Origin of the sequence: Nocardia concava NBRC 100430, assembly GCF_000308815.1 — a bacterium.
GTDB classification, from domain to species: domain Bacteria; phylum Actinomycetota; class Actinomycetes; order Mycobacteriales; family Mycobacteriaceae; genus Nocardia; species Nocardia concava.
Map to the genome: position 1 here is coordinate 1 of NZ_BAFX01000121.1, position 45,961 is coordinate 45,961.

The 45,961-nt window shown below is 67.3% G+C and carries 48 protein-coding genes and 1 riboswitch; of the genes, 22 read left to right on the plus strand and 26 right to left on the minus strand.

Annotation, left to right across the window (positions count from 1 at the left end):
* Nucleotides 1-323 precede the first annotated feature (323 nt).
* The gene (locus tag ON43_RS28060; RefSeq protein WP_040812294.1) at nt 324-1,325 is read right to left on the minus strand and encodes a 4-hydroxy-3-methylbut-2-enyl diphosphate reductase; all 1,002 of its coding nucleotides are present in this window, start codon (nt 1,323-1,325) and stop codon (nt 324-326) included.
* 114 nt (nt 1,326-1,439) lie between these two features.
* Between ON43_RS28060 and ON43_RS28065 the strand changes: the two genes are divergently transcribed.
* Nucleotides 1,440-2,117, plus strand: a complete 678-nt coding sequence (locus ON43_RS28065) for a lipid droplet-associated protein (RefSeq protein ID WP_040812296.1) — start codon at nt 1,440-1,442, stop codon at nt 2,115-2,117.
* 103 nt (nt 2,118-2,220) lie between these two features.
* Here the strand turns inward: ON43_RS28065 and ON43_RS28070 are convergent, their stop codons facing one another.
* Nucleotides 2,221-2,643, minus strand: coding sequence for a limonene-1,2-epoxide hydrolase family protein (locus tag ON43_RS28070; RefSeq protein WP_040812298.1), 423 nt, complete (start codon nt 2,641-2,643; stop codon nt 2,221-2,223).
* 39 nt (nt 2,644-2,682) lie between these two features.
* A complete protein-coding gene (locus ON43_RS28075) occupies nt 2,683-3,420 on the minus strand; it encodes a TetR/AcrR family transcriptional regulator (protein ID WP_040812344.1) in 738 nt (245 codons plus the stop codon).
* A gap of 106 nt (nt 3,421-3,526) precedes the next feature.
* On the opposite strand from ON43_RS28075, the gene ON43_RS28080 reads away from it, so the two are divergent.
* Entirely contained in the window at nt 3,527-4,708 is a 1,182-nt protein-coding gene (locus ON43_RS28080) for an FAD-dependent monooxygenase (RefSeq protein WP_040812301.1), read from the plus strand.
* 288 nt (nt 4,709-4,996) lie between these two features.
* On the opposite strand, the gene ON43_RS28085 is transcribed toward ON43_RS28080, so the two are convergent.
* Together ON43_RS28085 and glpX are read right to left on the minus strand one after the other, a co-directional pair.
* On the minus strand, nt 4,997-6,397 hold the full coding sequence (locus tag ON43_RS28085; RefSeq protein ID WP_040812303.1) for a class II fumarate hydratase: 1,401 nt from the start codon (nt 6,395-6,397) through the stop codon (nt 4,997-4,999).
* 132 nt (nt 6,398-6,529) lie between these two features.
* Nucleotides 6,530-7,561, minus strand: a complete 1,032-nt coding sequence (glpX, locus tag ON43_RS28090; RefSeq protein ID WP_040812305.1) for a class II fructose-bisphosphatase — start codon at nt 7,559-7,561, stop codon at nt 6,530-6,532.
* A 129-nt stretch (nt 7,562-7,690) separates the two neighbouring features.
* Here glpX and ON43_RS28095 point away from each other — a divergent pair, with 129 nt between their 5' ends.
* The gene (locus tag ON43_RS28095; RefSeq protein WP_040812307.1) at nt 7,691-8,272 is read left to right on the plus strand and encodes a DUF4245 domain-containing protein; all 582 of its coding nucleotides are present in this window, start codon (nt 7,691-7,693) and stop codon (nt 8,270-8,272) included.
* A gap of 73 nt (nt 8,273-8,345) precedes the next feature.
* On the opposite strand, the gene ON43_RS28100 is transcribed toward ON43_RS28095, so the two are convergent.
* The 3 genes from ON43_RS28100 to ON43_RS28110 all read right to left on the minus strand — a co-directional run bounded on the left by ON43_RS28100 (nt 8,346) and on the right by ON43_RS28110 (nt 10,735).
* Nucleotides 8,346-8,576: an exodeoxyribonuclease VII small subunit gene (locus ON43_RS28100; protein WP_040812309.1), complete on the minus strand. Its 231-nt coding sequence runs from the start codon at nt 8,574-8,576 to the stop codon at nt 8,346-8,348.
* Between the two features lie 70 nt (nt 8,577-8,646).
* The gene (gene xseA / locus ON43_RS28105; protein WP_051179375.1) at nt 8,647-9,876 is read right to left on the minus strand and encodes an exodeoxyribonuclease VII large subunit; all 1,230 of its coding nucleotides are present in this window, start codon (nt 9,874-9,876) and stop codon (nt 8,647-8,649) included.
* Nucleotides 9,877-9,961: 85 nt separating this feature from the next.
* On the minus strand, nt 9,962-10,735 hold the full coding sequence (locus ON43_RS28110; protein WP_040812311.1) for a metalloregulator ArsR/SmtB family transcription factor: 774 nt from the start codon (nt 10,733-10,735) through the stop codon (nt 9,962-9,964).
* Between the two features lie 64 nt (nt 10,736-10,799).
* Here ON43_RS28110 and ON43_RS28115 point away from each other — a divergent pair, with 64 nt between their 5' ends.
* Nucleotides 10,800-11,288 (plus strand): SRPBCC family protein, encoded by a 489-nt coding sequence (locus tag ON43_RS28115; protein WP_040812313.1) that lies wholly within the window; start codon nt 10,800-10,802, stop codon nt 11,286-11,288.
* Between the two features lie 128 nt (nt 11,289-11,416).
* Here the strand turns inward: ON43_RS28115 and ON43_RS28120 are convergent, their stop codons facing one another.
* The 4 genes from ON43_RS28120 to ON43_RS28135 all read right to left on the minus strand — a co-directional run bounded on the left by ON43_RS28120 (nt 11,417) and on the right by ON43_RS28135 (nt 15,076).
* Entirely contained in the window at nt 11,417-12,274 is an 858-nt protein-coding gene (locus tag ON43_RS28120) for an acyl-ACP desaturase (protein WP_040812315.1), read from the minus strand.
* A 112-nt stretch (nt 12,275-12,386) separates the two neighbouring features.
* Nucleotides 12,387-12,893, minus strand: a complete 507-nt coding sequence (locus ON43_RS28125; protein ID WP_040812348.1) for an LGFP repeat-containing protein — start codon at nt 12,891-12,893, stop codon at nt 12,387-12,389.
* A 143-nt stretch (nt 12,894-13,036) separates the two neighbouring features.
* Complete coding sequence (gene phoH2 / locus ON43_RS28130) at nt 13,037-14,437, minus strand: RNA 5'-3' helicase PhoH2 (RefSeq protein WP_083913790.1); 1,401 nt, start codon at nt 14,435-14,437, stop codon at nt 13,037-13,039.
* A gap of 228 nt (nt 14,438-14,665) precedes the next feature.
* Nucleotides 14,666-15,076 (minus strand): DUF488 domain-containing protein, encoded by a 411-nt coding sequence (locus ON43_RS28135; RefSeq protein ID WP_245568783.1) that lies wholly within the window; start codon nt 15,074-15,076, stop codon nt 14,666-14,668.
* Here ON43_RS28135 and ON43_RS28140 point away from each other — a divergent pair.
* Entirely contained in the window at nt 15,075-15,347 is a 273-nt protein-coding gene (locus ON43_RS28140) for a hypothetical protein (RefSeq protein ID WP_040812319.1), read from the plus strand. The two genes, ON43_RS28135 and ON43_RS28140, sit on opposite strands and share 2 nt — an antisense overlap.
* A gap of 74 nt (nt 15,348-15,421) precedes the next feature.
* Nucleotides 15,422-16,294: a pirin family protein gene (locus ON43_RS28145; protein WP_040812321.1), complete on the plus strand. Its 873-nt coding sequence runs from the start codon at nt 15,422-15,424 to the stop codon at nt 16,292-16,294.
* Between the two features lie 18 nt (nt 16,295-16,312).
* On the opposite strand, the gene ON43_RS28150 is transcribed toward ON43_RS28145, so the two are convergent.
* The 3 genes from ON43_RS28150 to ON43_RS28160 form a co-directional block, all read right to left on the minus strand.
* Complete coding sequence (locus ON43_RS28150) at nt 16,313-17,233, minus strand: NADP-dependent oxidoreductase (protein ID WP_040812322.1); 921 nt, start codon at nt 17,231-17,233, stop codon at nt 16,313-16,315.
* A gap of 209 nt (nt 17,234-17,442) precedes the next feature.
* Nucleotides 17,443-18,738, minus strand: coding sequence for a serine hydroxymethyltransferase (glyA, locus tag ON43_RS28155; RefSeq protein ID WP_040812351.1), 1,296 nt, complete (start codon nt 18,736-18,738; stop codon nt 17,443-17,445).
* 105 nt (nt 18,739-18,843) lie between these two features.
* Nucleotides 18,844-18,928: riboswitch (ZMP/ZTP riboswitch) on the minus strand.
* Nucleotides 18,929-18,930: 2 nt separating this feature from the next.
* The gene (locus ON43_RS28160) at nt 18,931-20,130 is read right to left on the minus strand and encodes a hypothetical protein (protein WP_040812323.1); all 1,200 of its coding nucleotides are present in this window, start codon (nt 20,128-20,130) and stop codon (nt 18,931-18,933) included.
* Between the two features lie 321 nt (nt 20,131-20,451).
* Here ON43_RS28160 and coaA point away from each other — a divergent pair, with 321 nt between their 5' ends.
* Nucleotides 20,452-21,384, plus strand: coding sequence for a type I pantothenate kinase (gene coaA / locus ON43_RS28165; RefSeq protein ID WP_040812324.1), 933 nt, complete (start codon nt 20,452-20,454; stop codon nt 21,382-21,384).
* Between the two features lie 18 nt (nt 21,385-21,402).
* Here coaA and ON43_RS28170 read toward each other — a convergent pair whose 3' ends face one another.
* Both ON43_RS28170 and ON43_RS28175 read right to left on the minus strand, forming a co-directional pair.
* Entirely contained in the window at nt 21,403-22,008 is a 606-nt protein-coding gene (locus tag ON43_RS28170) for a hypothetical protein (protein WP_051179368.1), read from the minus strand.
* 149 nt (nt 22,009-22,157) lie between these two features.
* A complete protein-coding gene (locus ON43_RS28175; protein ID WP_040812325.1) occupies nt 22,158-22,937 on the minus strand; it encodes an isoprenyl transferase in 780 nt (259 codons plus the stop codon).
* Nucleotides 22,938-23,080: 143 nt separating this feature from the next.
* On the opposite strand from ON43_RS28175, the gene trhA reads away from it, so the two are divergent.
* The 3 genes from trhA (at nt 23,081) to ON43_RS42850 (ending at nt 26,135) form a co-directional block, all read left to right on the plus strand.
* Nucleotides 23,081-23,788, plus strand: coding sequence for a PAQR family membrane homeostasis protein TrhA (gene trhA, locus ON43_RS28180; protein ID WP_051179369.1), 708 nt, complete (start codon nt 23,081-23,083; stop codon nt 23,786-23,788).
* A 72-nt stretch (nt 23,789-23,860) separates the two neighbouring features.
* Nucleotides 23,861-25,432 carry an adenylate/guanylate cyclase domain-containing protein gene (locus ON43_RS28185; RefSeq protein ID WP_245568784.1) on the plus strand — a complete coding sequence of 524 codons (1,572 nt, stop codon included), beginning with the start codon at nt 23,861-23,863 and terminating at the stop codon, nt 25,430-25,432.
* Between the two features lie 220 nt (nt 25,433-25,652).
* The gene (locus ON43_RS42850) at nt 25,653-26,135 is read left to right on the plus strand and encodes a hypothetical protein (RefSeq protein ID WP_051179370.1); all 483 of its coding nucleotides are present in this window, start codon (nt 25,653-25,655) and stop codon (nt 26,133-26,135) included.
* A gap of 34 nt (nt 26,136-26,169) precedes the next feature.
* Here the strand turns inward: ON43_RS42850 and ON43_RS28195 are convergent, their stop codons facing one another.
* Nucleotides 26,170-28,266 (minus strand): thioredoxin domain-containing protein, encoded by a 2,097-nt coding sequence (locus ON43_RS28195; RefSeq protein WP_040812326.1) that lies wholly within the window; start codon nt 28,264-28,266, stop codon nt 26,170-26,172.
* A 36-nt stretch (nt 28,267-28,302) separates the two neighbouring features.
* Here ON43_RS28195 and ON43_RS28200 point away from each other — a divergent pair, with 36 nt between their 5' ends.
* Entirely contained in the window at nt 28,303-28,803 is a 501-nt protein-coding gene (locus ON43_RS28200) for an LmeA family phospholipid-binding protein (protein ID WP_051179371.1), read from the plus strand.
* A 24-nt stretch (nt 28,804-28,827) separates the two neighbouring features.
* Here ON43_RS28200 and ON43_RS28205 read toward each other — a convergent pair whose 3' ends face one another.
* A complete protein-coding gene (locus ON43_RS28205) occupies nt 28,828-29,328 on the minus strand; it encodes a MarR family winged helix-turn-helix transcriptional regulator (RefSeq protein WP_245568785.1) in 501 nt (166 codons plus the stop codon).
* 150 nt (nt 29,329-29,478) lie between these two features.
* On the opposite strand from ON43_RS28205, the gene ON43_RS28210 reads away from it, so the two are divergent.
* Complete coding sequence (locus ON43_RS28210; RefSeq protein ID WP_051179372.1) at nt 29,479-30,291, plus strand: SGNH/GDSL hydrolase family protein; 813 nt, start codon at nt 29,479-29,481, stop codon at nt 30,289-30,291.
* Nucleotides 30,292-30,300: 9 nt separating this feature from the next.
* Complete coding sequence (locus ON43_RS28215; RefSeq protein ID WP_040812327.1) at nt 30,301-30,978, plus strand: DUF8020 domain-containing protein; 678 nt, start codon at nt 30,301-30,303, stop codon at nt 30,976-30,978.
* Here the strand turns inward: ON43_RS28215 and ON43_RS28220 are convergent.
* Nucleotides 30,975-31,544: a CGNR zinc finger domain-containing protein gene (locus tag ON43_RS28220; protein ID WP_245568786.1), complete on the minus strand. Its 570-nt coding sequence runs from the start codon at nt 31,542-31,544 to the stop codon at nt 30,975-30,977. The genes ON43_RS28215 and ON43_RS28220 overlap by 4 nt on opposite strands.
* Before the next feature lie 102 nt (nt 31,545-31,646).
* Here ON43_RS28220 and ON43_RS28225 point away from each other — a divergent pair, with 102 nt between their 5' ends.
* The gene (locus ON43_RS28225) at nt 31,647-32,492 is read left to right on the plus strand and encodes an SDR family NAD(P)-dependent oxidoreductase (protein ID WP_040812329.1); all 846 of its coding nucleotides are present in this window, start codon (nt 31,647-31,649) and stop codon (nt 32,490-32,492) included.
* A gap of 53 nt (nt 32,493-32,545) precedes the next feature.
* Here ON43_RS28225 and ON43_RS28230 read toward each other — a convergent pair whose 3' ends face one another.
* Nucleotides 32,546-34,009 carry an MFS transporter gene (locus ON43_RS28230; protein ID WP_040812330.1) on the minus strand — a complete coding sequence of 488 codons (1,464 nt, stop codon included), beginning with the start codon at nt 34,007-34,009 and terminating at the stop codon, nt 32,546-32,548.
* Nucleotides 34,010-34,258: 249 nt separating this feature from the next.
* On the opposite strand from ON43_RS28230, the gene ON43_RS28235 reads away from it, so the two are divergent.
* The 5 genes from ON43_RS28235 (at nt 34,259) to ON43_RS28255 (ending at nt 39,118) form a co-directional block, all read left to right on the plus strand.
* Nucleotides 34,259-35,434: an NAD(P)/FAD-dependent oxidoreductase gene (locus ON43_RS28235; RefSeq protein WP_040812331.1), complete on the plus strand. Its 1,176-nt coding sequence runs from the start codon at nt 34,259-34,261 to the stop codon at nt 35,432-35,434.
* A 30-nt stretch (nt 35,435-35,464) separates the two neighbouring features.
* Nucleotides 35,465-36,403, plus strand: coding sequence for a sigma-70 family RNA polymerase sigma factor (locus tag ON43_RS28240; RefSeq protein WP_040812365.1), 939 nt, complete (start codon nt 35,465-35,467; stop codon nt 36,401-36,403).
* A gap of 90 nt (nt 36,404-36,493) precedes the next feature.
* Entirely contained in the window at nt 36,494-37,651 is a 1,158-nt protein-coding gene (locus ON43_RS28245) for a serine hydrolase domain-containing protein (protein ID WP_051179373.1), read from the plus strand.
* Between the two features lie 377 nt (nt 37,652-38,028).
* On the plus strand, nt 38,029-38,922 hold the full coding sequence (locus tag ON43_RS28250; protein ID WP_040812332.1) for a helix-turn-helix domain-containing protein: 894 nt from the start codon (nt 38,029-38,031) through the stop codon (nt 38,920-38,922).
* On the plus strand, nt 38,912-39,118 hold the full coding sequence (locus ON43_RS28255; protein WP_040812369.1) for a DUF397 domain-containing protein: 207 nt from the start codon (nt 38,912-38,914) through the stop codon (nt 39,116-39,118). The genes ON43_RS28250 and ON43_RS28255 overlap by 11 nt, the downstream gene beginning before the upstream one ends.
* Nucleotides 39,119-39,121: 3 nt before the next feature.
* On the opposite strand, the gene ON43_RS28260 is transcribed toward ON43_RS28255, so the two are convergent.
* The 4 genes from ON43_RS28260 to ON43_RS28275 all read right to left on the minus strand — a co-directional run bounded on the left by ON43_RS28260 (nt 39,122) and on the right by ON43_RS28275 (nt 41,935).
* The gene (locus tag ON43_RS28260) at nt 39,122-39,790 is read right to left on the minus strand and encodes an HAD family hydrolase (RefSeq protein WP_157514218.1); all 669 of its coding nucleotides are present in this window, start codon (nt 39,788-39,790) and stop codon (nt 39,122-39,124) included.
* The gene (locus ON43_RS28265) at nt 39,790-40,740 is read right to left on the minus strand and encodes an FkbM family methyltransferase (protein ID WP_083913788.1); all 951 of its coding nucleotides are present in this window, start codon (nt 40,738-40,740) and stop codon (nt 39,790-39,792) included. The genes ON43_RS28260 and ON43_RS28265 overlap by 1 nt, the downstream gene beginning before the upstream one ends.
* 119 nt (nt 40,741-40,859) lie before the next feature.
* The gene (locus tag ON43_RS28270) at nt 40,860-41,591 is read right to left on the minus strand and encodes a hypothetical protein (protein ID WP_040812336.1); all 732 of its coding nucleotides are present in this window, start codon (nt 41,589-41,591) and stop codon (nt 40,860-40,862) included.
* Nucleotides 41,588-41,935 (minus strand): hypothetical protein, encoded by a 348-nt coding sequence (locus tag ON43_RS28275; RefSeq protein WP_040812338.1) that lies wholly within the window; start codon nt 41,933-41,935, stop codon nt 41,588-41,590. The genes ON43_RS28270 and ON43_RS28275 overlap by 4 nt, the downstream gene beginning before the upstream one ends.
* A 206-nt stretch (nt 41,936-42,141) precedes the next feature.
* Between ON43_RS28275 and ON43_RS28280 the strand changes: the two genes are divergently transcribed.
* The 3 genes from ON43_RS28280 to ON43_RS28290 all read left to right on the plus strand — a co-directional run bounded on the left by ON43_RS28280 (nt 42,142) and on the right by ON43_RS28290 (nt 44,771).
* Complete coding sequence (locus ON43_RS28280; protein WP_040812340.1) at nt 42,142-42,585, plus strand: hypothetical protein; 444 nt, start codon at nt 42,142-42,144, stop codon at nt 42,583-42,585.
* A 195-nt stretch (nt 42,586-42,780) separates the two neighbouring features.
* Nucleotides 42,781-43,476, plus strand: a complete 696-nt coding sequence (locus tag ON43_RS28285; RefSeq protein WP_040812342.1) for a response regulator transcription factor — start codon at nt 42,781-42,783, stop codon at nt 43,474-43,476.
* Nucleotides 43,473-44,771 (plus strand): HAMP domain-containing sensor histidine kinase, encoded by a 1,299-nt coding sequence (locus tag ON43_RS28290; RefSeq protein ID WP_051179374.1) that lies wholly within the window; start codon nt 43,473-43,475, stop codon nt 44,769-44,771. Before ON43_RS28285 ends, ON43_RS28290 begins: the two co-directional genes overlap by 4 nt.
* A gap of 84 nt (nt 44,772-44,855) precedes the next feature.
* On the opposite strand, the gene ON43_RS28295 is transcribed toward ON43_RS28290, so the two are convergent.
* The coding region (locus tag ON43_RS28295) for a hypothetical protein (protein ID WP_040812343.1) at nt 44,856-45,961 on the minus strand (1,106 nt) is incomplete at its 5' end.

Consider the following 45,961-nt stretch of genomic DNA (forward strand, 5'->3'; position numbering starts at 1 on the left):
AATCACGCCGCCCCCGAACCCAATCCGGCCCAGCCCGAGGGCGGCCGCCGCCGTCGCCCGCAGCCGGGCGATATCCCGCCGCACCCGCGCCCGAATGTGCGCTATCGCGAACGCGATTCCGGCCGCATCGAGCGTTGATCAGGAAATCCGGTTCGGCGACACGCGAGCGACACGCACGTAGATTTCCGGCAATCACGAAATCCGGTACGAAATAACATCATCCGGATAGCAATTCGCGCCCTCCACGACGAATGTGGAGGGCGCGAATGAGTTTCGGAGCTTACGCCCGTACGTTTCGGAGGCTACGCCCGTACCTTCGGACGCTATGCGCGTGCGGCGCGCAGTTCGCGCGGCAGCGAGAACACCAGCGTCTCATTGGCGGTGGTGACCGGCACCACCTCACCGAAACCGTGCTCGGCCAGCAGTTCCAGCACACCCTCGACCAGAATCTCCGGCACCGAGGCGCCCGAGGTGACGCCGACCGTGCGCACACCCTCCAGCCACGCGGTATCGACCTCGCGCGCGAAGTCGACCAGATGCGCGGCCCGCGCCCCGGCGGTCAGCGCGACCTCGACCAGCCGCACCGAATTCGAGGAATTGCGCGAGCCGACCACGATCACCAGATCGCATTCCGGCGCCATGGCTTTCACCGCGGTCTGCCGGTTGGAGGTGGCGTAGCAGATGTCGTCGCTCGGCGGATCCTGCAGCTTGGGGAAGCGCAGGCGCAGCCGGTTCACCGTCTCCATGGTCTCGTCCACCGAGAGCGTGGTCTGGGAGAGCCAGATCACCTTGTTCTCGTCGCGCACGGTGACCTGGTCGACGGCGTCCGGGCCGTCCACCAACTGGACGTGCTCGGGGGCCTCACCCGCGGTGCCCTCGACCTCCTCGTGGCCCTCGTGGCCGATGAGCAGGATGTCGAAGTCGTCACGGGCGAAGCGCTTGGCCTCCTGGTGCACCTTGGTGACCAGCGGGCAGGTGGCGTCGATGGTGTGCAGGCTGCGCGCGGCGGCCGATTCGTGCACGGCCGGGGAGACGCCGTGCGCCGAGAACACCACGAGCGCGCCCTCGGGCACCTCGTCGGTCTCGTCGACGAAGATCACGCCGCGCTCGCGCAGGGTTTCCACCACGTGCCGGTTGTGCACGATTTCCTTGCGGACATAGATGGGGGCGCCGTGCTTTTCGAGCGCCTTCTCCACCGTTTCGACCGCCCGGTCCACACCGGCGCAGTAGCCGCGCGGTTCGGCGAGCAGAACTCGTTTGGGCGCGTCGGCATCACCCGCCGCGGACCGGACGATTCCGACGTTCAAAGGGATAGCCGAGGACATGGCCCCAAGAATACGTGTGCCCCTCGGCGCGCATTCGCGCGGAGGTTAGGGTCACAATCACTTTTCGTGCGCTCTCACCTTTGCATCACACGGCGTTTCGGGCAGGCTAGGGGCATGTTCCGACCTCCGTTCCTGGCCCGGGTCGCCGCCGGGGCTGCCGTCTATGCCCTCGAGGAAACTCGTCGGCTACCGACCACCGCACTCAATTTCCCGATCACCGCGATCAGCCAGATGTTGCAGACCACCATGCACCTCCAGCAGTTCGTGACCAGCCTCGCTCTCAAGGGCGACGAAGTTTTCGACCGTTTGGTCAACCAGCCGGAAGAACAGCCCGCCTGGGCCACCTTCGATGAGGACGAAGCCGACGAGCAAACGCCGAGCTTCGCTTCCGATTCGGTACGGCAGAGCCGTTTCGACCTCTTTACCGAGCCCGAACCGGCCGTCGAGGAGCCCGCCGAGGCCCCCGCCGCACCCGTTTCGGCCGAGCCCGAACCGGTTGCCACCGAATCGGCCGCGCAGGAGGCAGCCGAACCGGAGGCCGCCGAAACCCCGGCTCCGGCAACGGCTTCCAAGTCGTCGACCAACGGCCACAATGGCAGCGGTGTGGTGGAGCCCGAGGTGGCGTCGCGCTTCGACTACGCCAATATGACCATCGCCCAGCTGCGTGCGCGTCTGCGTCAGCTGTCGGTGGAGGAGCTGGCCACCCTCCTGGCCTACGAGCAGGAGACGTTCGATCGTGCGCCTTTCGTCACCATGCTGACGAACCGCATCGCGACCGTTCAGGCCAAGTAGGAAACCGACTCTCGACCAGCGCCGGTCGACCGGGCATTACCCGGCGGCCGGTGCGCTTCGTTTCAAGGGCTTTCGCGCGAGTGGGCACGCGCGAAACCCCTTGTCAGCGCGGGAGTACCGCGCGAATCAGCCCGGTCACCGTGCCGCGCAGGAAGTTCTCCCAGCTGAAATGGTCGTGCCACAGGCTGATTCGGCCGTCGTGGAACTCGAAGGTGCCGCAGACCCAGAAGGAGATCTCGACCGGACCCATGCGCAGGTAGTCGGTGCGCTCGGTGAGGACCGTGCCGTCCTCGGTGGCCGCGATGTGGTGCATGTCGGCGCGGAAGCCGAAGCGGGGGCTGTTGAGCTGGGTGAGGACCCAGCGGACGCGGTCGGCGCCGCGAATGTCGGGGAGCGAGGTGTTCTTCCAGACGATGGCCGGATCCACCAGATCCAGGGCCTCGTCGACGATCTTCATCTCCATGGCGGCGAAGAACTCGCGCACCGTGGTGACCGGATCCTGCTTCAACTCGGGTAGCTCGGACATGAGCCGAGCGTAGGCCGAATCCGGGCCGCGGCGAAGGAATTACGCGGACTCGCGACGGGTGGCGATGAACGCGGCGAGACCGTCCAGGATGCGGTCGATTCCGAAGGTGAGCGCATTGCCCTCACCGGGGTCGGACTGGTTGTTCATGGTCGCCGCGAAGGCCGCAACCGCGTGCGGGAACCGCTCGGCCTGGGCCGCGAGCACCGCGCCGAGCTCCCGGCCCATCTGTTCCTCGGCGGGATCCTCCCCCGGTGAGACCGCGGTCTGCATGGCGATGGCGCGGGCATGGCTGAGCAGCAGGACGACCGTGTCGAACTGTTCGGCAACGCTCAGACCGGTGTCGACGAGCACGCTCAAAGCCCCATCCACCCAGGCCAATTCATTGGGGCCCATCGGGCGGATACCGGTGGCCAGTTCGTTCGCCCACGGGTGCGTTCGAACCTGCTCGTAGATGGTCTCGGTCCAGAGCCGCAGGTAGGCGCGCCATGGCTCCGGCGAATCCGCCTGCGCGGCCTCGATTTTCGGCGGGGCGCCGAGTGCGCTGTCGAGCATGAGCGCGGTGAGTTCGGTCCGCCCCGGGATGTAGCGGTACAGCGCCATCTTGGCGCACCCGACCCGTTCCGCCAGCCGCGCCATGGACAGGTTGGCCAATCCTTCGGCGTCGGCGAGTTCGATGGCCTCGGCGACGATCCGCTCCAGTGTGAGCGAGGGTTTCGGCCCACGCCGCGGGCGGTCGGGGGTGCCCCACAGCAGTTCGAGGGTGGTCGGTGCCGGCATGGTCGCCATCCTTCCGGATTTCGGGGTTGACATGAAACTGCGTCCACCATACTCTAATAAACATCAACAGCGTCCGAGGGACGCAGTTACCGAAGGAGTCACCGAAATGCGCAAGACCACCGTCCTCATCTCCGGAGCCAGCGTCGCCGGTCCCGCCCTCGCCTACTGGCTCGAGCGCTACGGCTTCCAGGTGACCGTGGTCGAGAAGGCCCCGAGCCTGCGCTCGGGCGGCCAGGCCGTCGACTTCACCGGCGAGACCCACATGACCGTGCTCGAGCGGATGGGTGTGCTCGACGACATCAAGCGCCGCCAGACCGGCAAGACCGACTGGGTGCTGGTCGACGAGAGCGGCACCGAGCAGGCCGTCATGGCCGGCGAATTCCTTGGCGGCGATATCGAGATCCTGCGCGGCGACCTGGCCCAGGTCCTCTACAACCGGACCGCCGGGAAATGCGAATACCTCTTCGGCGACACCGTCACCGCGCTACAGGAATCGGCCGACGGCGTGTACGTCGAATTCCAGAACTCGCCCGCGCGCGTCTTCGACCTGGTCTTCGGCTGCGACGGCATCCACTCGCGGATCCGGAAGCTGGCCTTCGGACCGGAGGCGGATTACGTGCACCACGACGGCTACTACTACGCCATCGCGGGTGCGTCGATCTGGGCGGACATGCCCGAGGGTGATCGTCAGCGCGCCCGGTCCCTGGGCTGCAATATCCCGGGCCGGTTCGCGATGACGGGCGGGAACAAGGCCGCGCAGTTCTACCTGTTCGCCTCGCCCGAACTCGATTACTCGCGCGACGATCTGGATCAGCAGCGCGCGATCGTGGCCGAGCAATTCGCCGGAATGGGCTGGGAAGCGCCGCGCATGCTGGCGGAGCTGCCGTACCTGGAGGGTTTCTACCTCGACGCCATCGCCAAGGTGAAGATGAAGAACTTCGTGAAGGGCCGCGTGGCGCTCGTCGGGGATGCGGGCCACGGCCACACGCTCAATGGTTTCGGCACCGGATCGGCGATTGTCGGCGCCTATGTGCTCGCCGGTGAATTGGCCATGGCCGACGGGGATCACACCGTGGCGTTCGCACGCTACGAGGAAATCATGAAGCGGCTGCTGCGCAAGGCCGATGAGGCGAGCCCCGGGCGGTTCATCGCGCCTCGGACGGCTCGTGGCCTGCGGATGCGCAACTGGTTCGTGCGCTCGCGGGGATTCAAGCTGATGGTGAAGTTCGGCGAGAACGCCAAGAACGACATCGATCTGAAGAACTACCCCGAAATGGTGGCGAACTGACTCGCCGTAAACATGAAGAAAGCACTGACGTGGATGTGGCGGCTACTGCCGCCACATCCACCGACCAGTGCATTCAAAGAAGAATGCCGAGGCTCGTGAGCAGAGCGGCAGCGCCGACGCCGCCGATGGCAAGAAGGCCGAAGAGGATTGCTGCGAGCATTGTTCTTTCCTTTCCTGAAACATCCGCGGATGCGGACACTCAGCTAATCGCAGGCTATGCGTGATCCGTTTCACAGTCTGTTTCAGAAAAGAAAAATAGGTCGCTGACCGGCACTCGACCGGATCTCACTACTTCGAGTCGTCGACTTTCGCCATAGAGAGGACATCGAGGCGGTGATCCAGCTCCTCGACCGACAGCTTGTCGCTGATCAGACCCCGATCGATGACCGTCTGGCGGATAGTCTTCTTCTCCTTCAGCGCCTGCTTGGCCACCGCCGCAGCCTCCTCGTAACCGATCGCCGAATTCAACGGCGTCACGATCGAGGGCGAGGATTCCGCCAGCTGACGCAGGTGCTCGACATTCGCGACAAGTCCCACGACGCACTTATCGGCGAACAATCGGGAAACATTGGCCAGCAGGCGAATCGACTCCAGCACATTCCGGGCCATAACCGGGATATAGACATTCAATTCGAAAGCGCCGTTACCGCCGCCCCAGGCAATGGCCGCGTCATTTCCGATGACCTGCGCGGCCACCTGGGTAACCGCCTCCGGGAGAACGGGATTCACCTTCCCGGGCATGATGGAGGAACCGGGCTGCAGATCCGGCAACTGCAATTCGCCCAAACCGGTGAGCGGACCCGAACCCATCCAGCGAATGTCGTTGGCAATCTTGGTGAGACTGATCGCCACGGTGCGCAGCGCGCCGGAGAGCTCCACCAGCCCGTCACGGGCGGCCTGCGCCTCGAAATGATCGACAGCTTCGGACAAATGGTCCAGATTCGTCGCCTTCGCCAGTTCCGCAACGACTTTCGCGCCGAACCCGTCGGGCGCGTTGAGGCCGGTGCCGACAGCGGTCCCGCCGATCGCCAGCTCACCGACCCGCGGCAGGGTGGCCAGCAGGCGCTCGATACCGGCGCTGACCTGCCGGGTGTAGCCGCCGAACTCCTGGCCCAGGGTCACCGGCACCGCGTCCATGAGATGGGTGCGGCCGGACTTGACCACCGACTTCCACTCCGTCGACTTGTCCAGCAGCGCCAGCCGCAGATGATCCAGCGCCGGGATCAGATCCTTGACGACCGCCTCGGTCGCGGCGAGATGCGTTGCGGTGGGGAAGGTGTCGTTGGACGACTGCGACATGTTCACGTCGTCATTGGGATGCACGGTGACGCCGTCGCGCGCGGCGATGCTCGCGATCACCTCGTTGGCGTTCATGTTCGAGCTGGTGCCCGAGCCGGTCTGGAACACGTCGATCGGGAACTGGTCGTCATGCTTGCCATCGGCGATCTCGCCCGCGGCGGCGATGATGGCATCCGCCTTCGCCTTGTCCAGCAGGCCCAGATCGCGATTCACGGCCGCGGTGGCCGCCTTCAGCAGGCCGAGCGCGCGAATCTGCGCGCGCTCCAGGCCCCGTCCGCTGATCGGGAAGTTCTCCACGGCGCGCTGCGTCTGCGCCCGCCACAGGGCATTGACGGGGACCCGCACTTCACCCATCGTGTCGTGCTCGATCCGGTATTCGGTCTCGGTCATGAAATCGACCCTATGCCCGTCCCGAACGCCGTGGGGGTGCCACGCCTGAGGGAATCAGCACACTCCCGGCCGGGAATACGAAGGTGGCCGGACAGTCGGTCGACTGTCCGGCCACACAAGGCTTTTCGCCGATCAGGGCAGCGGCGGGGTGGCGTGCTCGTCGCCGATGAAGTCCACCGAGGCGTACTCCTTCAGCTTGGTGAGCCGGTGGTACGCGTCGATCATGCGGACGGTGCCGGACTTGGCGCGCATGACGATGGACTGCGTGTACGCGCCGCCGCCGTAGTAGCGCACACCCTTGAGCAGATCACCGTCGGTGACGCCGGTGGCGCTGAAGAACACGTCGTCGCCGGAGACCAGGTCGTTGGTGCTCAGGATGCGGTCGAGGTCGTGGCCGGCGTCGATGGCCTTCTGCTTCTCGGCGTCGTCCTTCGGCGCCAGCTTGCCCTGCAGCGCGCCGCCCAGGCAGCGCATGGCGGCCGCGGCGATGATGCCCTCGGGGGTGCCGCCGATGCCGATGAGCATGTCGACGCCGGATTCCGGACGGGCGCAGGCGATGGCGCCGGCGACGTCACCGTCGGAGATGAGGCGGATGCGGGCGCCCGCGTCGCGGACGGCCTTCATGTGCTCGGCGTGGCGGGGACGGTCCAGGATGCAGACCGTCAGGTCGGAGACCGACGAGTTCTTGGCCTTGGCGACGCGGCGTAGGTTCTCCGCGATCGGGGCGGATAGGTCGATGACATCGGCGGCGTCGGGGCCGACGGCGATCTTCTCCATGTAGAACACGGCCGAGGGATCGAACATGGCGCCGCGCTCGGCGACCGCCAGCACGGAGATCGCGCCCGGCGAGCCCTTCGACATCAGGGTGGTGCCGTCGATCGGGTCGACCGCGAAATCGAGTTCGGCGCCGGTGCCGTCGCCGACCAGTTCACCGTTGTAGAGCATGGGCGCTTCGTCCTTCTCGCCCTCACCGATCACCACGATGCCGCGCATGGAGACGGTCGCCACCAGCTGCCGCATGGCGTCCACGGCCGCGCCGTCGCCGCCTTCCTTGTCGCCCCGGCCGACCCACCGGCCCGCGGCCATGGCCCCGGCCTCGGTGACCCGGACCAACTCGAGCGCTAGGTTGCGGTCCGGCGCCTCGCGGCGGCTGGATGCGGTCATGACGGGAGCCTCCTTGGTCGTTTACTGCTGCGTGAATTGTCGCATTGCGGTTCGGGGGCTCCGGCACGTACTTACGTTTCCACCCACCGTGAGCTCGGTCGCACCTGTGCCCCATGGATACTGAGTGACGTGTCGTACCAAAAGCCGCGCAGTCAGAACGACTACAAGGACCTGCTGTGGTCGCTCGCTTCGCTGGTGCTGATCTGCTTGGTCATCGCGGGGATCGCGAGCCAGTGCTCGTTCTCCACGGGCGGGCCCAAGCAGGGGCAGATTCCGAACTTCGATGTGAAGGCGGCGCTCACCGATGACGCGCGGCTCATGTCGTTCCCGATCCGACTGCCGGTGCTGCCGGACGCGGATCCGGACAAGTGGACGCCGAACTCGGGCAGCCACGACACCATCACCGGGACGGGCGGCGGGCAGACCAGCACCGTCGGGTACATCACGCCCGAGGGCACGTACATGCAGCTGACCCAGTCGAACGCGAGCGTCGACGCTCTCGACAAGAAGTACGCGAGCGGACGCCCGGCGTCGGGCAGCGAGCAGCGCGGCGGGCAGAAGTGGATCGTCTACGCCGAGCAGGGTTCGGAGCCCGCATGGATCGCCGACTTCGGTGATTCCCGCGTGGTGATCAAGGGCGCGGGCAATGGCGCGGCCTTCAATACCCTCGCGACCGCCGTCAGCCAGGCCCAGCCGCTGCCGCACAAGTAATCACGCTGCCGCGCGGCTGATTCGAAAGCGGCTGGAGCCCAGCCGCTTCGATCACTCCTCCGAAGAGCTCGGCTCACTCCTCCGAAGTCCGGTGGGCCAGCGCGTCCTCGACCCGCTTGCGGGCCCCCGCCAGGTGCTGTTCGCAGCGGTTCGCCAGCGCCTCGCCACGCTCCCACAGGGCGAGCGAGTCATCGAGATCCATCCCGCCCTGCTCGAGCATCTTCACCACATTGACCAGTTCGTCGCGGGCACGCTCATAGCCGAAGGTGGCGATCTCGGCGCGATCGTCGGTGGTCTCGCTCATACAGTTTCCTCTCTGGCGTGGGCGGGGCCCTCCATGGTTACGCTTCGCTGCCGCTTCCGGGCCTGACCGCTCACGCCGTGTCCTTTCGGGTGGGGCGGGGAGCCAGGGATTGGGTGCCGAGGGCGGCGGCGGAGATCGCGCCGTCGGCCACCCGGATGCGGAGCTGGGTGCCGGGCGGGGAGTCCTCGATGGCGCGGACCACCTCGCGGTCCTTGCCGTTGACCCGTTGCACCACCGCGTAACCGCGGGCCAGGGTGGCGGCCGGGCCCACGGCGGAGAGCTTTTCGCGCAGGTGGCGGGTGGTGGTGGATTCGCCGGTGAGCAGATGGGTGACCGCGCGCTCGGCGGACATCCGCAGCCGCTCGATCTCGTCGTGGCGCTGGTCGAGCAGGCGTAGCGGGTCGGCCAGCACCGGGCGCGAACGCATCTGGGCCAGCGCGCGGGACTCGCGATCGACCCAGCCACGCAGCGCCGCGGCCGCGCGGGAGCGAAGTTCTTGCAGCAGCGCGGCTTCGGCGGCGGCATCGGGGACGATGCGCTTGGCGGCATCGGTCGGGGTGGCGGCGCGCAGGTCGGCGACGTAGTCCGAGATCGGATTGTCGGGTTCGTGGCCGATGGCGCTGACGATCGGGGTCTTCGCCGAAACGATGGCGCGGCACAGGGTCTCGTCGGAGAACGGCAGCAGATCCTCGACACTGCCGCCGCCGCGGGCCAGCACGATCACATCCACTTCCGGATTCGCGTCCAGGGCGGCGATGGCCTCCAGGATCTGCGGCACTGCGGTCGGCCCCTGCACGGCGGTATTGCGGATCTCGAACCGCACCGCGGGCCAGCGCTGGGTGGCCACGGTCACCACATCGTGTTCGGCGGCGCTGGCGCGGCCGGTGATGAGGCCGATTCGATTGGGCAGGAACGGAATCGGCCGCTTTAGCCGCGGATCGAACAGCCCCTCGGCGGACAGCAACGCCTTCAGCCGCTCGATGCGGGCCAGCAGCTCCCCGATCCCCACCGGCCGAATCTCGGTGACCCGCAATGACACCGTGCCCCGCCCGGTGAAGAACGACAGCTTCCCGTACACGACGACCCGGCTGCCTTCCTGCAGCGGCACCGCCGAATTCCGCAGCAGCTCCGGATCGCAGGTCACCGACAGCGACATATCCGCCGCCGTATCCCTGAGCACCAGAAACGCCGTCCGGGTCCCCGGCCGCACGTTCATCTGGGTGATCTGCCCCTCCACCCACACCGCGCCCAGCCGATCGATCCACTGCGCCACCTTCACCGAGATGGTCCGCACCGGCATCGGATTCTCGGCAGACGAACTCGGCGGCCGCGCAGGCGTCTCGGTGGTCACCACACCGATTCTTGCAGTCCCCACCGACGCCGAATCACCCCGGCCGTCCGGCGGTCCCGGCGATGGCTCGAGTGAGGTTGTCCAGGAGTTGGTTCCAGCCGAGGTGGATACCGGCCATGGCCGGTTCGGAGCCGGGCGTGGGGTCGGAGAGGCTGATTCGAAGATTCAGTCGGGTGCCCGCGGGGGTGGAGGTCAGCTCCAGGAGGTGGTCGGCCTCGAAGAGCGGGGTCCCGTCGGCGTTCAGCGGTGACAGCTGGAACCGGAGGCGTTGGGGCGGTTGAACATCGAGGTAGCGGCCCGCGCTGTGGTACCGGGTGCCGTCGCCCTCGCGGAGCTCGATCGACAGGACACCTCCGGCGACCGGTTCCAGGACGCAGTCCGCCATCTCGAAATGCTCTGGGTGCCACCAGTCGCGCACCAGGTCGGGCGAGGTCCACCACTCCCATACCGTCGCCGCCGGTACCGGCAGGGTGCGCTCGAATTCGTGGTTCAGCACCGGTTCGGCGGCGATGGCCGTTCGATACTCGGTGAGTACCGATTCGGACGGGTGGTCGGCCTCGAACCCGGCGAGCCATTCGCGTAGTTCCCGCAGCGGACCGCGGCGCAGGGCGTAGATGCGGCGCTGCCCGAGCGGTTCCATCACCACCAGCCCGGCGCGTTCGAGCGCCTGGAGATGCTTCGTCGTCTGCGGTTGGCGCAGGTCGAGCGCGGTGGCGATCTCGCCGACCGGACGCGGCGCGGCATTGAGCAGCTCCACGATCCGCAGCCGGTTGGGTTCGGCCAGGGCGGCGAACAGTACGGGGTCCATTGACTAAGTATGCCTCCAGGGATATATTCCTTACAGAGAATATTTCCGAATCGAGGAGCACACCATGTCCGACCGGATCCGCATCGAACACGACTACCCCACGACCGCCCAGACCATCTGGGACCTGTGGACCACCGCCGCCGGAATCGAGAAGTGGTGGGCGCCGGACGGTTTCACCGTTCACGTCGACCGGCTGGACCTGCGCCCGGGCGGCGAACTGGTCTACACGATGACCGCGACGGCCCCCGAGCAGATCGAGTTCATGCGGTCCGTCGGCATGCCCCTGTCGACCGAGTCCCGCAAGACGTTCACCGAGGTCGACGGCCCCAACCGGCTCGCCTACACCTCGCTGGCCGACTTCATCCCCGGCGTGGAGCCCTACGAGTTCCTCACCACCGTGGACCTCGAGCCGACCGACGCGGGCGTCCGCGTGGTGATGACCGTCGACGCCATGCACGACGACGTCTGGACCGAGCGCCTCCAGCAAGGGCGGGCGAACGAACTCGCCAACCTCGCCGCCGTCGTCTCCGGCGACCCGAGCGAGAATCACTGAGAGCGGCAGGCTTTGCGCCGGGTCATCGCGGGGATACGAAAAGCGCGACGCCCGCCACGATTTCGCGGCGGGCGTCGGCATCGAACCACGCGAAGGGGCCCCGAGAGGCTCGATAGCGCGGGATTGGATCAGGGGCGCAGGTGGGCCAGTTCGGCTCGGGCCTTCTCGCCCGCTTCGGTGAAGTCGGTGCGGGTGAAGATATTCCACTGCTCGAGCAGCGGGGTGAAGACGAGTTCGGGCTCGCGGGCGGGGTCGTAGATGCCCGCCTCGGCGAGGACCTCGGTGCTGGTGCGCCCGTCGGCGAGTTCGACCACGGGAACGTGGAAGTCGGCGACGCGGTCGGCGATGGCGCGGACGGTCTGATCGGGGGCCAGGTCGAGGGCCGCGCTGACCAGGTTGGCGAAGAACACCGCCTGGAGTTCGTCGTCGGCGGCGAGGCGGTCGGCGATGGTGGCGACGATGACATTGTCGGCGAGGCGCGCGGTGGTGCGGTGGCGCACGGCGGCGGCGGTTTCCTCGAAGGCGAGGGTGGCGATCACGTCGGGCAGGTGCATCGCGGGGCGGCGGAAGCCGGCGGTCATGTGCGCCATGCGCATCCGCTCCAGCGCGATCGGGTCGACGGCGCGGGTGACCATGAGGTAGTTGCGGATGAGGATCTCGTGGCGGTTCTCCTCGGCGGTCCAGCGGCCGACCCAGCGCCACCACGGGCCCCGGTTCAGGTACTTGCCGAGTTCGCGGTGGTAGGCGGGCAAGTTGTCGGCGATCAGCACGCCGACGGTGAGCGCGGTCTTGGCGACCTCGCTGAGCTCGGATTGCGCGGGCTCCCAATCGGTTCCGCCCATGAAGGCGAAATTGCGGCCGTCGTCCCACGGCACATAGTCGTGGGGCTGCCACTCCGCGGCGGCGGCGATATGCCGCACGAGGTTTTCCTCCACCACGTCCGCGAGTGATACCAGCAGGTCCCGATCGGCCAAAGCGTTCTGCACCGGACCAACCTAGCCGTATTCGGGCAAACGCGGGGATCTTCGCGCGGTATTCGAATCGGCTATGGAATAGGCCGGATCCGGGGCGCACGTCACCGCGCCCCGGACCGCCGGGCTATTTCTCGGTGACGGTGGTCTTGTTGTCGACCCAGGTGATGGTGCCGCCGCTGAAATCACTCTGCTTGCCGCCGGCGATATCGAACTCGTCGCTGGTCGGGTAGCCGAGTTTGCCGCTTGCGCCGCCCTGTTCCTCCCACGCCTTGCGGATCTCGCCCCACACCACATGGGTGCCGTGGGTCGGGCTGGAGTAGATGGCGCCGCCGTCGAATTCCTGCACCATGCCGCCGTCGGGGGCGTCCTTGGCCGGGCCCGTGGGCATGCCGAGCGGGCTGCTGGGTCCGCCCATGGCGTTGTACTTCTCCAGAACCCCTCCGGCGACGGCGATTTCACCGTTCGGGGTGGAGATCTTGGTTTCGGCGGTGTGCGTCTCGGAGGTCGCGGTCGCCGTGGTGGTGGACGACGCGGAATCCTTGTCCTTGTCCTTGTCGCAACCCGCGCCGAGTGCGGTGACGACCGCAAGCGCCGCGATGATGCCAGCCGTGCGTCGAGCGATGTGGTGCATTTCCAAATCCTCCCGAAAGTGCGGCCGAGCTGGAATTTCACCGAAAACTACCCTGCCGCACCGGGTACGAAACACACGCAAAAGGAATCGCCCGGCCGGTGCGCGAGTCGCACTCCGGCCGGGCGGGTCTCAATTATCGAGCGTCAGGAGTTGGGCCCGAACTCCTCCAGCATCTCGGTCACCAGCGCCGCGATCGGCGACCGCTCACTGCGGGTGAGGGTCACGTGCGCGAACAGCGGGTGCCCCTTGAGCTTTTCGATCACGGCGGCCACGCCGTCGTGCCGTCCGACCCGCAGGTTGTCGCGCTGGGCGACATCGTGGGTGAGCACCACCCGCGACCCGCTGCCCAATCGGCTCAGCACCGTGAGCAGCACATTGCGTTCCAGCGACTGCGCCTCGTCCACGATCACGAAGGAGTCGTGCAGCGAGCGTCCGCGAATGTGGGTGAGCGGCAGCACTTCCAGCATGCCGCGCGCCTGCACCTCCTCCATCACCTCGGGGCTGGCCAGCCCCTCGAGGGTGTCGAAGACGGCCTGCGCCCACGGACCCATCTTGTCGCTCTCGGAGCCCGGCAGATAGCCGAGCTCCTGTCCGCCCACCGCGTAGAGCGGCCGGAACACCACCACCTTTCGATGCGTGCGCCGTTCCAGGACGGCCTCGAGCCCGGCGGTCAGCGCGAGCGCCGACTTGCCGGTGCCGGCGCGCCCGCCCAGCGACACGATGCCGATGCTCTCGTCCAGCAGCAGATCCAGCGCGATGCGCTGTTCGGCCGAGCGACCGTGCAGCCCGAAGGCCTCGCGGTCGCCGCGGACCAGTTGCAGCCGCTTGTCCGGGGTGACCCGGGCCAGGGCGCTGCCGCGCGGGCTGAGCAAGCGAATTCCGGTGTGGCAGGGCATGTCCCGCGCCTCGTCGAGATCGATGAGGGTTTCGGCGTAGAGCTTGTCGACGGTGGCGACGGCCACCTCGAGCTCCACCATGCCGGTCCACCCGGAGGTGACCACGTCCTGCGCGTGATACTCGTCGGCCCGCAGGCCCACCGCGCTCGCCTTGACGCGCAGCGGAATGTCCTTGGACACCAGCACGACTCGCTGCCCCTCGGCGGCCAGGTTGAGCGCGCAGGCCAGGATGCGGGAATCGTTGGTGTCCGTGCGGAATCCGACGGGAAGGACGTTCGGATCGGTGTGGTTCAACTCCACCTGGAGTGTCCCGCCCTGGGTGCCGACCGGCACCCGCTGATCGAGCCGACCGTGTGCCAGACGCAGATCGTCCAGCATGCGCAATGCCTCGCGAGCGAACCAGCCGAGTTCGTGGTGATGGCGTTTGGCCTCGAGTTCGCTGATCACCACGAGCGGCAGCACCACGTGGTGCTCGCCGAAACGGGTCAGCGCCCAAGGATCGGACAGCAGCACCGACGTATCGACTACGAAGGATTTCGGTCCGGAATCGGACGACTGCGAGGCGGTTGCCCCCTTCTTTTTGGTCTGCGGGCCCTGGTCAGAGCCGGCGTCCCGGGTGGGAGCGGTAACGGAGCGTGCATCAGTCACGGTGGGCTCCTTTGCCACTCGCGCGACACCGCGCGAGCGTTCTCGCTGGGCCGGTCAGCCTTGGGGTCGTACGACCCGAGGGCCGGGTGCCGGCCCCCTCGCACTGAGTTGCTCAGTCACGATCAGGACCTCCCGTACGAGCCACACCTACGCGGCCCGCACCCCCGACGCTACCGCCGAAATCGCGATCCGGCTCCCCGACGGTCGGGCGCGTTGGTGAAGATCGCGTTAACGCCTGTCCGCTCTGCGTGATTCGCGCAATTCATCGAGCAGCACCGGGACATGGCTGTGCTCGGGTTCCTTGGTGGCCGTGACCAGCGTCAACGGACCCTCGGCGGCCTCTTTCCGCAGGCGCGCCAACCCCTCCCGCGCACCCTCGTCCCCGAGCTCGATTCGATACCTCCGTTCGAACTCCGCACGGCGTGTCTGCGGATCCGCGTGATACCACTTGCGGAGCTCGTTCGAGGGGGTCACCTCCTTGGCCCATTCGTCGATGCCCGCCGCCTGTTTGCTGATGCCACGCGGCCAGAGCCGGTCCACCAGCACCCGGCGGCCGTCCTCGGCGTCGGGTGCGTCGTAGACGCGCTTGACCCGGTACCTCGGTTGCTGTGCCATGGCCTCCATTACAGTCGAGGTCATGGCCGAAATCGCGGATCTGGAAAGCTTGTCCACCAAGGACCTACACGACCGTGCCGTGAAGCTCGCGGCCCGGCGGGGCGACATCAAGTTCCTGTGGGAACTGCTGAAGTCGATTCCGGGAGCCGAGGTCGCGGCGGGCAATCAGGGCGAGGGTGAGGTCGATATCTGGAATACCGCGGCCCTGCTCGACGACTACGTCCACGCCGGTGAGGGCAAGATCGGCGAGGTGCTGCGCCCGATGTACGTGGACTACCTCAGCAAGCACGCCTGAGCCGCGCCGGAATACCTCACCCTCGCCGGCCGTTGGTTGACTTGTCACCAATTTCTCGGCCAGGAGGAGAGCGCATGACCACAACAGTCACGGTTCCGCGCAAGGTGGACCGCGTCCGGACCAAGGCGATGGGTGGGCCGACCGATCAGGTCGACAAGAACGCGCTGATCATCGCGCCCGACGATGTGACCCGCACCGATCCGTTCCTGCTCATGGCCGAGGATTGGTTCTCCTCCCCCGGCTTCGAATGGCATCCGCACCGCGGCCTGGAGACCGTCACCGTGGTGCTCGACGGCGTCCTCGAACACGGCGACAGCCTCGGCCACGCGGGGGCGCTGGAACCCGGCGACGTGCAGTGGATGACCGCCGGACGCGGAATCATCCACCGCGAGTTGGCCTTCCGCAACGAGCACGCGCACACGCTGCAGCTGTGGCTGAATCTGCCGACCGACAAGCGCATGGTCGAGACGCGCTATCAGGATGTGCGACAGGCGGATCAGGCGCGGATCGAAGCGCCCGGGGTGCTGGTGCGCGTCGTCTCCGGCAATCCCGGTGAGGTCACCGGACCGGCCGAGAACCATTGGCCGATAACGGGTCTGCTGGTGACCTTGGAACCGGGCAGCAGCTACAGCCCGGTGTTGTCGCCCGAGGACCGCGCGTTCGCCTACGTCATCGCAGGTGCGGCGTCCGTCGGCGGAACCACGGTCTCCGAGGGCCAGATCGCCTGGTCGGATCCTATGGTCGCCGCCGAACCGACCACCCTGGAGCTGCGCGGTATCGATCCGGATCGGCCGACCACGGTAATGGTGTTCTCCGGCAAGCCGATTCGCGAGCGGATCGTCTTCGGCGGCCCGTTCGTCATGGGCAGTCGCGACGAGATCGAAGAGGCGTTCCTCGATTTCCGCCGCGGCAAGTTCGGCCCGATCCCGCGCCTGGCTCGCTTGTAACCCGCGCCCCGAGAGGGATCAGGGATGCAGCACGATCTTCCCGTGAGTGTGGCGGCGTTCCAACTCCTTATACGCCGCACTCACCTCGGATAGTGGATACGTTGCGGCAATGGGGATTTCGAGCGTGCCCGCCGCGACCAGATCGGCAAGCTCGGCCACCACGTCGATGGTGTCGGCGGCGGCATTGCCCTCGAACTTGACCCCGAACCGCCGGACCGCCTCGATATCGATAATGGTGTCGATCCGCTCCGGCTTCACCCCGAACGCAATGGCCTGTTCGACGTAACCCGAGCCGTACGTATCGATGAAGGCATCCATCCCACCCGGCGCGGCATCCCGCAGGTGCTCCACGAGCCCATCACCGTAAACGACCGGTATCACACCTTTTTCACGCAACCAGTCCTGATTCGACGGGCCCGCGATACCGATCACCACGGCGCCACGCTCGCGAAGCAGTTGCACCACAATGGATCCCACCCCTCCTGCGGCACCGGAAACGCCGACCACATCCCCCTTCTCCGCCTCGACCGCGCGCACAGTCGCGAAAGCCGTTGTCCCCGCGACGAACAGCGCCCCTGCCACATCCCACGGCACCGCCGCGGGCTTGGGCGTCACCTGATCCGCGGGAACCCGCACATGAGTCGCGTGCGCCGCCCGCTCATTGGTGAACCCGATGACCTCATCCCCCTCCGCGATCCCGCTCACCCCCGCCCCGACCTCGGCGATCCGTCCCGCGAAATCGCTGCCCTGCCCGGACGGAAACGTGGTCGGCCACTGCTCGTGCAACAACCCGCTCCGAATGGCCGCCTCCCCCGGATTGATCCCCGTGGCGACGACCCGCACCACGACTTCTCCCGGCCCCGCCTGCGGCTCCGGGATCTCGACCACCCGCAACACATCACTACCGCCGTACTCGTCGAACCTGACCGCCCGCGCCATGCCACACCTCTTCCATCGACCTTCCCTTTCCGATGGAGTTCCACCTGAGGCCCGCCTGACACGGGAAATCTCACCCCGATCTCGCCCCTCGCACGCCTCAGCCCGCGCGCCCCTGCGTCGCGGCGGAGCGAACCCCACCCCTCCCCACAACAAAGCCCGCCGCGATCGTCAGATCGCGGCGGGCTCTTGGTCTTTCGAGTATGGGCTGCTCAGCCGAGCAGCTTCCAGTCCTCCAGGCCGTCGTACAGCGGGAACTCCTGAGCCAGCTTGGAAACCCGCTGACGCAGGGAATCCAGATCAGCCGAGCCGGTCAGCGCGGCGGCGATGATCTCCGCAACCTCGGTGAACTCGGTGTCGCCGAAGCCGCGGGTGGCCAGCGCCGGGGTGCCGATGCGCAGGCCGGAGGTGACCATCGGCGGGCGCGGGTCGAACGGAACGGCGTTGCGGTTCACGGTGATTCCGATCTCGTGCAGCAGATCCTCGCCCTGCTGGCCGTCGAGCTCGGAGTTGCGCAGGTCGACCAGGACCAGGTGCACGTCGGTGCCGCCGGTGAGGACGTTGACGCCCTTGGCCTTGGCGTCGGCCTGGGTCAGTCGCTCGGCGATGATCTTCGCGCCGGACAGGGTGCGCGCCTGGCGTTCGGCGAATTCCGCGCCCGCGGCGATCTTGAAGGCCACGGCCTTGGCGGCGATGGCGTGCATGAGCGGACCGCCCTGCTGACCCGGGAACACCGCCGAGTTCAGCTTCTTGGCGAACTCCTCCTTGGCCAGGATCAGGCCGGAGCGCGGGCCGCCGAGGGTCTTGTGCACGGTGGAGGACACGACGTGGGCGTGCGGGACGGGCGACGGGTGCAGGCCCGCGGCGACCAGACCGGCGAAGTGCGCCATGTCGACCCACAGGTACGCGCCGACCTCGTCGGCGATCTCGCGGAAGGCCGCGAAGTCCAGGTGCCGCGGGTAGGCGGACCAACCGGCGACGATCACCTTCGGCCGGGTCTCCTTGGCGAGCTTGCGCACCTCGTCCATGTCGACGCGGTGGTCTTCCTTGGAGACGCCGTAGGCGTGCACCTCGTAGAGCTTGCCCGAGAAGTTCAGGCGCATGCCGTGGGTGAGGTGGCCGCCGTGCGCGAGGTCGAGGCCGAGCAGCTTCTCGCCCGGGGTCATCAGCGCGTGCAGCACGGCCGCGTTGGCCTGCGCACCCGAATGCGGCTGCACGTTGGCGTATTCTGCGCCGAACAGCTCGGTGACGCGGGCGCGGGCCAGATCCTCGACGATGTCGACGTTCTCGCAGCCGCCGTAGTAGCGGCGACCCGGGTAGCCCTCGGCGTACTTGTTGGTGAGGACGCTGCCCTGCGCCTGCAGCACCGCGCGCGGCACGAAGTTCTCCGAGGCGATCATCTCGAGGGTGTCGCGCTGGCGGGCGAGCTCGCCGCCCATCGCGGACGCGACCTCGGGATCGAGTTCGGCGAGGGACTGGGAGTTGACAGAGGCGCTCGTCTGGGTCACGCCGCCGAGTCTATTGGCCGAATCCGCCGCACCATCCAGGGGGTTGATTGTGTCGCTCATCGCGCACCTCTCCGTATTACGGGTACCCCGAACGAATCGGGGATCGTCGGGCACCCAGGCGCGCGGTGCCGGACTTCGGTGCTTCCCGGTGGTTGTTTCCACCTCGAGTGCGCCAGTCGCGGTGGCCCTATCTTAGCCTTGTCGCCGGATCGCGCCCGGCGTGAGGGGCTCGTCCAGGAGGCGGCGGAATCGCTCGGACCGATCGTCGGAATCGGCCGCCCGGTCCAGCCAACCACCCAGCAGGCGATAGCCCTCCACGTAGGTGGAGATGTAGGCCCGCCACAGCGGCGAGGACAGGAAGCGCAGCGACTGCCGGGCCCGCTCGGGCGTGCTCAGGCTCCAGCGCTGCAGGAATTCCGCCACCTCATCGGCATCGCGGCCGCGGTCGTGCAGCAGCAGCGCGGCGTCCTGGCGCACGGCGAGCAGATTGGCCGAGGCGGTCGAAACCTGTTCGGCGCGTTCACCGTCGAAGCGCAGGCCCAGGTCGGCGTAGATCTCCTGCGCCCAGCGGCCCCAGCCCTTGCCGACGATGGACTTCAGCGCGAGATCCGCCAAACCCTCGGCCATCAGGCACTGCGGGGTGTTGACCACGAACAGTGTCTGCTCGTCCTGCCCGGCCCCCACCAGCCCGGCCTCCTTGCGGCAGTGCTCGGTGTGATGGCCCGGGTAGGACTCGTGTGCGATCAGATGCGGCAGCTGCGACATGTGCTGCTTGAGATCGGAGTTGATGGCCACCCGGGACTGGTAGTTGCCCAGGTAATAGTTGAAGCCCGACCACGGCTTGTCGCCCACCACTTCGTATTCCACATGCTCGTTGTCGGGCAGCGGATAGCGTTCGCGGACCAGTTCGCGCAGCGCGCCGGAGAACGCGGCCACGCATTCCTTCAGCCGCTCGGGCGGGATCTCGTCCTGACGGCGGTGCGCGGTAATGCGATCCAGCAGCGGGCCCTCGCCGGGCAGCACCTCGTCGAGTTGCCGGTGCGCCTCGCGGTAGTCCTCCGTGTCGCCGGGCGCGATGTCCACATCGAAGTAGGCGCGCACCTCGTCGATGAAGTTGATGTCCTCGCCCGCGAATTTGCGACCCGAGCATTCGAGGGCACGCAGGTGCGCGTCGAGGAATTCGACTCGCTCGGCCGAGAGTCCGGCGTCCGGAAGTTCCTTGCGCAGCGCGGCGGCCCGGTGTGCGAGGTCGCGCGGTTCGGGCGCGGGCGCGTTCTCCACCTCGCGCCGCAACGCCGGATCACCGGTGTAGGCGTCGACGAAGCCCTCTTCGAGCCGGTCGAATGCCAGTCCCAGCCGCAGATATTCGGTGACCAGAGGATGCGCTGCCATCCCACGACCCTAGGCGATCCACCCGGCACTCCGCCCGGTCATCCCGTGCCATTCCCGGGGTCATCCCATGGTCATCCCGGCGGGCACATCGGCCCGAATCCGCCTGTCGTGCAGACTCACCGGCCCAACCCAATGGTTGCGATGTGGCAGATCCCACTCTGGTTACCGGCGAGTAGCAATACCTGGTGTTCACCCCGATGTTGGAGCCGAGCACAATTCGGCTATGCGTGGAGTGTTGGCCGGATCGCCGGGCACGGCGACGATGCGGCTTCCCGAAAGCTGTTGTAGTTGTCGGCCGACCCGAGTGCGGGGACACGAGTAATGGCACGGATGAGCGAGCCCAGCCCCTACGTGGAATTCGACCGCAAGCAGTGGCGAACCCTGCGCAAGTCGACTCCCCTGGTGCTGACCGAGGAAGAACTGGTCGGCCTGCGCGGCCTGGGTGAGCAGATCGACCTCGAGGAAGTCGCCGAGGTCTACCTGCCCCTCGCGCGTCTGATCCACCTGCAGGTCGCCGCCCGGCAGCGGCTGTTCGCCGCCACCGCCACCTTCCTCGGCGAGACCCACCCCGACCGCCAGGTTCCGTTCGTCATCGGCGTGGCCGGCTCGGTCGCGGTCGGCAAGTCCACCACCGCGCGCGTGCTGCAGGCGCTGCTGGCGCGCTGGGACCACCACCCGCGGGTGGATCTGGTCACCACCGACGGATTCCTCTACCCGACAGCCGAACTCACCCGGCGCGGGATCATGCACCGCAAGGGCTTCCCGGAGTCCTACGACCGCCGCAAGCTGCTGCGTTTCGTCACCGAGGTGAAATCCGGTGCGTCCGAGGTGTGCGCGCCGGTCTACTCGCACATCGCCTACGACATCGTGCCGGGCGAATACCACTGCGTGCGCCAGCCCGACATCCTCATCGTCGAGGGCCTGAACGTGCTGCAGACCGGTCCGCGGCTCATGGTCTCGGACCTGTTCGACTTCTCGGTCTATGTGGACGCGCGCATCGAGGACATCGAGAACTGGTACGTGCAGCGGTTCCTGTCACTGCAGAAGACCGCGTTCCAGGACCCGAATTCGCACTTCCATCACTACGCGAACTTCAACGAGCAGGAAGCCGTCAACCAGGCGAAAGAGATCTGGCACAACATCAACCGGCCGAATCTGGTGGAGAACATCCTGCCCACCCGCCCGCGCGCGACCCTGGTGCTGCGCAAGGATTCCGACCACTCCATCAACCGGCTCCGGCTGCGCAAGCTCTAGCTTCCAGGCGGCCGAGCTCTAAAGCTTCCAAGCCGCATCGAGTCTGGCGGCGACATCGATATCGGTGGCCGCCTGGATGTGCGGTTTACAGATCTCCGCGGCGATGTAGCGCGCCACGAAGCGGCGAATCTCGTGATCGACGCTGGCCAGAATGCGTAGCACCTCACCACGCCGGGTCGCGCTCGCGACATTGATGCGCACATTGCTCGGCTGCGGCTCGTCGATTTCGATGAGCACCCGCAAAGGCTCGGCGGTGCGCACGGTCAGATGCAGGTGAATGGTGCCGTCCACCCGGAACGGATAGCGATCCACCGCCAGATCGACGAGCAGATCGACCTTGAGCGGGATCACCAGATCGAACGAAATGATGTCGTCCACTTCGCGATTCAGCCGCGGCTGCCCCAGCCGCACGGTGGCCGAGAGTTTCGCGAGCTTGCCCGGCCCCGCCCCGATCGGCCCGAATTCGAAGGCCTCCCCGGTGAGTTTCTCGAACGCCCCCGCTATCCGTTCGGTGGATGCCGCGTATTCGAGAAAGGCCCGGCCGAACGTCTCGTAACTGATGTACGGCACCGCCACGACCTGGGTCTCCGCGGGGCCACCCTGCCCCTCGTACAGCTCGCTCATGCCTCCGCTTCGCTCCGGCACGAGCGAGGGCTCGACTGTGCCATTTGTTCGCTCGCTGCGCTCGCTCATGCAAATCGACGGTACGCGAGCAAGGTTGCGGCGAACCCGGAACACATTGCACTGCAACGGAACCGTTGGTTCGCCGTGTTCTAGACCCCGAAGCGCCGGTGCCGGGCCGCGTAATCACGCAGCGCCCGCAGGAAATCCACGCGCCGGAATTCCGGCCAGTACGCCTCGGTGAACCAGATCTCCGAATAGGCGCTCTGCCACAACAGGAATCCCGAGAGCCGCTGCTCGCCGGAGGTGCGGATGACGAGGTCGGGATCGGGCTGGCCGGAGGTGTAGAGGTGCTGGCCGATGGCGTCCACGGTGATGGACTGCACCAGATCCTCGCCGGTCTCCCCCGCGTCCATCTCCTGGCGGACCAGTGAGCGCACGGCGTCGGCGATCTCCTGGCGGCCGCCGTAACCGATCGCGACGTTCACATGCACGCCGGTGCGGCCCTCGGTGGACTTGGCGGCCTCGCTGAGCCTGCGCGCCATCTCCCCGGGCAGCTGATCGAGCGCGCCGACGATCCGGACGCTCCAATCCTGTTCCGGCGCAGACAGTTCGTCCACGACGTCGGTGATCACCTCGAAGAGAGTCTCCAACTCGTCGGAGTCGCGTCTGAGGTTCTCGGTGGAGAGCAGGTAGAGGGTCACCATCTCGATGCCCGCCTCGCCGCACCACCCGACCAGCTCGGCGATCTTCAACGCCCCGACCCGATGGCCGTGGCTGATATCGCTGAAACCGTTTTCCCGTGCCCAGCGCCGGTTGCCATCACACATCACGGCGACATGCCTGGGATGTTGTTTGCCCGCCAGCTGCTGGGCCAGCCGCTTCTCATATATGCGATATGGGAGCCCACGCACCTGACTCGCAACCTTCACGCGGGCAACCCTACGCCCCCGTGGCGAATAGCGGAGCGACCGGGACACAGCTCCGAAACACGGGGGACACTTCGTGACGACACCCACTCGACCGGCCCGCACGCCCTAACCTACGGTACCGTAGGTTACCGAGGAGGAAACTTATGTCCGACACTGTGCAGCCCGCCACCCCCGTGGCGGAGGTCTTCGAGACTGTCCGGGAAGAGCTGGCACTGATCAAGCCCCGCATGCGCGGGTGGATCCACGCGTGGGCGGTGGGTGTGGCCGCGATCGCGGGCATCGTGCTGGTCGCGGTGGCGAGCACGGTGTCCGCGAAGGCCGGATGGTCGACGCTGGTGTACGCCATCACCGTGTGCGGCGTCTTCGGGATCAGCGCCACCTATCACCGGGTGAACTGGAAGACCGCTCGCGCGCGCATGTGGATGAAGCGGGCCGATCACAGCATGATCTTCCTGTTCATCGCGGGCAGCTACACGCCGTTCGCGTTGCTGGGTGTGCGCGGCGCGGCCGGGACGGTGCTGCTGTCCGTCGTCTGGGCCGGGGCGCTGGCCGGGGTGGCGCTGAAGATGCTGTGGCCCACCGCGCCTCGCTGGGTCGGGGTGCCGCTGTATCTGCTGCTGGGCTGGGCCATCGTCCCGGTGGCCGGGACGCTCATCACCAATGTCGGCTGGACGCCGGTGCTTCTGCTGCTGGCCGGCGGTATCGCCTACAGCGTGGGCGGGATCCTGTACGCCTCGCGCTGGCCGGACCCGTGGCCGGAGGTGTTCGGGCATCACGAGTTCTTCCATGCCGCAACGGTGGTCGCGGCTTTGTGCCACTACATCGCGGTGTGGCTGGTGCTGCTCAGCTGATCCGCTTGTCGATCTCGGAGTAATTACACACAAACGTGCAATCAGGGCCGAAAGGTCTCTAGAGTCTGCGACGTGACCAGCAGACTCATCCTGTGGGCGCTGCGTGCGCGTGGGGGTCTGTCGGCTGTCGTGATGGCGTGCAACCTCAGCGGCCTCGCGGTGATCACCACCGAACTGTTCCTGAGTGGCTTCCTGGGCCGGCTCGGGTCGGATTGGATGCGCACCTTCGTCTATGTGTCGATCTATCCGACGATCGGCGCGCTGGTCGGCATCATCCTGGCGGTGCGGGATCGCCGCCACTACTTCGGCTGGCTGGACCAGCGCCGCCCGCCTACCGAGGGCGAGGCGAAACGGCTACTGCAGCTGCCGCTCTCGATCACCGGGCGGGCGCTGGCCATCTGGCTGCCCGGCGTGATCGTCGCGGCGGCCATCTTCTCGCATGCCACCGAGGAACGCAGCTTTCCCGTCGTGCTGTCCATGTTCGTCCTCGGCGGGCTGGAGTCGGCGGCGCTGACCTTCCTGATCGTGGACCGGCTCATCCGGCCGACCATTCCGGTGGTGGCCGAGGTGCTCGACGAGACCGCGCACTGGAGCAATACCGTGCTGGCCCGGGTGCTGGTCACCTTCGCGGTGGCGGGCGCGGTGCCGCTGTTCATGTTGATCACCGTGCTGGCCGATCCGTCGACCGATGCCCACGACCGGATTCGCACCGGCATCTACATGGCCATCGTCGGCCTGTCCGCGGGTGCGGTGGCGACGGCCGCGCTGGCCCGCGCGGTGGCCACGCCCATGCACACGCTGCGCGACGCGCTGGACCGGATCGCGCGCGGCGATCTCGAGGCCCGGGTGCCGATCAACAGCACCAGCGAGATCGGGCGGCTCGAGCATTCCGTGAACGAGCTGGCCGCCAATCTCAGTGAGCGCGAACGCATGCGGACGGTTTTCGGACGGCATGTGGGGACCGAGGTGGCCGAGCGGGCGCTGTCGGGCACTCCCAGCCTGACCGGCGATATGCGGGTGGTGACAGCGCTTTTCGTGGATGTGACCGGATCGGTCGCCATGGCCACCGAGCTCGCGCCGCGGGATTTCGTGGCCAAGCTGAACCGGCTGCTGTCCACCGTGGTGGCCGCCACCGAGGACAATCACGGGCTGGTCAACAAGTTCGAAGGCGATGCGGCACTGTGCATTTTCGGTGCGCCGATCGCTTTGGACGACAATGCGACCCCGGCGCTGCAGGCCGCGCGGCGGATTCGTGACGAGGTGGCGGCGCTGGGCGAACTCGATGTCGGGATCGGGATCGCGCGGGGGCTGGTGTTCGCTGGGGATGTCGGCACCGACACCCGGCTGGAGTTCACCGTGATCGGCGATGCCGTCAACGAGGCGGCGCGCCTCACCACCGAGGCCAAGCGGGTGCCGCGCCGGATTCTGGCCAGTCAGGCCGTCATAGACGCCGCCTGCGACGCCGAGCGCACGAACTGGATCCACCTCGACACTCTCCAGCTCCGCGGCCGCAGAGAGCCCACTGCCTGCTGGACCGACGTCCCGTCGCCAATCCACCGCAACGGCAATGCCCCGCGGGCCGCCCAGGAACCGGCCGCACCCCCACCTCCGGCATCCGCCGCCGGCCAGGGCGTCGATCGCTAACCATTCAGCGCTCGGGCATTCAGCCGCTCGTGGTGCGTCCGCGAACCGGCTTGGACCTGGCAATACTGGGACGAGAAACATGAACTGAACACCGCTGGACTGTATGACCGGACCCGCCCGGCGGCAACGGATTATGTGCCCGTACCGATACCCGGGAACCAGGGCCGAGCAGTACCGGAGGGTGATCCGCGGCACGGGAACGCGGGCGGACAGTACCCGTATGACTGAGATCGGTGCATTCGAACGGACATCGGCGGCGGTTTGGGCGCGACCGGAGCGGGCGGTGCTGGCCTATCGGGCGATCCTCATCGCGCTCATCGCCGGAATTGCGGAAACGTTGGGGCGCATGGCCATTGTCCTCGACCGGCCCGACGCCCAGATCATCGGCGTGGCAGTCGGGCTGCTGGTTCGGGTGGCGATCTACCTCGCCGTCTTCGCGCTCGCCGCCCGCATGCTCAGCGGAAGCGTATGGGCCCGTTGGGTTCTCGTGATCGGGCTGGGCACGATCGGGTTGGCCTCGCTGGTGGTGGAGCCGCTGCGGGCGATTGCGACGGCCGATCAGCTCGGCGACGTGTTCCTCGGCTGGACCCCGAATTCGGTGGTGCTCGGCCTGTTTCGCGCCATCCACATCGCCGCGGTGCTGGTCGGTGTCCCCGCCGCCATCCTGGCGGGCCCCCGCCTCACCTCCGCCCACCACCGCTGAGTGGCACACCGGTGCGCAACCCAGCGGTTCCGGGTCAGACGGAGGCCGGTGGCAACAATCCCGCCCGGATGTCGTCGGCGGAAGTGACGGGGAGGTCGCAGACCGAGCCGCGGCAGATGTAGGCGGCCGCGGTGCCGCGCACCGGTGGCCGATCGGCCAGCAGGGGTTGCGAATTCACCGCACCCGAGACGATGACCGAGCCGCCGGGTGCGGCCAGCCGGGCCGCGGCCAGCAGGCTCGCGGCGCCGCCCGATTGGACGGCGCCGGTCGCCGTCACCGGACTGCCGAGCACATCGGATCCGCTGTCCGGGGCCTCGGCGATCGCCACCTGGATCGGCCCCCGGAGCGCGGCCTCGGCGACCGCGAGCCAGTGCCCCGCGGAACGGGGCGCCCGGGCCAGCAGTACCGCACCGCGCGCGAGTGTCAGATCGGCGAGCTGCCGGTAGCGCGACGCCGCATCGGTGTCGGCGAGCGCGGCGGCGGTGAGCAGAGCCTCGGCGAGAACCGAAGTGCCGGAAGGGGTTGCGCCGTCCAGTGGGTCACGCGGGCGGGTGAGCAGGGTTTCGGCGTCGTCGGCGGTGTCGAACCAGCTGCCCGGCGTCTCCGGATCGGCGAAGTGGGTGATGGCGGCTTCGAGGAGACGCTGCGCCTCGGAAAGCCAGTCCCCTTCGGCGGTTTGATGCAGGGCGAGCAGACCCAGCGCGAGCCAGGCGTAGTCCTCCAGCACACCGGCGGCCGAACCGGGCACCCCGCCCAGCGAGGCGCGGCAGACCCGGCCGTCGGTCACATGGGTGTCCAGCAGGTACCGGGCACACCGTGCGGCGGCCTCGATCCACTCCGGATACCCTTGCGCCGCACCGGCTTCCGCGAGCGCCACGATCGCCATGCCGTTCCAGGCGGTCACCACCTTGTCGTCCCGCTCCGGCTGGGGCCGCCGGGACCGGGCCTCGGACAGCCGTGCCCGGATCGCCTCGAACCGCTCGACATCCCCCGGCCGCGGATCGGAGTACCGCGTCAGCACCGAGGTACCGTGCTCGAAGGTGCCCGCCGTCGTGACGCCGAAAAGCTCTGCGGCCCAAGCACCGTCGAGCGCACCCAGCTCGCCGTTGAGTTCGCCGGGCGTCCACACATAGGTGGCGCCCTCCACCCCCGCCTTCCCCTTTTCCAGGTGCGTATCGGCATCGAGCGCCGATGCGAACGCGCCTTGCTCGGTCCCCAGATCCGCGAGCAGGAATTCCACGGTCTCCCGAGTCACCCTCAGCGCCAATGATTCCGGAGCCCGCCGTGCCAGATGCGCATACACCCGCAGCAATTGCGCATTGTCGTACAGCATCTTCTCGAAGTGCGGCACCACCCAGGCGGCATCCACCGAATACCGCGCGAACCCACCCCGCAACTGGTCATAGATCCCGCCCCGCGCCATCGCCTCGCAGGTGAACGAAACAGCCTGCAGCACACCGAGATCCCCGGTCAGCTCGTAATGCCGCAGCAGCCCCTCCAGCAACGCCGAAGGCGGAAACTTCGGCGCACCCCCGAACCCACCATGCTGCGAGTCCAAATCCTTCAACACCGCCCCCACCGCATGATCGAGCAATTCCGCCCCGATCCCGATCTCCCCATCCGGCAACCCCGCCGTCTGCTGCCGCAACGCCTCCCCCACCTGCGCCGCAGCGGTATTCACCTCATCCCGCCGATTCCGCCACGTCTCATCCACCGCCGTCAACAACTGCGTGAACGACGGCATCCCATGCCGAGGCGTCTTCGGGTAATAAGTCCCGCAATAGAACGGCTCCCCCGTAGGCATCAAGAAGCAGGTCATAGGCCACCCACCCTGCCCCGTCATAGCCACGGTCGCGTTCATATAAACCGCATCCAGATCAGGCCGCTCCTCCCGATCCACCTTGATGCACACGAACTTCTCGTTCATCAGCGCCGCAGTCGTCTCATCCTCGAACGACTCATGCGCCATCACATGACACCAGTGACAACTCGCATACCCGACCGACAACAGAATCGGCACATCCCGCTCCGCCGCCTCCGCCAGCGCCGCCGCATCCCACTCCCGCCAGGCGACCGGATTCTCCGCATGCTGGCGCAGGTAAGGCGAGGTAGCGCTGCCCAATCGGTTCATGTTTCCAGCCTTCCACACAACTGGGATCCTGTTGCCATGCGGACGTTGCTCATTGTGCTCATCCTGATCTGTGGACTCGCTGTCGCGGCGGACTTCGGGGCGGCGGCCTACGCCGACAATGCCGCGGGGCAGGCGATGCGCAACACCGCGAATCTCGGCTCCGACCCGACCGTCCACATCAAGGGCTTCCCGTTCCTGCTTCAGGTGGCGGAGGAGAAATACGACGATGTCGAGGTGCGAGCGAACCACGTCGGCACCGACAAGTTCGGCTTCGTCGACGTCGAAGCGAATCTCCACGGCGCCGAAGTCCCCTTCGGCGACTTGACCTCCCGCCAACTCCACAAGATCCACGTCGACCGCCTCGAAGCCACCGTCCGATTCGACGCGACGCGCCCCCTCGTACTGCTCGACGTCAGCGGCTTGCTGCCGTTCGGCGTCGTACCCACGGGCTTGCACGTGAACAACGGCAAGGTCGTGGTGACCGGCAGCGGCACGAACGTGACGGTCGATATCGACAAACTGAAATCGGGCCGCTGAACCGGCTCTGACCGGCCCGGGAGCTCAGCTCATCGTTCGATAGCCCGGGTGGACGCCCGGGGACAGGGTGTGGGCGGTGGCCAGTTTGGTGAGGAGGGTGGCGAGTTGGTCGTATTCCTCGTCACTCAGGTTTTCGAATAGTTCTGTTTCGTGGGCGACCGCCAGGGTCGCCATTCGCGCGAGCAGCTTTCCACCCTCCGGGGTGAGGTGCAGTTCGTGATTGCGGCGGTCGCTCTCGCTGCGGCGCCGCTCGATCCAGCCTTTGCGGTCCAGTGGATCTATCAGGGCCACCACCCGGCTCGGCACCACGCCCAATTCGGCGGCCAGTGACCGCTGACTGCGGCCGGGCTCGGCCGCGATCGACCGCAGGATGCCGACTTCCGGTGGCGTGAGCCCGATTTCGGCGATGCGTTCGGCGAAGCGCTGCGCCGCGTGGCCGCCCAGCTGGGCGAGCTGGAAGGCCGCCGCCCGCATGGGGCGGTTCGGGTGCGCCCGCTTCGAATCCTCTTGCTTCGCATCGACCACGGGGTCATCGTACACAGCAGCCAATCGTTCACTGCAGAGAACGATTCATTCAGATGAACGAACTCTCGTGGCCATCGCAGCCGCATTCCCCGTCGAGAATCCTGCCCCGCTCGTAATCCCTTCCCCGCCAACGATTCACAGGAGCCGAAAATGACGAACGATCTCACTGCCAAGCTCGTCCGCTTTCAGAAGCCCGAGCTGTCACTGCCCTATCTGCAGGGCATCGACGCGGCGCACATCGCGGCGCTCTTCAGTCTCGAAACCGAGGAATACCTTGCCCTATTGGAGGATCTGGAGCGTCAGGCGCGGGCCTCGGCGGCCGATCTGCTCACCGATCCGGAGATCGCCGCCCAGGTGGATCGGCTGCCGTTCGCGCCGGGCGAGCGGGTGGTCGCACTCGGAGAGAGCGGCACGGCCGACCGGCTGTCCTGGTTCGAGATCCTGGGGCATCTGGTGCGGCTGCGGCGGCCGGGGGACGGCATCGTCTTCGTCAATCTGGCCGTGGCCGGAGCTACCACCACACAGGTGCTGAAAGGTTCGGGGGCACTGGGGTTTCAGCCACCGGACTGGGTGCTGTGCCAGCTGGGCGCGAACGATGCGCAGCGGCTGGGCGCGGACGGGCCCCGGGTGGTGAGCGCCGACGAGACGGTGCGCAATGTCGACCTACTGCGCGGGCGGGCGGCCGCCGCACGCTGGGTGTGGCTCACGCCGACCGATGTGGACGAATCCCTCTTGGCCGAGTTTCCGCCCTTCCGGGCCGCCGGAATCAGCTGGCGGGCAAAGGATCTAGCGGAGACTGCGGCGGATCTGGACGCCCGGCCCGAGGTGGTGATCGACGTCCTCACGGCCACCCACCCCGTACCCGGGCGGCGACTGTTCGAACCCGACGGCGTCCACCTCACCCCGGCCGGGCAGGTGGACGTGGCGCGGGTCATCGTGGCCGAGCTGGCCCGGCTGAGCTGAGGAAACGCCATGCGAACCACCGCTTTTCTGCTCGCCGCATCGACCACGTCGGTGCTGTGCGCGATTCCGGCCGCGGCGGCGCCCGCGGCTCCCGACGCCGCCGTCGGTGTCACAGCCAGCGTGGTCGACGATTCCGCCGTCATCACCATCGCCGACGGTGCGATCGTCCTGCGCGACGGCGTGCTCACGCTCGAAGGGCCGGGACATTCCGCGCTCGAGATGGCCGAAATGTCCTTCCGAATCGATGATTTCACCTTTCCCATCGATGCGGCCGTGGCCGACCGCACGGTCACCCTCACCCCGCGGCTGGACCGCGAGCACGCGGTCTACACCCCGGTCGCCCTGCCCTACGAGGATTCCGCGAACTTCACCAGCCCGTATCAGCGGGAGGTCGCAGCCTGGAACCGGCTGACGAGCACGGTCGGTCTCGGCGTCTCACTCGGCACGCTCGTCGGCGGCATCGGCGGCGCGGCAGTCGGCTGCGTACTGGGCGCGGTGGCGGGCGCGACCGTGGCCGCGGCCACGATTGTCGGACTGTTCGGCTCTTTCCTCCCGGCCGGTGCGATCGGCTGTCTCGGTGGGGTTCTCGCGATCGGGGCACTCGGCACCGTCGCGGGTCAACTCCTGGTGTCCGCGCCGGTCGCGGTGCTCGCGGCGGTCCAGTACGTCACCACCGTCACCGCCTAGAGATCGGCCTGTTTGCGGCGTTGGCGGAGGGCGCGCATCGATACCTGGGATCCGCAGCCGGGGCTGCAGAAGCGGGCTGCTCGGTTGCGGGTGCGGTCGATGAAGCCGAAGTGGCAGGGCGGGTTGCAGCAGGCCTTGATTCGGGGCCAGTCGCCGCGTTGGGCGGTCTCGGTCACTGCCGCGAGGACGGTGCCCAGAACGCCTGGGACACCGGTTGATCCGGCGAAAAGTTGTGCTGTTCGGGCCGTGATGGCGGTCGTCAGCGGATAGCGGACCCCGGCCTGGCGCAGGTACCGTTCCGCCTCTGCGATCTGGGGCTCGCTGATTTCCGGATCGCTCGCGTGGGTCAGCAAGGTCGTGACCAGCGCCTCGCGGAGCTCGCGGGCGGCGACCGCGTCGGAATCGGTGACTACGGTGGTCGCGTCGAGCAGACCTTCACCGATCGCCCAATCCGCGAATCCCGCAGCCGTGCCGAAGATTTCGACGCGTCCCGTGCCGTCGGCTCTGGTGTTGACGAACGACAACACCAGAGCAGTCGCGTCATCGTTCCGCTGAGGTACCTCCACGCCTTCACGATACCAACGCTGTTTTCAGGCTAGTCCATTCGGTCGCAACTCAGCGGCACGATCCCCTTGAAATGTTGCGAGCTAAACCGTTACGGTCGCAACATGACGTTTGAAGAACACGCCCCGCGGATCTGGTTCATCACCGGCGCCTCTTCGGGCATCGGACATGAGCTGGCGGTTCAGGCGCTGACATCCGGCGAAGCAGTCATCGCGGTAGCTCGAAACACGGAAACCCTTTCTGCCTCAACGCAATCCGACCGGCTGCTCACGATCGAGGCGGACGTGCGCGACGAGGCCGCCGTCGCGAAGGCGGTCGAGCAGGGCGTGGCCCACTTCGGCCGCATCGATGTCGTCGCGAACATGGCCGGTTACGGGCTCTTCGGCGCGGTCGAGGAAGCCTCCGACCCGCAAGCGCGAGCGATCTTCGACACCAACGTCTTCGGCGTCCTCAATGTCCTGCGCGCGACACTGCCGGTCCTGCGAGGCCAGCGATCCGGGCACATCCTGCAGGGCTCGTCCTACTACGGCCAGACCGCCGACCCCGGCGTCGGCCTGCTCGCCGCGACCAAGTACGCCCTCGAGGGACTCTCCGACGCCCTCGCCGCCGAACTGGCACCCCTCGGAATCCACGTCACCCTCGTGCAGCCCGGCCTGACAGCGACCCCGTTCCTCTCGAACCTCGACGCGGCCAACACAACTCACGCTGATTACGACCAGACGGTGCGCACCGTGCAACAGGCGATCGGAGCCCTACCCGCCACCGCCTTCTCCCCCGTCGATCGCGTAGCCGCGGGCATCCGAACCGCCGTCACCAGCGCCAACCCGCCCCGCCGTCTCGCCCTCGGCACCGCGGGATCCGACAGCATGCGCACCGCCCTCACCGCCCGCCTCGCCGACCTCGACCACTGGGCCCCCGTCACCAACCTCGTGGATGCCCTCACGGGATAAACGACGCCGCCCCGGCCGTAAATGGCCGGGGCGGCTACTGGTGCGGTCCGGAATCAATGCACTTGCGCCGCAACCTGTTTCGGCAGTCCATAGACTGCGGCGAAGGAGGCGGCGGTGAGCAGGATCGCCACCCCGGTGACGGTTCGGATGGCGGTCGAGGCGACCGCGGGGCCATCGCCGAGGGCGAAACCGCTGAAGAACACCGTGCCCAGGACTGCCACGCCGAGCGCTGCGGCGCCCTGCTGGAAGGACTCCAACAGCCCTGAGGCCGAACCGATCTCGTGGTCGTCGAGCTCACCGACGATGATTCCGAACAGCGGCACGAAGATCATGCCCATCCCGAGGCCGTAGGCCAGTAGGGCCGGTGCGAGGGTGAGCGCACCGGGGGCGGCCGATCCGCCGAGCTGGCAGAACAGTGCGATCAAGCCGAACAGCATTCCGCCGAGTCCCAGATGCAGCACCTTGCGGCCGAGCTTGGGGGCCAGGCCGGCACTGACGCCGGAGCCGAGGAACGCACCGATTGCCCAGGGCGCCATGGTCAGACTGGCCCGCAGCGCGCTGTAACCCAGACCCATCTGCAGGAACAGTCCGACGGCCAGCGAGAACCCGCCCACACCGCCGAAGAACACGGTGATGAAGCCGATGCCGGAGGTATAGGAGCGCTTGGCGAACACGCTGGTCTCGATGAGCGCGACCCGCCCGGCGCGAGAGCGGCGCACCTGGTCGAGGGCGAACAGCCCGAGGATCGGAACCGACGCGATCAGCATGGCGATCATCCACGCTGGCCATCCGGCTTCGCGCCCCTCGACCAGCGGATACAGCAGCATGCCCAGGCCGAGTCCGGCCACGACCGCGCCGCGCAGGTCGAGCGTCAGCCCGGGCAGCGGCGCGGCCGCGGGCAGAATCCACGCGCCCAGCGCGAGCGCGACGACACCCAGGGGCAGGTTCATCAGGAAGATGGCCCGCCATCCGCTGCCGAGCAGATCGGCGTCGATGAGCAGTCCGGCCACGATCGGCCCGGCGATGGTGGCGACGCCGATGAGCGGCCCGAAAGCCACGTAGGCCTTACCGAATTCGCGTCCGAACAGATCGCGGATGAGCCCGAAGCACTGCGGCACCATGACCGCCGCGAACAGCCCCTGCACCACGCGCCCGGCCAACAGCAGTTCGATGGTCCCGGCGGCCCCGCACAGCATCGACGCGATCAGGAATCCGCTGAGCCCGATCATGAGCACCCGCTTGCGGCCGTACATATCGCCGAGCCGCCCGCCGGTGAGCAGCCCGATGGCCATGGCCAGGGTGTATCCGGCGCTGAGCCACTGCACGGTCGCGACCGAGCCGCCCAGCTCGCCGCGAATGGCGGGCGCGGCCACATTCACGATGCTGGCGTCCAGCAGATTCAGCAGGGTCGCGGCCAGGATGGCGAGCAGCCCCCACCAGCGCCGCGGCAGCGGACCGGTGGAATCGGCTGTGGTCGTGGTGGTTTCGAGGGGCGGATGTTCGACTGCGATGGTCACTGCTGTCTCCTGAAGCCGACTGATGAGATAGAACGGAATGATCCGTTCCGTTTAATTGGAACAGAATGAACCGTTCCGGTCAAGAGGGGCGGTTTCATGACCCTCGACTCTGTGGGCGTTGATTCTCGGCTTCGCGCGGCGCACCCGACGCCGTGGCAACGCACCGGTGATCCACATCACCGGGTGACCCTGTCAGGGATTGCGGGGCTGTCTCGTTCAGGAGGCACGTGAACCAGACAGGAGCGAACCATGCACCGCATCGTCGTCCTCGGGGCCGGATACGCCGGAGCCTTCTCCGCCGGATATCTGGCCCGCCAACTGCATTCCGACGACTTCGAGATCACCGTCGTCAATGCCGAACCGGATTTCGTCGAGCGGCTGCGGCTGCATCAGCTGGCCGCCGGGCAGGAACTGCGGCATCGGCCGCTCGCGGAAGTGTTTGCGGGCACCGGGATTCGGTTGCGGGTGGCGCGGGTGACCGGCGTCGATCCGGACCGCCGGACCGTCACTATCGCCGACGGGAAGGGCGTCGACCGGCTCGCGTACGACACGCTGCTCTACACGCTCGGGAGCACGGTCGCCGAGCATGGCGTGCCCGGGGTCGGCGAGCACGCCTTCCATGTGGCGGCGCGGCCCGCCGCGCTGCGCCTGCGCACCCGCCTGGATGAGCTGGGTACGGAGGGTCGGGTGCTGGTGGTCGGCGGGAATCTGACCGCGATCGAGGCGGCCACCGAGATCGCGGAATCCCGTCCGGGACTTCGCATCAGCCTGGTCACCAGGGGCGAGCTGGGCGGCTGGCTGAGCCCGAAGGCGCGCCGTCATCTGCTGCGCGCCTTCGACCGGCTCGAGATCACGGTCCACGAGCACACCGCCATCGAGCGCGTCGAGCAGGCGGCCGCGATCGCCGCCGACGGCACCGCATTCGCCTCCGACGCGACGGTGTGGGCCGCCGGTTTCGCCGTGCACCCGATCGCCGCGGCTGGCGGTCTCGAGGTGGTGCCCACCGGCCAGATCCGGGTCGACCGCCAGATGCGTTCGGTCTCGCACCCGAATGTCTACGTCGCCGGTGACAGCGCTTTCATCCTGGCGGAGAGCGGTCTTCCGCTGCCGATGTCCTGCGCGTCCACGGCACCGACCGCCAAGCAGGCGACGGCCGCCGTCATCGGAGACCTGACCGGGCGCAAGATCCCCTCGATCCCGATGACCTACGTCGGCAACCACATCAGCCTCGGCCGCAAGGACGGGATCTTCCAGTTCGTCGACAAGGCCGCGCAAACCAAGCCGCGGCCCCTGCGCGGCCGGACCGCCGCGCGCGTCAAGAAGTCGATCCTCGACGGCGCGGTCTGGGCCCTGAGCCACCCGAATCTCGGAAAGCCCGGCCACAAGTACCGTTTGGCCCGGGAGCACTCGGCGGTCGCCGCCTAGCGTCGCGCTGATGGACCTAGAGTCGTGCTGATGGACTCTGCCACCGTGGCGCGTTTCGAGGCCAGCCGTGATCGGCTGGCCTCGCTGGCCTACCGTCTGCTCGGCTCGGCCGCCGATGCCGAGGACACGGTGCAGGACGCGTTCCTGGGGTGGCAGGCCGCCGACCGGCGGTACGTCGAGGTGCCCGAGGCCTGGCTGACCAAGATCGTCACCAATCTGGCGCTCGATCGGCTACGTTCGGCGCGGGTGCGGCACGAACGCGCGATCGGCGCGTGGATGCCGGAACCGCTGCTCGACGGCGACCCGATGCTGGGCCCGGCCGACACCGTCGAGCAGCGCGAATCGGTGACCCTGGCGGTGCTGACGCTCATGGAGCGGCTGTCGCCGGTCGAACGGGCCGTTTATGTTCTGCGCGAGGCGTTTTCGTACAGTCACGCCGAGATCGCCGAGATCCTCGGCATCACCGAGTCCGGCAGTCAGCAGCACGCGCATCGAGCCCGACGGCGAATCTCCGCCGCCCGCAACGGTATCGACCTCGATCCCGCCGCCGCGCGCCGCGTGGTCGAGGCGTTCGTCGAGGCCGCGTCCTCGGGCCGGACCGAACGCCTGATCGCGCTGCTGACCGACGACGCGACCGGCGTCTCCGACGGTCGACTGGGACTGGCCGAGCAGCTGATTCGCTACGCGAACCCGCGGCGGCTCGCCGATGCGCTGCGCATCGGCCTCAAACCCTCCGCGGCCAAACGCGAACTCGCGGGCGGCTCCCCGTCGATCCACGCCGTCGTGGTCAACCGCTGCCCGGCCATGCTCGTCACCCTCGACGACCGCGTCCTGGGCGTCACCATCCTGGAGCTCCGCGACGACAAGATCGCGAGCGTGCGCGGCATCGCCGCCCCGCACCGGCTCACCCGCCTCACCGCGGAATGGCAGCGGCAGCGGCACGATGAGCCGTTGATCGACTCGTGGTAGCACGTACGACCGCAGAGGTAGGAATAATTCCGGGGGTTATCCGGGGGCTACCGGATAGGCAGGGTCGGGTCTCGTCCCTAGCGTCGGGGTATGAGCATCTTTCGGGGTTGCGGGCGGTATGCCGTCGTCGCTGTCGCGCTGCTGGCCGTGGCGGGCTGCGGTGAGAGCACGGCGAAATCGGGGACGGACCCGGCGGTGCCCAGGCAGGTGTCCGACGCGCTGAATGAACTGGTTCGTTCCGGGATGCCCGGGGTGCAGGCCGTCATCAGCGGACCCGACGGGGCGCATACCCTCACCGCCGGGGCGGGCGACCTCGCCACCGGAGCGGCCTATGCCGAGCACGCGCATTTCCGAATCGGCAGTGTCACCAAGACTTTCGTCGCCACGGTCGTCATGCAACTCGTCGGGGAGGGCGCGGTCGACCTCGAGGCTCCGATCGAGCGGTACCTGCCGGGTGTGGTGCAGGGCAATGGCAATGACGGCAGCCGGATCACCGTGCACCAGTTGCTCCAGCACACCAGCGGGCTCGCGGATTTCGCGCCGGAAAGCGGTACGGAGAGGCTGCCCCAGCAACTCGATCAGATGTCGGACGGCAAGGCCTACCGTGATCTCACCCCCGCCGATCTGGTGCGCATCGCGATGAGCATCGCGCCACAGTTCGAGCCGGGAGCCGAATTCCGTTACACCAACACCAATTACGTGCTGCTGGACCTGCTGATCGAACGGGTGACCGGCGGGTCTCTCGCGGCCGCCATCAACAGCCGCATCCTCGAGCCCCTGACAATGCGCGACACCTACATCCCGCTGGCCGGTGACACGAGCCTGCGCGATCCACATCCGCTGGGCTACCGCAATGTCGACGGCAAGTGGATCGATGCCACCGATACCGAGACGGCCTGGGCCGGCGCCGCCGGCGCGATCGTCTCCACCGGCGCCGACCTCAACCGCTTCTTCACCGCCCTGGTGACCGGAAAACTGCTTCCCGCACCGCAACTCGCGCAGATGCAACAGACGATCTCCATGCAGTCCTTCGCCGAGATGACCTACGGCCTCGGCCTGATCCGATTCCAATTGCCGTGCGGATCGGAGACGAAGGAACTGTGGGGCCACTCCGGCGGCATCCCCGGATTCAGCACCATGGCGATCGCCACCACCAAGGGAACCGCGGCAACCGTCAGCCTCAACACCGAACAAACCAACGAACAGTTCTCAACCACCTTCACCACCATCGCCTGCGCAATCGGCTGACCCGATTGCGCTGGGCCCCAGGCTATTCAGATACTCGATCGCAGCGAGCAGGCGCGGGCACGGCGGCTCGCAGGTGGCGTGGATGCGGGCGATGCCCTGTGCACGCTGTTCACTCAGCGGCCAGATGAAGCCGCTCCCACAGTTGTCGTTGACCCACTCCCGGGAACGCGCTGTGGATTGTTCGCCGATGTCCATCTCGGTTCCTTTCGGAGACGATTGCGGATACGGCGTTGATGTTCACAGCGCACACGGCGGAACGATTCGTGATGCGGAAAGTCTGTTCCGGGATTTCCGAAAGCCCAGCACACCTGCCGATTCAGGTGCCACGATTGATCCAGAACGGAAGGTAGGGCCCTCCCGAAACGGAAGGACACATCATGCCGAGCGTGGTTCAGACGCTGCCGCTGCATCAGCTCGGCCGACGTCTGCGACAGTGGCGTCAGGACGCCGGCTACAGCCTGGAGATGGCCGCCTCGAAGATCCCGGTGATGAGCCAGACCGCGCTGCATCGACTGGAAAAGGGCATGAAGGCCAAGCCCAATCCTCGCGATGTCCGTGCGATCTGCGAGCTCTACGGTGTCTCCGAAGACCTCATCGAGGGCGCGGTCGGTTTGGCACTGCAAGCGGCTCAAAAGGATTGGTGGTGGCACTCCTACGGCGATCTGATCCCCGAGGGCTTCGGCGTCTACGTCGCACAGGAGGCCGCCGCCGAATCGGTGATCTCCTACCAGCCGAATCTGATCCCCGGACTGCTTCAGACCCCGGACTATGTCTTGACTCTCATGAAAAAGGCGCTGCCGGACGCGGAACCGGAGGAATGGGAGCGACGGGTCGAGATCAAGACGCACCGCAAGTCCATCCTGACGCGGCCGCAGCCGGTGTCGATGGACGTGATCATCGGACAGGCCGCGCTGCACCACCGCGTCGGGAGCGCATCGATCATGGCCGCCCAACTGCGGCACCTGACCGAGATCAGTGCGCTGCACAACAACATCAAGCTCCACGTGCTGCCGTTCGAAGCCGGATTCCCCTGCGGCGTGAGCATGCCGCCGTTCGTCATCCTCGATTTCGGTTGTGCACCAGATGGAATGCCCGTCGAACCGCGCACTGTGTTCCTGGAGCACGTGATCGGCGGGCTCTACGTACGGAAACCAGAGGACGTGGAGTCGTACGATCGGTCTTACCGCACCCTCGAGCGAGCGAGCCTGGATACCAAGGCAACTCAGATCTTGGTAACCCGGATGGCAAAGGAGTATGAGCGTGAACAGTGAACTATCCGAGGCGAACTGGTTCAAGAGCACTTACAGTCAGCCGCAGGGCGAGTGCGTGGAAGTAGCCTTCCTGCCCGATGGTCTTGTCGGCGTGCGCGATTCGAAGAGCCCGACCGGCCCGGCCCACGTCTTCGCACCGCCCGCCTGGGATGTCTTCACCGAGGCCGTCCGCTCCGGCGCTTTCGACCGCCCGTAACCGCTACCGCGCCATCGGCTCGATCGTCGAGCCGAGATGGGCGATCCACCGGCGGATCGCCGGATCGTCGAGGCGGCGATGGTGGGCGTCCGCGCCGAGGGATTCGGCGCTCTCGCCGACTCCGATGACGGTGAGCGCCGCGGCGCGGGCGGCGGCCACCCCGACCGCGCTGTCCTCGAAAGCCACCGTCACCGCCGGGGTCGCGCCGAGGCGCACGCAAGCGGTGCGATAGAGGTCCGGGGCGGGTTTCGGAGCCGAAACCTCGTCGCCCGCAACGGTTACCTCGACCAGGTCGGCCAGCCGGGTATGGGTGAGGGTCGCATCGAGCAGGGCCCGGGGCGAGTTGCTGGCTATCGCGATCGGCAGGATGGCGGCAGCGGCGGTCACGATCTCGACCGCGCCGGGCAGCAGGGTCGCGGTGCGCGGCACGGCCTCGATCATCGCCTCCAGCAGCTCGTCGGCGATATCGGACGCGGTGTGGTCGAGCGTGTCCGCGACAAGTGTCGCCAGGGCTGGCAATCCCAGTCCGGTGACGGCGGCCGCGCGGACGTCGTCCGGGCAGGTGCGCTCATGCCGCGCGAAGACCTGATCCACGGCGGCGCGCACGCAGTCATGGGTGTCGGCAAGCGTTCCGTCGCAGTCGAACACGATGGCGGCCGGGGACGCGGGCATCATTCCTTCAGTCCGTCACGCCAGTACAGTTCAACCGGATTGAAGCCCGGCGGATCGGGCAGGCGCGGCGGGATCCTATGGAATCCGGCCTGCTTCATGGTGTTTCGCACGATATCGCCATCGATGTACTTGTCGTGCACCTCCAGCACGACCCGGTCCACCCGGCTCATCCACGGCCGCGGCTCGGCGAATATTTCGACCTCGCTGCCTTCCACGTCGACCTTCAACAGGTCGACATGATCGATGCCATGCCGGTCCAGTAACTCGTCCACGGTGCGGGCCGGCACTTTTCGCGGCGGTCGCGCCAGCACGTTCTCCAGCCGCCAGGGGCGCTGCTGCCGCAGCTCGTACACCTCGGGGACCGCGGTGCAGGTATCCCAGAACTCACTGACCGCGAATTCCAGCTCACCACCGCTGCCCGCGACCGCGCAGTCCTCGACGATCCAGTCCAGGCCGGACAGCTCCCGATTGCGTTGCAGCACAGCCCGACTCTCCGCGATCGGCTCCACGGTCAGCAGCCGCCGCGGCCGGCAGCGAGCGGTCAGATAGGCGGCGGCCTGACCCGTATTCCCGCCCAGATCGACGATTGTGTCCAGCGAATCGATCCGCGAATCGAGCGCGTAGACCCGATCGAGTTCGTAGAAGCCCTGGAGAAAGATCTGCCACAGGATCAACAGATCACTCTGATTGCGACGCACCACGATCGGTGCATGCCCGCCGGGCACCGAGAAATCGAACCGAATCAGCGTCTCGTCCGCCAGCGGCTTCCCCGCCGCACCCAGAAACCGCCGCGCCATCCAATAGGGCCCCCGCACCCGACTCCACCCCCGCCCCGCCGACGCGGCCCGCACCATATCCCGCCCGGCCGCGACACCCTCCCGCACCACCACCCGCCCGGTCCCGACCCCGAACGCCCGATCGGCATCCGACCGCAAATAGGCAAGACCCACAACGCCTCCCTTTGTCCCACCGCCCCGACCGCAGAACCTAGCAATCCATTGGCAAATTGCCCTCGATACGCGCCGAACAAGATCAACAATTCCGTTCGGCGGGGCCGATCGCTTCGCCGCTATCTGGTCGATCCGGCGGTGGACGTAGGGATTCCCTTCTGCGCGTGTTCTTTTCGGCGAGACCAGTAGCCGACGGCCGCGAAGGCGGTGTAGGCGAAGACCGAGAGGATGGTGGGGAGGCTGGCGGGGATCAGGCCGTGGAGGTAGCCCTGGTGGACGCTGCAGGCGCATTCCGGGTCGAATTGGGCCCAGAGGCGGTGGGCCGCGGCGAGGAGGCCGATGAGGCCGCTCGCGAAGAGCAGAGACAGGGCCGCGCGGTCGAAGGCGGAGAGGGTGCGCAAACGGAGTGCGGGGATGGTGACAGCGAAGACCGCGGTGTTGGTGGCCATCGCGATCGCGGCCACGGTGATCGCGAGCAGTGAACCCCAGCCCTGCCAGGCGTGGATGCCGCGCACCGTCCCGTAGGCGATGCCGACCACCGCGCCGATGCCGAGGCAGATATGCGCGGCGCGGGTCAGCTTGTGCTGCCCCATCGCTCGGGTGAGGTGGGTGGTGATGCCGATGGAGGCGGTGACGATGAGCGCGTACCGGATCAGATCGGCTTCGGCGGGCGGAACCCGCAGCGGCGCGGGATATTCGTCGCCGATCCAGCTGACGCAGTACATCGCCAGCGCGGCGATGGCGACCGTGAGCGCGCGGGTGCGCCCGTCGCGCCACTGGGTGAGGCGCAGCACCGCCACCACCGCGGCAGCCGTTGCGGCACAGGCGAACAGGACGTCTTGCGTGTTCATCCGATCAGGTTCCTTACGACTTGTTCCGTGCGGGTCGGTCGTGGTTCCGGTTCGGTGCCGGTCAGCAGTCTCCTGGTGACTTCGTCGGCCAGCTGACTGTTGCTCGCGGTGCTGAGAATCTCGGGAATCGAGGAGCGGGCGGTGACGATCGGCAGGTGCACCTGCTCGGGCCGGATGAGCCCGGCCTGCAGCAGCCCTTCGACCGGACTCACCCCGTAGGCGTCACAGAATTCCAGGATAGTTCCCGCCACGGGACTGTCGGTCTTGGTGAGGTGGCGGCGGACCCGATTGTGATCGGTGCCCATCCGCTGCGCGATGGCACGGTCGCCGGCACCGCCCGTCACGGTATCTATCCATTTGCCAAAATCGCTCTCCACGTCTCCAGTATGGGACAGATCTGAGACAGTCACAACCGGCATTCTAGCTGGCAAGATCGTATTTCCTGTGATCAGGCTCTCATCAATTTTGAACCATCGGGTTTGACAGTGGTTCAAATCTGATTCACGCTGGATCCAGTCAGCAATCAATCAGCTATCCGAGGAATCGATTCATGAACAAGCGCGTGAAGATCATTGCCGCCTCGATCGCGGCCGTCGGCGCGGTCGGCGCGGGTGTGGCCGCGGGCAGTCATTTCGCCCACCGGGACGTTGCCGACTCCACCCCGACCACGACCGTGCTCACCGAAACTCCCGCGACTCCGGCCATCAAGGGGAACACCCCGGCTCCGACCTCCCGGTCCCAGCCCGGCAAGCCCGCCCCCGTCACCCAACAGCCCCAGATCCAGCCGACCCGTCCGCCCGAGACCTCACAGCCGGGCCGCCCGAGCGTCGATCCGGGGAATCCGACCGTGGAGATCCCGGGCGGCGGCATGACCGGCGGACAACCGGACAGCACCGGCGGCGGCATGGGCGGGGGCCAGCCGGACAGCAACGGCGGCGGCATGGGCGGCGGCCAGCCCGACTCCACCGGCGGCGGCATGGAGGGCGGGCAGTAGTCCGCGAAAGCCCTGCCGGCCTGCGAAAGCTCTGCGGCCATCGGCTTTTCGCCGCCGCCGTGATCGGCTTCCCCGAAAGTCACGGCGGCCGACCGATTCCGTTTCCTAACCATTCGTTGGCCATTCCCGAACTTTCATTTCCCTACCGTTGGCTGCCGAGTGCTCCCGCCGCCGCAAACCGAGAGGCGTTGTCGAATGTCGAATGACGTGGTGCTCGTCGTGGACGACGACGCCCGGGTATTGACCTCGGTGGCACGCGGATTGCGATTGTCGGGATTCACGGTCACCACCGCCGGGGACGGGGCGGCGGCCTTGCAGGCGATCGCCTCCTGTCCGCCCGCGGCGATGGTGCTCGACCTGAATATGCCCGGCCTGGACGGGGTTCAGGTGGTGACCGCGCTGCGGTCGCTGGGCAATGACGTGCCCATCTGTGTCCTCAGCGCCCGGTCGGAGGTCGGCGACCGGATCGACGCGCTCACCGCGGGCGCGGACGACTATCTGACGAAGCCGTTCCATCTCGGTGAGCTGGTGGCCCGGCTGCAAGCCCTGTTGCGGCGCAGCGGTGTGACCGCGGTGGCCGACCCCTGCGCCGAGGTCGTCGTCGGCGGGCTCACCGTGCAGGCCGGGGCGCGGCGCGCGTTCGCCAATGGCACGCTGCTGGAGTTGACCAAGCGTGAGTTCGATCTGCTGGCGGCATTGGCGGCGGCGCCCGGTCAGGTGTTCCGACGCACCGAATTACTGTGCGACGTCTGGGGATACACCTTCGAGACGCAGACCAAGGTGGTCGACGTATTCGTGTCCTATTTGCGCGCCAAGATCGAGGCGACCGGCTGTCCGCGCGTGCTGCACACCGTGCGCGGAGTCGGATACGTGTTGAGGACCGAGCCGTGAGACGGCCGATCTCGTTGCAGACCCGGGTCGCGATCGCATGCGCGTCGGTCGCGGCGCTGGTGATCGGCGCTATGGCCGCGGTATTCCTGGTGGTGGCCAAGGCCGACACCAGCCGTCAGCTCGACCGGATCGTGGGATCCCTGCAGGTCACCTCGGATGACGCGGAGACGGCGATGCCCGCCGGGCCCGCGCGCGTGGTCGTGGTCGAGGACGGTTCCGGCTACGTGTGGGAGCTTCCGGCCTCGGGCAAGGAGGTGGCGGTCACCACCTCGGTGCCGAAATCGCTGGTGGAGCAGGTTATTTCACAGAAGACCCATCGCATTCTCGGGGTGGCCGTCGTCGCCATCGTGCTGGCCAGCTGGCTGGGCTGGTTCGTCGCCCGCCGCGCCGTGCTGCCGCTGCGGCAATTGACGGCAGCCACCCGCGATGTGGGATCCGCTCTGCGCCTGGATATTTCAGCTCAGGGCGGCACGATCGAGACCGCCGAGCTGACCGCCGCCATGAACGAGATGCTGGACCACATCGCGGAGGAACGTCGCAATACCGCCGACACGCTCGCCGCCGCACGCGATTTCGCCGCCACCTCCGCGCACGAACTGCGCACGCCGCTGACCTCCATGCGGACCGATCTCGAGGTGTTGTGCACGGTGCCGCTGTCGGATCGGGATCGGACCGAGATCCTCACCGAGGTGCTCAATGCCCAGCGCACGGTGGAATCGACCCTGTTCGCGCTGGAGCGGCTGGCTCAGGGCGAGATGATCACCGAATCCGATTGGGAGGAAGTGGATCTCGACGAGCTCATCGATCAGGTCGCCGAGTCCGCATACCGGTCGCACCCGGGTACGACCGTCGTCTCACTGCTCACCGAGCCGCTGCACACGCGCGGTCTGGCGGCCGGACTCCGCCTGATCCTCGACAACGCCATCACCAACTCGGTTCGCCACGGTGGAGCGACACGGATCGAAATCGGGGCTCGCGCCGAAGGAGACGATCTGATCGTGCTGTCGGTGGACGACAACGGCAGCGGCGTCGCACCCGGCGATCGGGAGCGCGTCTTCCACCGTTTCGTCCGCGGCACCACCGAAACACCCGGCAGCGGTTTGGGTTTGGCTCTGGTCGCGCAACAAGCCCGACTGCACAACGGCAATGTTCGACTCGCCGACAGCCCACTGGGCGGCGCTCGCCTCGAGGTCACCATCGCCGCGCGGGCCGCAGCTCAGCGGCCGACGGCAGCCGCCCACAGGGCATTCAATCCGCCGTCCCAAATGGCGTCCAGCCCGTGGACGACGGCGTAGAAGGCCGGGGTGTAGGCGAAGGCGTTCAGTACGGAATTCATTCCCTCACAGAAGGCTTGGGTCATCGCGTCGATGCTCCTTCGCTCAGTTCCAGTACGTGGGTGGTTGATTGGGGAAGCCGTACAGCGGAAGGCCGGTGTTGAAGCCGGTGCCGACGTCGCGGGCGTGCTGGATGGTCGCGCGGGAGCCGGGAACGCTGCTGTGGCCCTGCGACATCGTGGTGGTGGAGAGCTGGATATTGAGCGGGAACAGGTGCGGCTGGTCCACGTAGAAGGCGATCGAGAGGTCGTCACAGGACGCCGAGACCGTGCGCGGGAAGTCGAACGGGCCGATCTGCTCGGCGGGGGACGATATCGAATCCCAGTCCGCCTGTTCATAACTCTTCGGTTCGCACATGGTCAGCTTCCCGTCGGCCGCGGTGTGCGCGAGCACTCCGCGCGTCTTCCCGTCCGCCTCGGGGAACACGAACAGCTGATCGGCAGAACCGTCCGGATTCCCGGACTGGGCATAGTCGTAGCCCACGTGCCCCGGGCCGAGCAGGAAGCCGCCCGCCATCCGCTCCTGTTCTCCCACCCAGTGATTCACCTCGGTGAATTCCGAATGCCCCGGGAATTTGACCCGGCCGTTGATATCGGCGGTCGCGATGGAGGAGGCCCAGAACACCTTGGTGCCATCCCAATCCACGGGGTCCATGGCCGCGCCCGGGTGGGTGTTGGTGTACCAGAGGTCGGCGACGGTATCCATATTGTCGTAGGTCAGGTGCCAGGCTTGCTTATCGTCGTCCCACGCGAAATGCAGGATCGCGCTGTCGATGGTCGGGGCGGTGGTGACGTGCACCGGGCTGGCCGGATACTCCACCAGATTGCGGTAATTGCCCTGCGGGTCATTGAGATTGAGATTGTTCATGTAGCCCCACTTGACCCCGGCCATGCCGTGATTCAGGTAGGTGAACTGGAAAAGTCCCAGACCGTGCGGGTCCTGTGCGTGGAACCAGCCGAAATCCAGGATGTAATCCCCCGCCGTCATATCCTGCGCCGTCGCGGGCCGCAGCGGGGTCGGCACATCCTCGATGGCCTGCGCCGATCCGGCCGACCACACGCCGGACGCGATCGAGCACACCGCCACCGCGAGGACTCCAGCCAGCCGTTTGGCGTCACGCATGGGGCTGATCACCGTTCTCACCTCCATCC

Excerpts from the sequence above, each read along its gene's own strand:
- ON43_RS28060 (WP_040812294.1), bottom strand. The coding sequence starts at position 1,325 with ATGTCCTCGGCTATCCCTTTGAACGTCGGAATCGTCCGGTCCGCGGCG.
- ON43_RS28065 (WP_040812296.1), top strand. The coding sequence starts at position 1,440 with ATGTTCCGACCTCCGTTCCTGGCCCGGGTCGCCGCCGGGGCTGCCGTC.
- ON43_RS28070 (WP_040812298.1), bottom strand. The coding sequence starts at position 2,643 with ATGTCCGAGCTACCCGAGTTGAAGCAGGATCCGGTCACCACGGTGCGC.
- ON43_RS28075 (WP_040812344.1), bottom strand. The coding sequence starts at position 3,420 with ATGCCGGCACCGACCACCCTCGAACTGCTGTGGGGCACCCCCGACCGC.
- ON43_RS28080 (WP_040812301.1), top strand. The coding sequence starts at position 3,527 with ATGCGCAAGACCACCGTCCTCATCTCCGGAGCCAGCGTCGCCGGTCCC.
- ON43_RS28085 (WP_040812303.1), bottom strand. The coding sequence starts at position 6,397 with ATGACCGAGACCGAATACCGGATCGAGCACGACACGATGGGTGAAGTG.
- glpX (WP_040812305.1), bottom strand. The coding sequence starts at position 7,561 with ATGACCGCATCCAGCCGCCGCGAGGCGCCGGACCGCAACCTAGCGCTC.
- ON43_RS28100 (WP_040812309.1), bottom strand. The coding sequence starts at position 8,576 with ATGAGCGAGACCACCGACGATCGCGCCGAGATCGCCACCTTCGGCTAT.
- xseA (WP_051179375.1), bottom strand. The coding sequence starts at position 9,876 with ATGCCGGTGCGGACCATCTCGGTGAAGGTGGCGCAGTGGATCGATCGG.
- ON43_RS28110 (WP_040812311.1), bottom strand. The coding sequence starts at position 10,735 with ATGGACCCCGTACTGTTCGCCGCCCTGGCCGAACCCAACCGGCTGCGG.
- ON43_RS28115 (WP_040812313.1), top strand. The coding sequence starts at position 10,800 with ATGTCCGACCGGATCCGCATCGAACACGACTACCCCACGACCGCCCAG.
- ON43_RS28125 (WP_040812348.1), bottom strand. The coding sequence starts at position 12,893 with ATGCACCACATCGCTCGACGCACGGCTGGCATCATCGCGGCGCTTGCG.
- ON43_RS28140 (WP_040812319.1), top strand. The coding sequence starts at position 15,075 with ATGGCCGAAATCGCGGATCTGGAAAGCTTGTCCACCAAGGACCTACAC.
- ON43_RS28135 (WP_245568783.1), bottom strand. The coding sequence starts at position 15,076 with ATGACCTCGACTGTAATGGAGGCCATGGCACAGCAACCGAGGTACCGG.
- ON43_RS28145 (WP_040812321.1), top strand. The coding sequence starts at position 15,422 with ATGACCACAACAGTCACGGTTCCGCGCAAGGTGGACCGCGTCCGGACC.
- ON43_RS28150 (WP_040812322.1), bottom strand. The coding sequence starts at position 17,233 with ATGGCGCGGGCGGTCAGGTTCGACGAGTACGGCGGTAGTGATGTGTTG.
- ON43_RS28160 (WP_040812323.1), bottom strand. The coding sequence starts at position 20,130 with ATGGCAGCGCATCCTCTGGTCACCGAATATCTGCGGCTGGGACTGGCA.
- coaA (WP_040812324.1), top strand. The coding sequence starts at position 20,452 with ATGGCACGGATGAGCGAGCCCAGCCCCTACGTGGAATTCGACCGCAAG.
- ON43_RS28170 (WP_051179368.1), bottom strand. The coding sequence starts at position 22,008 with ATGAGCGAGCTGTACGAGGGGCAGGGTGGCCCCGCGGAGACCCAGGTC.
- trhA (WP_051179369.1), top strand. The coding sequence starts at position 23,081 with ATGTCCGACACTGTGCAGCCCGCCACCCCCGTGGCGGAGGTCTTCGAG.
- ON43_RS42850 (WP_051179370.1), top strand. The coding sequence starts at position 25,653 with ATGACTGAGATCGGTGCATTCGAACGGACATCGGCGGCGGTTTGGGCG.
- ON43_RS28195 (WP_040812326.1), bottom strand. The coding sequence starts at position 28,266 with ATGAACCGATTGGGCAGCGCTACCTCGCCTTACCTGCGCCAGCATGCG.
- ON43_RS28200 (WP_051179371.1), top strand. The coding sequence starts at position 28,303 with ATGCGGACGTTGCTCATTGTGCTCATCCTGATCTGTGGACTCGCTGTC.
- ON43_RS28210 (WP_051179372.1), top strand. The coding sequence starts at position 29,479 with ATGACGAACGATCTCACTGCCAAGCTCGTCCGCTTTCAGAAGCCCGAG.
- ON43_RS28215 (WP_040812327.1), top strand. The coding sequence starts at position 30,301 with ATGCGAACCACCGCTTTTCTGCTCGCCGCATCGACCACGTCGGTGCTG.
- ON43_RS28225 (WP_040812329.1), top strand. The coding sequence starts at position 31,647 with ATGACGTTTGAAGAACACGCCCCGCGGATCTGGTTCATCACCGGCGCC.
- ON43_RS28235 (WP_040812331.1), top strand. The coding sequence starts at position 34,259 with ATGCACCGCATCGTCGTCCTCGGGGCCGGATACGCCGGAGCCTTCTCC.
- ON43_RS28240 (WP_040812365.1), top strand. The coding sequence starts at position 35,465 with ATGGACTCTGCCACCGTGGCGCGTTTCGAGGCCAGCCGTGATCGGCTG.
- ON43_RS28245 (WP_051179373.1), top strand. The coding sequence starts at position 36,494 with ATGAGCATCTTTCGGGGTTGCGGGCGGTATGCCGTCGTCGCTGTCGCG.
- ON43_RS28250 (WP_040812332.1), top strand. The coding sequence starts at position 38,029 with ATGCCGAGCGTGGTTCAGACGCTGCCGCTGCATCAGCTCGGCCGACGT.
- ON43_RS28260 (WP_157514218.1), bottom strand. The coding sequence starts at position 39,790 with ATGCCCGCGTCCCCGGCCGCCATCGTGTTCGACTGCGACGGAACGCTT.
- ON43_RS28270 (WP_040812336.1), bottom strand. The coding sequence starts at position 41,591 with ATGAACACGCAAGACGTCCTGTTCGCCTGTGCCGCAACGGCTGCCGCG.
- ON43_RS28280 (WP_040812340.1), top strand. The coding sequence starts at position 42,142 with ATGAACAAGCGCGTGAAGATCATTGCCGCCTCGATCGCGGCCGTCGGC.
- ON43_RS28285 (WP_040812342.1), top strand. The coding sequence starts at position 42,781 with ATGTCGAATGACGTGGTGCTCGTCGTGGACGACGACGCCCGGGTATTG.